The organism is Halalkalibacter urbisdiaboli (genome assembly GCF_002156385.1).
GTDB lineage: Bacteria > Bacillota > Bacilli > Bacillales > Bacillaceae_D > Halalkalibacter_A > Halalkalibacter_A urbisdiaboli.
In genome coordinates this window covers 57,672-115,342 of the sequence record NZ_MVJM01000001.1, presented here as the reverse complement: position 1 = coordinate 115,342, position 57,671 = coordinate 57,672, and the positions used below count along the sequence as shown (strand labels likewise).

52 protein-coding genes and 2 pseudogenes (2 of these 54 cut by a window edge) are annotated in these 57,671 nt (G+C 39.2%); 40 read left to right on the top strand and 14 right to left on the bottom strand.

The annotated features are described in order from the left end of the window. The 4 genes and pseudogenes from B1R93_RS00570 to B1R93_RS00555 all read left to right on the top strand — a co-directional run. Positions 1–1,330 carry the 3' portion of a SulP family inorganic anion transporter gene (locus B1R93_RS00570; RefSeq protein WP_088102054.1) on the top strand. 383 nt of this gene lie to the left of the window's left edge, so only the last 1,330 of its 1,713 coding nucleotides appear in the window; its start codon lies beyond the left edge, outside the window; its stop codon occupies positions 1,328–1,330. Positions 1,331–1,554: 224 nt separating this feature from the next. Then, positions 1,555–2,718 (top strand): annotated as a pseudogene (locus tag B1R93_RS00565) (aldehyde dehydrogenase family protein); the annotation flags it as partial. Positions 2,719–2,883: 165 nt separating this feature from the next. After that, positions 2,884–4,053, top strand: coding sequence for an ROK family transcriptional regulator (locus B1R93_RS00560; protein WP_088102052.1), 1,170 nt, complete (start codon positions 2,884–2,886; stop codon positions 4,051–4,053). A gap of 313 nt (positions 4,054–4,366) precedes the next feature. Beyond that, positions 4,367–6,721 (top strand): beta-glucosidase, encoded by a 2,355-nt coding sequence (locus B1R93_RS00555; protein ID WP_245308153.1) that lies wholly within the window; start codon positions 4,367–4,369, stop codon positions 6,719–6,721. Positions 6,722–6,908: 187 nt separating this feature from the next. Here the strand turns inward: B1R93_RS00555 and B1R93_RS23270 are convergent, their stop codons facing one another. Further along, complete coding sequence (locus B1R93_RS23270; protein ID WP_245308152.1) at positions 6,909–7,241, bottom strand: hypothetical protein; 333 nt, start codon at positions 7,239–7,241, stop codon at positions 6,909–6,911. Between the two features lie 80 nt (positions 7,242–7,321). Between B1R93_RS23270 and B1R93_RS23265 the strand changes: the two genes are divergently transcribed. The 5 genes from B1R93_RS23265 to B1R93_RS00530 all read left to right on the top strand — a co-directional run bounded on the left by B1R93_RS23265 (position 7,322) and on the right by B1R93_RS00530 (position 11,258). Beyond that, positions 7,322–7,597, top strand: coding sequence for a helix-turn-helix domain-containing protein (locus B1R93_RS23265; protein WP_245308217.1), 276 nt, complete (start codon positions 7,322–7,324; stop codon positions 7,595–7,597). A 188-nt stretch (positions 7,598–7,785) separates the two neighbouring features. Continuing rightward, the gene (locus B1R93_RS00545) at positions 7,786–8,622 is read left to right on the top strand and encodes an aldo/keto reductase (RefSeq protein ID WP_088102050.1); all 837 of its coding nucleotides are present in this window, start codon (positions 7,786–7,788) and stop codon (positions 8,620–8,622) included. 123 nt (positions 8,623–8,745) lie between these two features. After that, complete coding sequence (locus tag B1R93_RS00540; RefSeq protein WP_088102049.1) at positions 8,746–9,132, top strand: VOC family protein; 387 nt, start codon at positions 8,746–8,748, stop codon at positions 9,130–9,132. 115 nt (positions 9,133–9,247) lie between these two features. Further along, entirely contained in the window at positions 9,248–10,042 is a 795-nt protein-coding gene (locus tag B1R93_RS00535; RefSeq protein ID WP_088102048.1) for an SDR family oxidoreductase, read from the top strand. A gap of 160 nt (positions 10,043–10,202) precedes the next feature. Then, positions 10,203–11,258, top strand: coding sequence for a DUF3900 domain-containing protein (locus B1R93_RS00530; protein ID WP_088102047.1), 1,056 nt, complete (start codon positions 10,203–10,205; stop codon positions 11,256–11,258). A 341-nt stretch (positions 11,259–11,599) separates the two neighbouring features. Here B1R93_RS00530 and B1R93_RS23865 read toward each other — a convergent pair. Beyond that, positions 11,600–11,779 (bottom strand): annotated as a pseudogene (locus B1R93_RS23865) (IS5/IS1182 family transposase); the annotation flags it as partial. Next, complete coding sequence (locus B1R93_RS23860; RefSeq protein WP_425348910.1) at positions 11,775–11,897, bottom strand: hypothetical protein; 123 nt, start codon at positions 11,895–11,897, stop codon at positions 11,775–11,777. The pseudogene B1R93_RS23865 and the gene B1R93_RS23860, both read right to left, overlap by 5 nt. 652 nt (positions 11,898–12,549) lie before the next feature. On the opposite strand from B1R93_RS23860, the gene B1R93_RS00515 reads away from it, so the two are divergent. After that, a complete protein-coding gene (locus tag B1R93_RS00515; RefSeq protein ID WP_088102044.1) occupies positions 12,550–13,128 on the top strand; it encodes a class I SAM-dependent methyltransferase in 579 nt (192 codons plus the stop codon). 134 nt (positions 13,129–13,262) lie between these two features. Further along, positions 13,263–13,415, top strand: coding sequence for a hypothetical protein (locus B1R93_RS22835; protein ID WP_165763686.1), 153 nt, complete (start codon positions 13,263–13,265; stop codon positions 13,413–13,415). 78 nt (positions 13,416–13,493) lie between these two features. On the opposite strand, the gene B1R93_RS00510 is transcribed toward B1R93_RS22835, so the two are convergent. Beyond that, positions 13,494–13,682 (bottom strand): hypothetical protein, encoded by a 189-nt coding sequence (locus tag B1R93_RS00510; RefSeq protein ID WP_088102043.1) that lies wholly within the window; start codon positions 13,680–13,682, stop codon positions 13,494–13,496. A 251-nt stretch (positions 13,683–13,933) separates the two neighbouring features. On the opposite strand from B1R93_RS00510, the gene B1R93_RS00505 reads away from it, so the two are divergent. Together B1R93_RS00505 and B1R93_RS00500 are read left to right on the top strand one after the other, a co-directional pair. Further along, positions 13,934–14,257 carry a hypothetical protein gene (locus B1R93_RS00505; protein WP_088102042.1) on the top strand — a complete coding sequence of 108 codons (324 nt, stop codon included), beginning with the start codon at positions 13,934–13,936 and terminating at the stop codon, positions 14,255–14,257. 58 nt (positions 14,258–14,315) lie between these two features. Beyond that, positions 14,316–14,606: a hypothetical protein gene (locus B1R93_RS00500; RefSeq protein WP_088102041.1), complete on the top strand. Its 291-nt coding sequence runs from the start codon at positions 14,316–14,318 to the stop codon at positions 14,604–14,606. 180 nt (positions 14,607–14,786) lie between these two features. Here the strand turns inward: B1R93_RS00500 and B1R93_RS00495 are convergent, their stop codons facing one another. Next, on the bottom strand, positions 14,787–17,021 hold the full coding sequence (locus B1R93_RS00495) for an alpha-galactosidase (RefSeq protein ID WP_088102040.1): 2,235 nt from the start codon (positions 17,019–17,021) through the stop codon (positions 14,787–14,789). Between the two features lie 318 nt (positions 17,022–17,339). Here B1R93_RS00495 and B1R93_RS23580 point away from each other — a divergent pair, with 318 nt between their 5' ends. The 3 genes from B1R93_RS23580 to B1R93_RS00485 all read left to right on the top strand — a co-directional run bounded on the left by B1R93_RS23580 (position 17,340) and on the right by B1R93_RS00485 (position 20,357). Continuing rightward, positions 17,340–17,471 (top strand): hypothetical protein, encoded by a 132-nt coding sequence (locus tag B1R93_RS23580; RefSeq protein ID WP_280949447.1) that lies wholly within the window; start codon positions 17,340–17,342, stop codon positions 17,469–17,471. 149 nt (positions 17,472–17,620) lie between these two features. Continuing rightward, the gene (locus B1R93_RS00490) at positions 17,621–19,600 is read left to right on the top strand and encodes an electron transport protein (protein ID WP_088102039.1); all 1,980 of its coding nucleotides are present in this window, start codon (positions 17,621–17,623) and stop codon (positions 19,598–19,600) included. 124 nt (positions 19,601–19,724) lie between these two features. After that, complete coding sequence (locus B1R93_RS00485) at positions 19,725–20,357, top strand: trimeric intracellular cation channel family protein (protein WP_088103344.1); 633 nt, start codon at positions 19,725–19,727, stop codon at positions 20,355–20,357. An 89-nt stretch (positions 20,358–20,446) separates the two neighbouring features. On the opposite strand, the gene B1R93_RS00480 is transcribed toward B1R93_RS00485, so the two are convergent. Both B1R93_RS00480 and B1R93_RS00475 read right to left on the bottom strand, forming a co-directional pair. Continuing rightward, on the bottom strand, positions 20,447–20,806 hold the full coding sequence (locus B1R93_RS00480) for a hypothetical protein (RefSeq protein ID WP_088102038.1): 360 nt from the start codon (positions 20,804–20,806) through the stop codon (positions 20,447–20,449). 132 nt (positions 20,807–20,938) lie between these two features. After that, positions 20,939–22,366 (bottom strand): hypothetical protein, encoded by a 1,428-nt coding sequence (locus B1R93_RS00475; protein ID WP_088102037.1) that lies wholly within the window; start codon positions 22,364–22,366, stop codon positions 20,939–20,941. A gap of 221 nt (positions 22,367–22,587) precedes the next feature. On the opposite strand from B1R93_RS00475, the gene B1R93_RS23575 reads away from it, so the two are divergent. Further along, positions 22,588–22,842: a YjcZ family sporulation protein gene (locus B1R93_RS23575; RefSeq protein WP_088102036.1), complete on the top strand. Its 255-nt coding sequence runs from the start codon at positions 22,588–22,590 to the stop codon at positions 22,840–22,842. 275 nt (positions 22,843–23,117) lie between these two features. Here B1R93_RS23575 and B1R93_RS00465 read toward each other — a convergent pair whose 3' ends face one another. The 3 genes from B1R93_RS00465 to B1R93_RS00455 form a co-directional block, all read right to left on the bottom strand. After that, positions 23,118–23,306 (bottom strand): hypothetical protein, encoded by a 189-nt coding sequence (locus B1R93_RS00465; RefSeq protein ID WP_088102035.1) that lies wholly within the window; start codon positions 23,304–23,306, stop codon positions 23,118–23,120. A 93-nt stretch (positions 23,307–23,399) separates the two neighbouring features. After that, positions 23,400–24,839 (bottom strand): 4-hydroxyphenylacetate 3-monooxygenase, oxygenase component, encoded by a 1,440-nt coding sequence (gene hpaB / locus B1R93_RS00460; RefSeq protein ID WP_088102034.1) that lies wholly within the window; start codon positions 24,837–24,839, stop codon positions 23,400–23,402. Positions 24,840–25,097: 258 nt separating this feature from the next. Next, on the bottom strand, positions 25,098–25,787 hold the full coding sequence (locus tag B1R93_RS00455) for a Na-translocating system protein MpsC family protein (protein WP_088102033.1): 690 nt from the start codon (positions 25,785–25,787) through the stop codon (positions 25,098–25,100). A gap of 149 nt (positions 25,788–25,936) precedes the next feature. On the opposite strand from B1R93_RS00455, the gene sda (B1R93_RS00450) reads away from it, so the two are divergent. Continuing rightward, the gene (sda, locus tag B1R93_RS00450) at positions 25,937–26,092 is read left to right on the top strand and encodes a sporulation histidine kinase inhibitor Sda (RefSeq protein WP_088102032.1); all 156 of its coding nucleotides are present in this window, start codon (positions 25,937–25,939) and stop codon (positions 26,090–26,092) included. On the opposite strand, the gene sda (B1R93_RS00445) is transcribed toward sda (B1R93_RS00450), so the two are convergent. Further along, positions 26,089–26,217 carry a sporulation histidine kinase inhibitor Sda gene (gene sda / locus B1R93_RS00445; RefSeq protein ID WP_280949446.1) on the bottom strand — a complete coding sequence of 43 codons (129 nt, stop codon included), beginning with the start codon at positions 26,215–26,217 and terminating at the stop codon, positions 26,089–26,091. The two genes, sda (B1R93_RS00450) and sda (B1R93_RS00445), sit on opposite strands and share 4 nt — an antisense overlap. Before the next feature lie 164 nt (positions 26,218–26,381). Here sda (B1R93_RS00445) and B1R93_RS00440 point away from each other — a divergent pair, with 164 nt between their 5' ends. The 5 genes from B1R93_RS00440 (at position 26,382) to B1R93_RS00420 (ending at position 29,966) form a co-directional block, all read left to right on the top strand. Continuing rightward, complete coding sequence (locus B1R93_RS00440; protein WP_088102030.1) at positions 26,382–26,723, top strand: helix-turn-helix domain-containing protein; 342 nt, start codon at positions 26,382–26,384, stop codon at positions 26,721–26,723. 160 nt (positions 26,724–26,883) lie between these two features. Next, positions 26,884–27,315, top strand: a complete 432-nt coding sequence (locus B1R93_RS00435) for a MarR family winged helix-turn-helix transcriptional regulator (protein ID WP_088102029.1) — start codon at positions 26,884–26,886, stop codon at positions 27,313–27,315. Between the two features lie 32 nt (positions 27,316–27,347). After that, complete coding sequence (locus tag B1R93_RS00430) at positions 27,348–28,328, top strand: ring-cleaving dioxygenase (RefSeq protein ID WP_088102028.1); 981 nt, start codon at positions 27,348–27,350, stop codon at positions 28,326–28,328. A 17-nt stretch (positions 28,329–28,345) separates the two neighbouring features. Then, the gene (locus B1R93_RS00425) at positions 28,346–28,954 is read left to right on the top strand and encodes an alpha/beta hydrolase (RefSeq protein WP_088102027.1); all 609 of its coding nucleotides are present in this window, start codon (positions 28,346–28,348) and stop codon (positions 28,952–28,954) included. A 136-nt stretch (positions 28,955–29,090) separates the two neighbouring features. Beyond that, positions 29,091–29,966 (top strand): metal-dependent hydrolase, encoded by an 876-nt coding sequence (locus B1R93_RS00420; RefSeq protein WP_088102026.1) that lies wholly within the window; start codon positions 29,091–29,093, stop codon positions 29,964–29,966. A 159-nt stretch (positions 29,967–30,125) separates the two neighbouring features. Here the strand turns inward: B1R93_RS00420 and B1R93_RS00415 are convergent, their stop codons facing one another. Next, positions 30,126–30,317 carry a hypothetical protein gene (locus B1R93_RS00415; protein WP_088102025.1) on the bottom strand — a complete coding sequence of 64 codons (192 nt, stop codon included), beginning with the start codon at positions 30,315–30,317 and terminating at the stop codon, positions 30,126–30,128. 389 nt (positions 30,318–30,706) lie between these two features. On the opposite strand from B1R93_RS00415, the gene B1R93_RS00410 reads away from it, so the two are divergent. The 3 genes from B1R93_RS00410 to B1R93_RS00400 all read left to right on the top strand — a co-directional run bounded on the left by B1R93_RS00410 (position 30,707) and on the right by B1R93_RS00400 (position 35,310). Further along, positions 30,707–33,079, top strand: a complete 2,373-nt coding sequence (locus tag B1R93_RS00410) for a glycoside hydrolase family 95 protein (RefSeq protein WP_088102024.1) — start codon at positions 30,707–30,709, stop codon at positions 33,077–33,079. A gap of 19 nt (positions 33,080–33,098) precedes the next feature. After that, entirely contained in the window at positions 33,099–33,905 is an 807-nt protein-coding gene (locus B1R93_RS00405; protein ID WP_088102023.1) for an alpha/beta hydrolase, read from the top strand. A gap of 106 nt (positions 33,906–34,011) precedes the next feature. Further along, positions 34,012–35,310: a Gfo/Idh/MocA family protein gene (locus B1R93_RS00400; protein ID WP_088102022.1), complete on the top strand. Its 1,299-nt coding sequence runs from the start codon at positions 34,012–34,014 to the stop codon at positions 35,308–35,310. Positions 35,311–35,396: 86 nt separating this feature from the next. On the opposite strand, the gene B1R93_RS00395 is transcribed toward B1R93_RS00400, so the two are convergent. Next, positions 35,397–38,657: an endo-1,4-beta-xylanase gene (locus tag B1R93_RS00395; protein WP_088102021.1), complete on the bottom strand. Its 3,261-nt coding sequence runs from the start codon at positions 38,655–38,657 to the stop codon at positions 35,397–35,399. Between the two features lie 545 nt (positions 38,658–39,202). Between B1R93_RS00395 and B1R93_RS00390 the strand changes: the two genes are divergently transcribed. The 13 genes from B1R93_RS00390 (at position 39,203) to B1R93_RS00330 (ending at position 55,224) form a co-directional block, all read left to right on the top strand. Continuing rightward, positions 39,203–40,534 (top strand): ABC transporter substrate-binding protein, encoded by a 1,332-nt coding sequence (locus B1R93_RS00390; RefSeq protein WP_088102020.1) that lies wholly within the window; start codon positions 39,203–39,205, stop codon positions 40,532–40,534. A 168-nt stretch (positions 40,535–40,702) separates the two neighbouring features. Then, complete coding sequence (locus B1R93_RS00385) at positions 40,703–42,016, top strand: ABC transporter substrate-binding protein (RefSeq protein WP_088102019.1); 1,314 nt, start codon at positions 40,703–40,705, stop codon at positions 42,014–42,016. A 251-nt stretch (positions 42,017–42,267) separates the two neighbouring features. Beyond that, positions 42,268–43,212, top strand: a complete 945-nt coding sequence (locus B1R93_RS00380) for a carbohydrate ABC transporter permease (RefSeq protein WP_425348909.1) — start codon at positions 42,268–42,270, stop codon at positions 43,210–43,212. 1 nt (position 43,213) lies between these two features. After that, positions 43,214–44,059: a carbohydrate ABC transporter permease gene (locus B1R93_RS00375; protein ID WP_088102018.1), complete on the top strand. Its 846-nt coding sequence runs from the start codon at positions 43,214–43,216 to the stop codon at positions 44,057–44,059. A 16-nt stretch (positions 44,060–44,075) separates the two neighbouring features. Then, positions 44,076–45,110: a glycoside hydrolase family 88/105 protein gene (locus B1R93_RS00370; protein ID WP_088102017.1), complete on the top strand. Its 1,035-nt coding sequence runs from the start codon at positions 44,076–44,078 to the stop codon at positions 45,108–45,110. Positions 45,111–45,201: 91 nt separating this feature from the next. Then, entirely contained in the window at positions 45,202–45,822 is a 621-nt protein-coding gene (locus B1R93_RS00365) for a YesL family protein (protein WP_088102016.1), read from the top strand. A 132-nt stretch (positions 45,823–45,954) separates the two neighbouring features. Continuing rightward, positions 45,955–47,757: a cache domain-containing sensor histidine kinase gene (locus tag B1R93_RS00360; RefSeq protein WP_088102015.1), complete on the top strand. Its 1,803-nt coding sequence runs from the start codon at positions 45,955–45,957 to the stop codon at positions 47,755–47,757. A gap of 16 nt (positions 47,758–47,773) precedes the next feature. Continuing rightward, positions 47,774–49,417 carry a response regulator transcription factor gene (locus B1R93_RS00355; RefSeq protein ID WP_088102014.1) on the top strand — a complete coding sequence of 548 codons (1,644 nt, stop codon included), beginning with the start codon at positions 47,774–47,776 and terminating at the stop codon, positions 49,415–49,417. Positions 49,418–49,435: 18 nt separating this feature from the next. Beyond that, positions 49,436–49,810: a sensory rhodopsin transducer gene (locus B1R93_RS00350; protein ID WP_088102013.1), complete on the top strand. Its 375-nt coding sequence runs from the start codon at positions 49,436–49,438 to the stop codon at positions 49,808–49,810. A gap of 20 nt (positions 49,811–49,830) precedes the next feature. Further along, a complete protein-coding gene (locus B1R93_RS00345; RefSeq protein WP_088102012.1) occupies positions 49,831–50,703 on the top strand; it encodes a glycoside hydrolase family 43 protein in 873 nt (290 codons plus the stop codon). Between the two features lie 153 nt (positions 50,704–50,856). Then, positions 50,857–52,584 carry an ABC transporter ATP-binding protein gene (locus B1R93_RS00340; protein WP_088102011.1) on the top strand — a complete coding sequence of 576 codons (1,728 nt, stop codon included), beginning with the start codon at positions 50,857–50,859 and terminating at the stop codon, positions 52,582–52,584. Positions 52,585–52,610: 26 nt separating this feature from the next. Continuing rightward, a complete protein-coding gene (locus tag B1R93_RS00335) occupies positions 52,611–54,443 on the top strand; it encodes an ABC transporter ATP-binding protein (protein WP_425348929.1) in 1,833 nt (610 codons plus the stop codon). Between the two features lie 28 nt (positions 54,444–54,471). Further along, on the top strand, positions 54,472–55,224 hold the full coding sequence (locus tag B1R93_RS00330) for an exodeoxyribonuclease III (RefSeq protein ID WP_088102009.1): 753 nt from the start codon (positions 54,472–54,474) through the stop codon (positions 55,222–55,224). Between the two features lie 40 nt (positions 55,225–55,264). Here B1R93_RS00330 and B1R93_RS00325 read toward each other — a convergent pair whose 3' ends face one another. Beyond that, positions 55,265–56,146 (bottom strand): helix-turn-helix transcriptional regulator, encoded by an 882-nt coding sequence (locus tag B1R93_RS00325; RefSeq protein ID WP_088102008.1) that lies wholly within the window; start codon positions 56,144–56,146, stop codon positions 55,265–55,267. A gap of 127 nt (positions 56,147–56,273) precedes the next feature. Between B1R93_RS00325 and yicI the strand changes: the two genes are divergently transcribed. After that, on the top strand, positions 56,274–57,671 hold the 5' portion of the coding sequence (yicI, locus tag B1R93_RS00320; protein WP_088102007.1) for an alpha-xylosidase. It continues 918 nt past the right edge of the window; 1,398 of the gene's 2,316 nt are visible here — the first part of the coding sequence; the start codon lies at positions 56,274–56,276; its stop codon lies beyond the right edge, outside the window.

Here is a 57,671-nt window from a genome sequence, read left to right as displayed (position 1 = left end):
GAACGGTTACACATCAGCAGCAGCAATTGTGATCGGGATTAGTCAGTTAAAGCACCTACTAGGAATTGAGTTAGGAAATTACTTGCAGGTGCACCTTCTTCTTTTAGAGGTTTTTCAGAAGGTATATGACATTCATCTGTTGACGCTCCTTATAGGTGTAGGGTGTATAGCTCTTCTATTAGCAATGAAAAGATGGAATCCTAAGCTCCCTGCTGCTCTTGTGGTTGTCATATTATCGATTGCAACCGTTCTACTTTTCCGTTTAGATACACAGCAGCTTCGGGTAGTTGGCGATATACCAAACGGCTTCCCCGGTTTTTCTTTGCCTTACGTAACGTTTGAGATGTTGAAAATGCTAGCCCCTCTTGCCTTAACTATCGCATTATTAGGATATATGGAGTCTCTATCTATCGCAAAGGCAGTCGCGAAGAAAGAAAAATACGACATTAAACCTAATAAGGAGTTTACAGCGCTAGGCTTTTCTAACATTATCGGATCGTTTTTTTCCTCTTATCCTGTGAACGGTAGTTTTTCAAGAACAGCAGTTAATCATCAAGCTGGCGGGGCAACGCAGCTGACGGCAATGATTACTGGTCTGCTTGTGACGATAACGGTCGCTATTTTTACCTCTTTCTTTTACTATTTGCCTAATGCGACACTTGCGGCAATTATCATGGTAGCTGTTTATAAATTAGTTGATTTTAAGGAAATGAAACATCTTTTTATCGTTAAACAATTTGAGGGGTGGATTTGGCTTGCTACGTTTTTTACAACATTGTTTGTTGGAATTCAATGGGGCATTATTTTAGGTGCGCTTTTTACACTAGTTCTTATTATTAAGAAAAGTGCAAAACCAAATATTGCTCAGTTAGGGTATGTAGCAAACGAAAAAAGCTTTCGGGATATAAGTCGATATCCAGAGGCGATAACTGCAAATGAAGTCGTACTCCTACGAATTGATTCGAGCCTTCACTTTGCTAATATCTCGTTTTTAGAAGAGGAAGTAAAACACCTTCTTAATAGGAAAACAACCCAGTGGCTTATTCTTGACATGAGTGGTGTAAATGATATTGATACGATTTCGATTCAACGATTAGAGGAGATTATTCATTCTTTTCAGCAAAGAGGGGTTACCGTCTTATTTGCACATATGAAGGGCTCTGTCCGTGATACGGTTAATAAGCTAGGATGGCAGGAGAAATATAAAGAACAACAAAATCATCTATCCATTGACCAATTATTAAAAGAAAAGGGCATCCGTTCTTATTTCGATCCCTCCTACCAATATGTAAGTGCCACAAAGGAATGGAATAATAATTTTATTATTTAATAAATGGAGAGTGACAGGGGTGTATACCTTGTATGCTCTACATAGACAAAAGTGTAAAAAGTGAACACTTTTGTAAATAGATGAGGAAAACGATTTTTAAAAATTGCTAAATATGATGTTTAATAAGGCCACTTTAAAGAGAGTGTGCCTTTTTTATTTTTTGGCACGGAAATTGCAATAGTTATAGGTGTATATATTATTAACCACAAATGGAGGGGAATTGTATGTTAACACCTTATAAGCACGAACCATTTCAAGACTTTTCAGTAGAAGAGAATCAACAAAATTTTACAGAAGCCATTAGACAAGTTGAAACGAGAGAACTTGGAAAAGAATATGATCTTGTTGTTGGAGGAGAACGTATTTCGACGGTTGAGAAGATTATTTCTTATAATCCATCGAATAAAGAAGAAGTAATAGGGATTGTATCGAAAGCGGACTCAGATATCGCAGAAAAAGCGATTCAAGCAGCAAGTGAAACTTTTGAATCATGGAGAAAAGTATCGCCTGAAGAGCGCGCAAATATTATTATTCGTGCAGCATCCATTGTCCGACGCCGTAAAAATGAGTTTTCCGCAATGCTTGTAAAGGAGGCAGGAAAACCTTGGAAGGAGGCGGATGCAGATACAGCAGAAGCGATTGACTTTATGGAGTATTATGCTCGCCAAATGATAGCTTTGAAAGATGGTAAGCAGATTAATAGTCGTGAGGGAGAGCAGAACCGTTATATTTATACACCAACAGGGGTGACAGTTGTGATTTCTCCATGGAACTTTGCCTTTGCTATTATGGCAGGGACAACGGTTGCGCCGATTGTAACAGGGAACACAGTCCTTTTAAAACCAGCAAGTACAACACCAGTTGTAGCTGCTAAATTTGTGGAAGTCTTAGAAGAAGCAGGTCTTCCAAAGGGGGTTGTTAATTTTGTTCCAGGAAGTGGTGCTGAAGTTGGTGATTACCTTGTTGACCATCCAAAAACAGCATTAATTACATTTACGGGCTCTCGTGAAGTTGGGACTCGTTTATATGAAAGAGCTGCAGTTGTTCATCCTGGGCAAACTCATTTAAAACGTGTGATTGTAGAAATGGGTGGGAAGGACACGGTTGTTGTCGATAAAGATGCAGATCTTGATCTTGCTGCTGAGTCGATAGTTGTATCAGCATTCGGATTTTCAGGTCAAAAGTGCTCTGCTGGTTCTCGTGCAGTTATTCATCAGGATGTGTATGATGTAGTATTAGAAAAAGCGGTAAAACTAACGAATGAACTTACTGTAGGTGATCCTACTTCTGGAGAAAACTATATGGGTCCTGTCGTTGATCAGAAAGCTTTTAATAAGATAATGGATTATATTAATATTGGAAAAGAAGAAGGTCGTTTAGTAACAGGGGTTTAAGAGAGTTAAATAGCGAACCAACCCCTTAAAAAATTCGCTTCGATTTTGGTAGCTTTATCAAAACCGAAGCTTTTTTTAATAGGAATAAAGCTAAGGTGGCTGTATTAAGCTTCATGCGTGTTATAATAAAGCAAAGTTTTTGCGAAAGTGGTGTTTACCTTGCTTAGGGACTTTATATGGGATGATTCAAAGAAAAACCAAAATAGAAAATCACTCTATCAACTGATTCATCGGGAAGGACCAATTTCAAAATCTAATGTGCTTAAATCATTTTCTGTACCACAAACGACCTTGACAAGAATGGTAGCGGAATTTGAAGGTAATGGGTGGATTCGTTCTGGAGGCTTTGGGCAACCAAGTGGGGGAAGACCACCCGTTTTATATAAGGTGCGAGAAGATGCGGGTTATTTCATTGGGATTGAGATTGCTAGAGTAGTTCAAGTGCTGCTATTGGACTTGGAATTTAATATTTTGAATCGGAAAAAGTTTTCGGTAACAGTAGAGCATACACCGGAGATTACGATTCCTTTCATTATCAATATGATGAAACAGCTTATTCAGACTCATCAAATTTCGGTTAGTGATATCATCGGTATTGGTATTGGGGCAATCGGGCCACTTGATCGAAACAATGGCAGGATGATCAATCCTGAATCATTTATAGCATCTGGGTGGGACAATGTACCGATCGTCAATGAAATTAAAAAGGAATTTCCGGTTCCCATTCTTATAAACAATGGTGCGAATACTGCGGCCCTTGCAGAATACCAAGCCCAACTTTTTTCAAGTGAGAATCTCTTATATTGTATTAGTGGCTACGGTATTCGCTGCGGATTTATACAGGCTGGGATTTCACTTAATAGTCGTCAAGGGGATGCTAGCTCGTATGGTCATATTATCGTAGAACCTGGTGGACGACTTTGCTCCTGTGGAAAAAAAGGCTGTTTGAACGCATATAGTTCCTTTGGAGCTATGTTTGCGCAAATAAAACGGGAAGTTCCAAGCATGGAGCTTACATCTTCAGGTCAATTAGTTGAAGCGCTTAATCAAAATGTACATATTGTTGAAAAGGTCGTTCAGGAGTCCGCTTATTATTATGGGTTGGCGGTAGCAAACATGATAAACCTTCTGCATCCAGACGTTGTCCTACTAGAGGGAAAGTTGATTAAAGAAAGTGAAGCCTATATGAATGACGTTATCAGCATTGCTACTGAGCATGTCTACTCAAACCGTAGGAGAGATATCACGATTCGTAAAGGACAGTTAGGAAGAGATGCTGTTGCAGTTGGGGCTGCAGTCGAGGTGTTTCATTCTTTTTTTAAACGGTAATGTAGTACGAATTCAACAATTAAATGAGGCAGCACATTCTGCAGTTACAAAGTGATATGTAGAAAGACTAAGTGATAGGGGTGTTTGAAGGTTTGAGACCTTTTGACACCCTTTATTACCATTTACATCAAAAATAGAAACCGCAGTAAGTTTTTTAAAGACATTCTGGAATGGAATGTCTTTTTTATTAATGGAGATAAAACAGGAATTTTTTTGAGTGATAACTTTCTAAGAATGGTGTCATATTAAATTGTAGATAGTAGTGTCCTTATATTTCTAGTTGGATTTATAAACCGTTAGGAGTGGTAGCAGAGTGAGACAGAGAAGAAGCAGGAAGTTTGTTTTTTTAATCATAATGACAGTTCTCATCATATTTAGTGGGTTTTTTAGTGTTCAAGTTGCATTTGCAGCTCAGAGTTCCCTAGGACAAAAGGAATCTAAACAACAGACTACCCCAAAATTAGCAGATAAGGCATCAATTGATAAAGTAATAAAAGCAATGACTTTAGAAGAAAAAGCAAAAATGGTTGTTGGTAGTGGGATGCCAGGGATGTTTGGAAATCCTGTAGCAGAGGTAGCTGGTGCAGTTGGAGTCACTCATCCTATCCCGAGGTTAGGAATCCCGAAACTCTTATTTGCCGATGGCCCTGCTGGGTTACGAATTAGCCCAATTAGAGAAGGGGATACACATACATATTATGCAACGGCATTTCCGATAGAGACAGCACTGGCCTCAACATGGGATCAGAAAATGGTTGAAGTTGTTGGAGCAGCCATTGGCAATGAAACAAAAGAATATGGACTTGATATTTTATTGGCTCCCGCATTGAACCTTCATCGTAATCCTTTAGGTGGAAGAAATTTCGAATATTTTTCCGAGGATCCTTTGCTTACTGGAAAAATGGGCGCCTCCTATGTACAGGGTGTCCAAGCAAACAATGTTGGAGCAACCCTTAAGCACTTTGTTGCTAATAACCAGGAAACAAACAGGGGTACGATTGATACCATCGTATCACAAAGGGCCTTAAGAGAATTGTATCTAAAAGGCTTTGAAATAGCAGTAAAGGAAGCTTATCCTTGGTCAGTGATGAGCGCATATAATCAGGTTAATGGCTTCCCTTCCTCTCAAAATAAGGAATTATTAACATCAGTTTTAAGAGGAGATTGGAATTTTGAAGGATTTGTGATGACCGATTGGTTTGCTGGCGATGATCCTGTAGCACAGATGATAGCAGGCAACGATCTCATTATGCCGGGAGAAAGAAAACATATCACGCAAATTATCCATGCTGTGAACAATGGCATACTTGATGAAGCCATTCTTGACCGGAACATTAGACATATTTTGAACAGTGTGATAAAGGCACCGAGCTTCAAGGGCTATCGCCATTCTAATAATCCTCATTTGAAAGCACATGCACAAATAGCACGACAGTCAGCTGCAGAAGGAATGGTGCTTTTAAAAAATAAAGGCGGGGCTTTGCCTTTAAGTAAACATGCAAAAATTGGATTGTTTGGAAACACACAGATTGAAACATTCAAAGGTGGTACAGGTAGTGGGAATGTCCACTCAGCATATGTTGTTTCGATTGCGGAAGGTTTAGAGGATAGGGGATTTCGGTTGAACCGCGGACTTTTAGACAGCTATAAGACATATATTTCAAGCTTAAGACAACAGGAGGAATATAAAGTTAAACCAGACCCATTAGGAATTGATTTTGGTTTTGTTATCCCGTCAATTCCGGAAAAGCCGCTTAAAGGAAGCGAGATTACCTTAGTGGAGAAAGAAACAGACCTTGGGGTAATCGTCATTGGTAGAATTTCAGGAGAATTTGAAGACCGAAAAAATGAAAAAGGAGATTTTCTTTTAACAGATCATGAACAAAAAATGATTGAGGGCGTAGCAGAACAATATCATGCAGCAGGAAAAAAAGTTGTTGTTGTTCTTAACATTGGGGGACCAATAGAAGTAGCGAGTTGGAGAGATAAAGTCGATGCCATTGTCTTAGCATGGCAACCTGGCCAGGAAGCCGGTCATGCAGTAGCTGATGTATTATCAGGTTATGTGAATCCGTCTGGTAAACTTTCTACAACTTTCCCGATGAAATACAATGATGTCCCTTCTGCGAACAACTTTCCCGGTACTCCACTGGAAAACCCGACAGTCGTTCATTATGAAGAAGATATTTATGTAGGGTATCGATACTATACTACGTTCCAAGTAGAGCCTGCCTATGAGTTCGGATATGGGTTATCTTATACAGCATTTGATTATCAAAACCTGAAAGTAAAAAAAGGAAAAGGCACAATCACGATTAAGATGACAGTAAAAAATACTGGGGATGTCCCAGGGAGAGAAGTAGTACAGGTTTACCTATCAGCACCTGATGGCAAACTAGAAAAACCCGCATTAGAACTAAAAGCATTCGAAAAAACAAAAGATTTGAAACCGAATCAACATCAATCATTGACATTTAACCTATTGACAAGAGATCTTGCTTCATTTGATGATGAGAAATCCGCATGGGTAATCGAAAAAGGTGTATATACCATAGCAGTAGGGTCTTCTTCTGAAAACATTCATGAAACGGCACAATTTAAAGTAGATAAGGATATCATTGTCGAAAAAGTAAAGGATGTATTAGAACCAGAAATTGAAATGAATTAAACTTTCTAAATTACATTAACTAGGTAGCGCAAAAAACAAAAAAGAGAGGTCGCCGCTGAAAAAGAAAAATCCAGAGGGCATTGAAAAAGGGTACCCTTTTTCAGCCTCTTCAAAATCCACCCTTTTTCAGCGGCTTTAATCTCAAGAATGGTCTTGCTTGATTGCAGGTATTTTTTATCGCAGCCTACTATCTCTCGTTAATCCATACTCGCATTTCACCTGGGGTGCGGTTGCACCAAGCGAAGTAGGGAATGGCTTTTATCGTAACCGTCGACGTTGAATGGGAGTCAGGACGGTATAATTCATTGTCCCAGTCTTCCTCTTTAATTCGCGTTGCTTCTCCTGATATGGCTACAACCCCTTCTAGTAAGGTTGGATCGTATGTTGGTGTTAGGCTGTGAGTTGGAACAAGCGAGATTAGTTGGAGATTTACTCCGTTATCAATCTCTTCTAGGCAATAGACGATTGGCCCACGCTGTAAGGCGATCTTGCCGGCATTTTCTCGACGCTGATGACTCACATTCAAAATCGAAAAAAGAAAACATCATCTCGTCGATTATTGAATGGACGAGAATCAATGCTAAGAATGAAATCTCGGTGATGTCGATTGCAGAAAAGTTTAACTACAATCGTGATTATCTCTCAAGAATGTTTAAACAACATACCGGAACGAATCTTCAGGAGTACATTCACTTAAATAAACTCGCGAAAGCGAAAGAGTTATTAACGCGGACGGATCAATCTGTAAAAGATATTGCCTTAGCCATCGGGATACATGATGAGAAGTACTTTATGAGAATGTTTAAAGCGCATGAAAAGGTAACGCCTACTGAATATCGTAAAGCATATTATCGAACCTATTTAAACAATGCCTAAAGTAACTATACAAAAAGTAACTTACTAGGGTTTTGGTGATTAATTTTAAATAATTTCACTACTTTTCAGATTCAACATTGCCAACTATAATGCTTGTTGAAAGGCTTTATTTGAAGATGAAGGAAATGAACAGGTGTACATCGAATGACTATGGTGGACGCTGTGAATAATGAAGAGGAGTGATACATATGGCAGATTTAACAAGTACTGTAACATTGCACAATGGTGTGAAAATGCCTCGCGTTGGCTTAGGTGTATTTCAGGTTGAAGAAGGGGAAGAGGTCGTACAGTCTGTTAAAGCGGCACTTGAAGCAGGCTATCGTAGCATTGATACGGCAGCCATTTATGGCAATGAGGAAGGTGTTGGTAAGGCCATTGCAGAATCAGCTATTCCACGTGAAGAACTCTTTATTACTACAAAGCTATGGAATTCTGAACAAGGTTATGAGTCGACACTGGCTGCCTTTGAGGAAAGTATGAAAAAATTGGGCTTAGACTATCTTGATTTGTATTTAATACACTGGCCTGTTCCAGCAAAGGGCGAGTACAAAAATACGTGGAAGGCCTTTGAAAAGCTTTATAAAGACGGGAAAATTCGTGCGATTGGCGTAAGTAATTTTAAAATTCACCATCTTGAGGATTTAATGGCTGAGTGTGAGATTAAGCCGATGGTCAATCAAGTTGAATACCACCCTCGTTTAACCCAAAAAGAGTTACATGAGTTTTGTAAGCGACATCAAATTCAATTAGAAGCATGGTCTCCATTAATGCAAGGCGGTCTTCTTGAAGAGCCAACACTAGTGGAAATCGCAAATAAATATAATAAATCAACGGCTCAAGTCATCATCCGTTGGGATTATCAAAATGAAGTGGTGACGATTCCGAAATCGGTTAAAGCACATCGTATTGTTGAAAATGCTGATATCTTTGATTTCGAGTTAACGGCAGAGGAAATTGCCAACATCGACGCACTTAATCAAGACAAGCGAATCGGGCCAGACCCAGATGAATTTAACAGAGCCTAAGTAGAACTCTGCAATGAGCAAATAGAGCCATTGTCTAGCACATTTCTGGCATTTGCATAACGGAATATGATACGTTTACAATGAGTCTAGCATTGGAATTGATAACGAAAAGGATGTGGCACAATGGCAGTAAAGAAAATAGAACATGTAGGCATTATGGTTTCTAATATGGAGGCATCAATAGCATTTTATCGCGATATCATTGGGTTAGAGCTATTTGACCGATTGGATTTGGAGAACGGAGTCGTACTTGGCTTTCTCGGCTTTGCGAATGCAAAAGAAACGGTAGTTGAGCTCGTTGAAATTAAGGACGGGGCATTTGCAGAAGAAGGGCGCGTACATCATATCGCCTTTACAGTGGAAAATATTGAAGCTGAGATTGAGCGTCTTAAAGGGTTGAATGTAACATTTATTAACGAAAACATTAGTACACTTCCGAACGGCTCGAACTATATTTTCTTTTACGGGCCAGACCAGGAACGAATTGAATTTTTTGAACCAGGAAAATAATATAGAAGGATTACAATTTAAAGCGGCTTAGCCGCTTTTTTTTTGTGCTTGAATTGATTAAATCGATTGCTCCCTGTTTAGAATAGAGATAAACGAAAAAGGGGAAGAGTTGCCTATGACGAGAACAAATAGTTTTACAGGGAAGCTAGCAGTCGTAACTGGAGCTGGTTCGGGAATGGGACGTGCTGCAGCCATTCAGCTAGCAAACGAAGGGGCTAAGCTTGCATTATTTGATATTAAGCGTGAGAATGCAGAGCATACAAAGCAACAAATCGAGAAACAAGGCAGGAGCGCATTCGCTTTTGAATGTGACATTGCCTCCTCACAATCCGTTAAAGCGGCAATAAATGAAACAGTTGAACGTTTCGGACAGATAGATGTTCTTTTTGCAAATGCCGGAATAGCAGGGGAAATGGCACCGATTGAAACGATGGCCGTAGATGATTGGGAGAAGACCATCCAAACCAATTTAACGGGGACCTTTCTCACGGTAAAGCATGCGATTCCAAGCATGAAGAAAAAAGGGGGAAGCATTATTATAACTAGTTCGGTAAGCGGAAATAGAGTCTTTTCACAGGCAGGATTTTCTGCTTATAGCACAACAAAAGCAGGACAGCTAGCGTTTATGAAAATGGCTGCACTTGAACTAGCTCGTTATAAAATCCGTGTAAATGCAATTTGTCCAGGGGCGATTAAGACCAATATTGGACAATCGCTTCATTCATCTCCTGATGTAAAGAACATCGAAGTCCCTCTTTCGTTTCCTGAAGGAGATCAACCCCTTGAGCATGGTCCCGGAACCGCGCAGCAAGTCGCTGAGCTTGTTTCCTTTCTTGCAAGTGAAGCTTCGAGCCATATTACAGGAACAGAGGTTTATATTGATGGCGGTGAATCGTTGCTGCGGGGATAATTGGAGGATTTCTTTGATGGGTCGACGGTCACTAAAAAGGTAAAAACAATCTATTTCAGTGGCCTCTTTAATTTCTGACTTTCTTTCCTCTCAAGGTTTAGTTAAGGAACTAATGATGATATAATTGGTTGTTTAAGAGAAACTTGCAAAGGTGAGAGATATGGACTTTTCAATCGATTATTTATCGTTCTTTGTTGTCCAAGTAGAAGGACAAGGAGAACAAGCGGTTAAACGTTATAAGCATTACCAAACGCTCGATCATTCATTGTATGAAGAAAGTGCGTTAAAACCGTTTCTTGACGGGGAGTTAATGAAAATCTCAAAACGAAAAGTAGAAAGAAATCCAAAGTCGGAACAGGTTCCTACGAAAATCGGTCGCTTTATCGCTGAGCCAGGTTATGAATTAGATACAAATCCAAACTACAATATGTTTAATCGGGTTCGAACAGCAGCTTCAATTGATGAGTTTAAACAGCATAGCGAACAACTAGTCCGTGCCTATGTTGATACAAGTGCGATTCGTGGTGGTGCACTGCTCGTAGCTAGGGCGAAACTAACACAATATATGGACGACCCGTTCGTGTTTATCATGAAATGCGACTTCGAACAGAAGGTTGCGACCATTTCAGATGAAAGCACACTGATTCGCAATATTGAAATGGCAATCACAACAAAAAACATGAAATCAATTCAATACCCCTACATGCCCGAAGAAGGCATGACGGAAGAATGGGAGTTAAAATTACACCAATCCTCTCATGCACGTTATTTCGAAGACTTCTTGAAATTCGTTGAATATCATCAATCGATGCCAGAAATTATGAAAACGCAAGTCATGCAATTTGCGCAACAGCACATCGCTGAAACGTATCAAGAAGAAACGCCAGAACGCCAGCAGGAAGAAGAATACATCGAAGCATGGGCGAACACCCCAAAGCGTGAAATCCAAGAAAAATGGACGCAAGAGCAAGTCGTAGAAGCATCTGCACATTTAGTTGAACAAGCGCCAGAAATAAGCTTGAGCTTTAAGCTAGATGATGTTCAAGTGAAAGGATTACTATCAGATTTTGGTGAAAACATTCACATTGCAAAGGTGAATGGGAAGTATGTGTTATTGATTGAAGGCTTTAGCTTGAATTTTGAAAAGGGACATTCACCTGTGGAGTTTTTAAAGCCTGAGAGTTTGGAGGATGTGTTGAAGCGGGTGGGGAGGTAAGGTGAGTGGTGATTTGTGACCTCATTTATTAACCAATTGGGCATTAATACAGTGTTTCTTAAAGAAATAGTGACCCGAAAGTGAAGTGACCCGTTTTTTGCATTATTAATAAAATACAATTATGTCTTAAAGTTTGTAAAATAGACTTCCAAATTAAACACTTACTTATAGTAGGTGTTTTTTTGATTTTCATAGGGCAATTGATAGCTATAACAATTAAACCAAATAAACAAAGGTCTTTAATTCTCCATGTTGACTTATATACTGATACAAACAGGTATTTTCAGATTGGTTTAGTCAATGTTGGGAAAAAGCTGGTGGATCTTCATTGAACTTACCATCACATAGTATCCACTTTCGGGATCCGTTGTACTCTCTTTGAGCTCCCTCGTCGACTCCTTCTTCAAAGGTAAGGGCTTTTTTCCGTTTTCAGCTCTCTCAGCGTTAATCTCTTTTTCTAATTGTTTCTGGTACGCTCTCGCTTCCGAACGAACAACTTTTTTTCCAAACTTCCGCTTAGATAAAATCAAATACCATCGAATGATCCAATTTACGAACAAGGTGGTCTTCAGGAACTAACTTTTCAATCCAGACCATCTCCATTTGCATCCGCTTATCTTCCAACTTCTTTGACATCATCGTCCATTCACCCAGTCTTGTATTCATCCGTATTATAGAAAAAAACCAGTCAACTGTCTCGCATTTTTGAGTATAAAGGATGTTAAAAAGGAAGAGGACTCGTATTTCTCCTCTGAAAAAGCGGACGGGATGGGAGGGCCGACTCCTGCAGGAGGAAAGGGCAGGTGGAAATCCACCGGCGGAGCCGGTTAGTTCCACGCCCGCCTGCGGAAAGCGTGCCCCCATCCCGGTAGCGGATTCGAAGCGTCTTATCATGGCAACCCCACAAAAATACAAAAAGCTTATCGACTGTCTCGTTATAGAGACTTTGTCGACAAGCTGAAAGAATGCCTAGATATCTAGGCATTCTTTATTATCCCCAAATATTAACATTAAAGGTTAACAAAGTTTTTTATTTATATTGTGTTTATTGCAGTCTTGGTGGCATTTTTTGTTTTTTGTTCAAACCTCCAAAATACCCCAACCAGGAAAATACAATTTCTTTTTTATTTTACTTTTAATAAAATATTAAAAACAGGCTTGGTAACAATAGGAAGGAAGGGTGGTGGGAAACAATGAAAAAATGTATACATAAAGGTTTTTGAAGGATGAGTTTGCTCTTTCACCTTTTTCGCTCCAAAAAAAAATTAAATACAATTAAGGGAGAAATTAAATGAGTACCATAGCCTATGTTAAAAACATACTAAAAGATCCGAATATTGCATCCATTACTCCTACTTCAAAATCTGGTGTAAGAGAAGTATGTAGCAAAATGAACTTAAATCAAAGGGTTGTAATTATTGAATATGGACCAGCCACTGGTGTTTTTACGAACTATTTACTTGAGCGAATTACTGATAATTCATTAATCGTTGCAGTTGAACTCAATGAAACTTTTGCGGGAATTTTAGAAAATAACATACAGGATAAACGACTTAAAATTCACAAAGATAGTGCAGAGAATATCGATCAAATAATGGATCAATATGACCAAAAGGCTGATTATGTGATTTCGGGTATTCCATTTTCTTTGTTTACTCCCCAACTCAGAGATAATATTGTTAAAAAAACAAAAGATGTTCTAAATTCGGGAGGTAAATTTTTACCATACCAAACTTTTTTTCAAAAAGACCGTCACTTAAAAGACCATTTAACTAAACATTTTTCTTCTGTTCAAGATGGTTATTTTTTTAGAAATATTCCTCCAATGAGATTATACGAAGCGGTTAAGGGAGAAGGGAAATATTTTTAAAAATATATTAAGAAATCGGGAGTTGGCATTTTATTTCCGCTTATAGTGAACCCAAGGTATTTCAGTTTCTACCGATTGATTAAGGAAAATATACAAGCTTTTTATTATGTTAATGCTACTAAGGAGGCATCTGGATGAACGAGAAGGTTATGACTTATACTAGGGCTAGGGCCAAGCAAGAGAAGTATTATGTTAAGGATCTTTTTGAAAATCCAATTTTACACCGCCAAATTCAAGGAGATAAAGTCTATACACCTTTAAATAAAGAAAGATTTTGGGGTATTTAATACCCTTTTCTATAATAAGAGGTGAAATTATCCACCTCTTATTATAGAGTTAAGCCCTTATATAAGCTGGGAATGGAATTATTTCCGAAAGATCCTTTTTATGTCTTTACAATACTTTTCAAACATTATCCCTTGGTAATGCTTTAAGAGAACGCAGAATTCTTGATCAGTAATGCAAAGCGGTTCTCTATCCCCAACATAGATATCTGGCTCAATAATAATTTTAAAATCTTTTTTACCCACGCGTTTATTTGAACCACTATTCATTATTATCACTCCTAATTATTATTCTAAATATTTCCAAATTTATATGTACTTTATGTCTATTCAGCAACCGCCTTTATGGAAGGTACAAATGCCTGTTTCAGTTGTCTTTCCTCGAATTTAAACATAGGTCTTAGTCCCCCCGAACCTTTTAAAATGTACAGTTGTCTATGATTTTTTTAAACGGTTGTCCAATCATAAATGATTAAACCGAATAAAGTATAGTATCTAAGTTGAAAGGGGGGGAAATTGAAATGAATAATGTTTGGAGAAACCCAGATGTGTTTGGTAATAGTAGAGGTACAAGAAATGAGCTTGACAACGAAGTACGAAATAATGTAGATACGGAACTAGACGCAAAACTTGATAATGACTTAGATAATGAAAATGATATTTCTTTAAAAGACAAAAACACTAACATTGCAAGAGCTAAAGTTTATAATAGTGGAAACTCTAGACTAGATGTAGATATTACTGTAGATAGTGATTCACGTGCAAGAGTACGTGCAAGATCCGACGCTGAATCAGACCAAGATCAAGATCAAGCCCAGACGCAAGCTCAAGGATTAGACGATTAATCATTTATTTTGGGGATACTAGACAACTAGTATCCCTTTCTATTAAGGAGGGGAGTATATGGAGAAACCTGTTGAAAATAAACTTAATACATTGGTTGGCAATAGCGGAAACTCGGATGTGGACCTTACCGTGAATGTAGATATTGATACAAAAGCAATTGCATATGGCATTATCTGTAGCCTTTATGGTAGGGGGGACTTAAATGAACAGGAGCTAGAAAAAGCTGTTAGAAAGCTAGATTCTTTAGTAGAAAGAGATAGGGAAAAACGGAAAGTAGAGAATAATGTGATCTCTGCTAGTAAGCCAAAACTATACGGTGTCTCTCAACCTAGAAGAAATTGGTTTTAGGCTTCGTTGTAGATCTAATGATGCAGCATAATCTCATTCATGTTGCATTTTTCGTTTGGTTTGGTTCGTGCTAAAGAGCTGTAGAACGAATGATGAACCACTATTCCCAAAAGACTTGTGAGGATACAAATAGAATTATAATAGAGCCACTCCGAATAGTGGCTCCTATTACTGTAGTTTCTACGGATTCACGGCTCTTAATACAAATAAGGAAGAGGTGAAATCTCCTTGCTTTTCTCTTTGCCAAAACTCACCTGCACGGTTAGTGAAATCCTCCGCAAGTATAATTCCTATGTTCATTAATTCGTCACCGTAATGAGTTGTTTGTGTGCTTTCGATTTCATAAAGCTTGTCAGGGTCTAACCCTTTTAGCTTGATTCGATCATATTTATCGTTCGGTTTTGCTAGCACTTTGTAGTAACCAACAATCGCTTCATTTTGGTCTTGAGAAACCGTCATCCATGAAACTTCATTTGATTCAAATGGGTTTAATAGACGGTAGAAATATCCGCTTCGAATTAGGTCACGCTTTTCTTTGAAAAATGCGACTTGGCGCTTGACTGCTTGTTTTTCTTGTTCGGTTATGTTTGTTATATCTAGTTCATAACCGAATGTTCCGAAATAGGCTACATTTGCGCGAGTTTCAATCGGGGTGATACGACCAACCTGATGGTTTGGAACCTCGGATACATGGCTGCCGATCGTACTTAATGGATATACCATAGATGTTCCGTATTGTATTTTTAATCGTTCAACAGCATCCGTATCATCACTTGTCCAAATTTGTGGTGAGTAATAGAGCATGCCTGGGTCAAAACGTGCGCCACCGCCAGCACAAGATTCAAATAAAATCTCTGGATATTTGTCAATTAATTTATGGTACAGCTTATAAACACCTAAAATGTAACGGTGATAAAATTCGCCCTGTTGGTCAGCATCTAAGCTGTTCGAATAAGGTTCCGTAATGTATCGGTTCATATCCCATTTTATATAAGAGATGTTGGCGTCTTTTAATATGTTGTCCATTAAAATAAAAAGATGCTCAACAACCTCATCTTTTGAAAAGTCTAGTACAAACTGGTTTCGTCCGTGTGAAGCATTGCGATTTGGAGTTTTGATAATCCAATCAGGATGCTCTTTAAAAAGTTTCGTGTTTTTACAAACCATTTCGGGTTCAAACCATAGACCAAATTTAATGCCGATTTCCTCGAGTTTGTTTGAAAGCCCCTTAATGCCATTCGGTAGCTTCTCTTTATTAACAAACCAATCTCCTAGTGAACTCGTATCATCGTGGCGTTCTCCAAACCAGCCATCATCCAATACAAATAGTTCAATCCCTAATTGCTTTGCTGTCTCGGCTATGCTCAATATTTTTTCTTCGTTAAAATTAAAGTATGTTGCTTCCCAATTGTTTATTAAGATAGGTCGTTCCTGATCACGCCAAACACCACGTACTAATCGGTTCCGGTATAAGTCATGATAAGCTTGGCTCATGCCGTTTAACCCTTGATCTGAATAAACCATTACACATTCGGGTGTTTGAAAGGTCTCGTTAGGGGAGAGCTTCCATTTAAATTGAAAAGGATTGATCCCCATCATTACGCGGGTCACATTATACGTATCAACCTCGACCTGAGCTAAGAAGTTACCACTATAAACTAAGCTAAACCCGTATACGCTTCCAAAGTGCTCTGTAGCGTCAGGTCGTTTTAAAGCTAGGAAGGGGTTGTGCACATTACTACTTGCACCACGTGTACTGTAAATCGATCGAATCCCTTTGGTCAGCTTTTGCGTTTCAATATGTGTTTCACGAGCCCAAGCTCCAGACAAATGTAGCATTTCAAACTCATCATCAGGAAAGTCAACACTTGTACTCATTGCACTATTAATATAAACGGTTTCTCCGCCCGTATTTTGGAAGGCTGCGTTACGACAAATAATCGGCCGATCGTTATAAAGGGTATAACTTAAAATTAATTTGCAGTTAAGTAACTGATCGACTAGTGTAATTTGTAAAGTTTCAGCTTCATCCAGCTCAGCAACATACGTCGCAGGAAGCCCCTCTAGAGTGGGTTTCCCTTTCAAAATTTCATAGCTTTCATATTTGAAATTTGTCAATTTACTACCAATATGATTTGTTATAGTATGAGCAGGGTAGCGATAATCCGTTGTCCCAAAGCTAGGATATTCTTGTTTAATATGTTCTAGTGAGGATGTGTAGTCCCCTTCAAATAGATTGCAGGAAGGTCGAACCTCTCGCTCGATTAAGTGTGCAAAAGAGTTGCGATGTTTTATCCGTTTTCCATAATATAAATGCTCTAACTGGTTACTTTTTTCCAATATTCTAAAAATATAGCTTATATCCTTATTAAATAAGTGAAACTCGTTTTGTTCATGGTTTATCGTGATAGTCAATCGAATTCGACTCCTCTCATTGGTGGGCTAAAGTAATTTATAAACATGATACACTTAGATAATAACAAACGTGGAATTAAATCTCAATAACTATTAAGGTTATCGATAAGTTAATTAGCGGGGTGGTTGATTGTAGAGAAGGAACAGGTTGGGTGAGGAAATTTGAACAAATTAGAAAGATGCAGGGGCATCTCTAATAAAGTAGAGTTTAAAGTATATTAAATAAATATTAAGAAAGTATAAAAATAAGATTTCTCTGTTTGACTGATTTCTGTAATGATTTATAATAGAAGAAATTTGACAAAAGTGGGTAGAAATATGGTTGATTTATCTGAGTTGATAACATTTTTCGAGACGAAGTTAAACCGAGAGCTTGAATTAAAAGAATTAGAATTGCTATGCTGGATTGTTGAAAGGCAAAACAATCTTCATCAAGTGACGACGGCTTAAACATAGTTATAAAGGAGACAGACGAAGAGTTGTAACTGGACTTTTCGTTTGTCTTTTTTAGTTTAAACATTATTATCATTCGATTAATGTATATTGTCCCTCCATTTGCTAAATAGTAATCCATAAATAAACAACAAGGGGGCTTGGTTTTGCGTCGTTTATGGGTTTGGATTGTCATTGTTGGAATCGTCATTGTTCTTTATAACAGTATAAATGCTTTAGAACCAAAATACGCAGTTCATCCAAGTGCTGAAAATACGTTAAATCATCCACTTTATCACAAAATGAATGAAACCTATGGGTATGATATTTTCGGCTTGACGATTGATGAAAAAGATGCGAATGAACTTCTTAAAACGGAAGAGGGTCAGTCATTTTTATCGTTGCAAAATGGTGCTGTAAAAATTGATGAACAAACAATAGAAGAAGGTCGAGCTTTATTTTATGAAGAGACCTTTAATAACGAAGAATTTATTACGGATGTCGTTGGTGTTTTAGATGGCCCACTTTCCTTATTTAATATTGCGAAGGCGGTTCTTAAAGTGAGGGGAGAGGGGACGGATAACTTAAAAGTTGAGCTAGCAGAAGATGCGTTAGTAGGGGGGCGTCAATTTAAAAAAGGCGAAGTCATAGAAACCGGCTTGGATGTGCCAAAGGGGGCATTTGCGCCACTAGGTATGCCGATTACCATTAAAGATGGGCGTATAAAAGCTGGGATTACTTGTGCGGCTTGTCATGCATCCGTTGATCGTGATACAGGTAAGGTTATTGAAGGAGCCCCGAATGCTAACTTGAATGGCGGTTTATTATTAGCATTGGCGACGAATTCAGTTGGTTTTTTATCGAATAGTGATGTCGATCCGAAGGTGTTGCAGACGTATCTACATAAGCAAGAATGGGTACAAGAAAAAAGCCTGCAGCGCACTCTTACTTTACCTGATGCGGAAACATTGGAAGCAAAAGTAGATGAGGCGTTTTTAAAATGGCCAAAAGGAAACTTTGATTCAACGAACGATTTCGAAAACAATCCTTCTCAAATTCCGGATGCGTTTACATTAGGCGATCATCCGTATGGCTGGAGTGGACATGCTGCAGTTGGCCCATTTAAAGGATTATCAGCGTTTAATAATAATGTTCATGCTCAAAATACAGACTTATTAGCGCAAACCGCACAAAGTGACAGCTTATTTGGAATTGATAAGGATTTGTATGCAGGGACCATCTTACAAAATGCACCGAGTTCTAAATATCGATATGATCCTGAATCAGGTCAATCTCCCTCAGAATTTTTAGCGAGCCGAAACAATAATAAGCGAATTCTTGGACTGAATGATTCATATGCACCGCCGACATTTCCGAATTTGTCGTTATTTGCACCAAATGGCACTGTTATTGGAACAGACGGGTCATATGTGCTTGAGGAGTTAAATGAGATCTCTGCGTATCAAAACACACTAGTCCCACCTAGTAAATTAGATTCGTACAATTCTATAGAAGCAACGGGAAGGGAAGTGTTTGAAAAAGCGGGTTGTATTCGTTGTCATGCTGGACACGCAAGAACGAATAACAAAGTCATTGCAGTCGAAGAAATTCAAACAGAAACCTCACGTGCAAAAGCGTTTAAAGATACAAAGAAGCTAATGGAAGAACCATGGATTTATCAACTTGATACACCAATTCCTATACCGGAAAATGCAGAAATCGTAAAAATGCCGATCGAGAACTTGGACCGAGAACAATTAAAGCTTTCATTTGCTTATGATACAAATGGAGGCTATAAAGTGAAAGGTTTAGTTGGCTTAAAATATTCTGCACCTTATTTACACGATGGCGGCGTGGCTGTTGGACGTGATATAGAAACGGAGCTAGGGCTTCCAGGTACGTTGAATAATGGAATACATCCTGATCCTTATAATAGTTTAAAGGCGCTTGTAGATAAGCAATTAAGAAAAAAAGTAATCGCAGCAAATCGTGGAACACAACGGTTGCAAGACGCTCATGTTTCAGGTGAGGGCCATGAATTCTGGGTGGATAAGAGTACTGGGTTTTCGAAGGAAGAGCAAGACGCGTTAATTCAATATTTATTGTCCATTGATTTGGAGAAAGAACGCAAGGCGCAAAAGGATTAAAAAGCGAGGGGATGTCATTGTACATCCTCTCTGTTTTATTGTCCTACAGCTTTTTATCTTGTTTTTATTTATTGTTATAAGTATACTTATTTATTATTTGATTAAGAAAGTGTAGGAAATGACGATGATTTTAATTGAGTTATTTGTTTACTTAGGCATTGTAGCTGCTGGAATTTCTGGAGCTTTAATAGGAATTAAGAAACAGCTTGATTTATTTGGAGTTGTTTTTTTGTGTGTAACAACTTCGTTAGGAGGGGGCCTGATTCGTGATGTGTTGCTTGGAAACATCCCACCCGTTGCCTTTGTAAAGCCGAGCTATTTTCTTGTTAGTTTAATAGCTGGACTTCTCACCTGGATATTTTATAAAAGTATGATGAGGTTGAAGCATGTTATCCTCATTTCAGATGCTATTGGGTTAGGGGTTTTTACAGCGGTTGGAGCAAACACGGCTATGCTCTATTATGAAGATTATGCGTTTTTAGTTGTTGCGATGGGATTGATAACCGGTATTGGTGGTGGGGTGTTACGTGATGTGTTTTCAAAGGAGATTCCTTACGTGTTTCGCAAAGAAATCTATGCCATTGCGTCGATTTTAGGTGCCGTTTGTTTTTTAATTACATATGAAATCTTTTCACCGATTATTGCGTTATACTTATGTCTATTTATTACATTCTCACTCCGGATTCTTTCGATTATTTACAATGTTCATTTTCCGGTTTATCAAACAGAAGTTAGTAATCGAAAGCTCGATGCTTAACTGTAATAAAAGGACAGGGAATGCGCCTGTGTTCTTGGCGGTGAGCGGAGATGTCCCAAAAGGTAAAAATCTACCTATTGGGACACTATCTATTCAGTATATCCAGTTAACCTAATGGCATTATAGGTGTCGATAGAATGGGCCATGACGGCGCCAGCACTTGGAAATGCTTTTCTAAATTCAGTACATGCTTTTACGCGGTAATCGTTAAGATGAGAAATAGTCGGATCGTATTTGACTAAAACCTCTGCAATGACAGAAAGGGATGTGTAATGCTCATTCTTATTCTCATCATACCCTGTATCACGAATATGTACGTTGGTTATTTTCACATGGTTATTCATATAGTTTGAAATACGGTGAATGCGTTTTAAGACGCCGTCTCTAGGTGTGCCTGGCTTAGAATATAAATAGATATTCGCTTCGCAGTCAACCTTTCCTTTATACAAAATACATCCCTCCTTTTTCCACGTCCTTAATTTTAGCAGATTATGAAGGGAGAGGGAATGAAGATGAATGATGAATTAAACGATAACAGAATGGTAGTCGAAGTCTGACCACCATTCTGTTAGTCTGAAAAATTAAAAGAGAAGCAAGCCGAGAATCGTTGAAACAATCAGCCCGGTTATAACGGGGATAAAGCTTTTTCTTACGAGATCAAGTACAGAAATCTTCGCAAAGCCTGCTATGGCAATGATTGGTGACCAAGCGACCAATGTACCGCCACCGACCCAAATTGCACCCACTTGGCCGATTGCTGCTAATGTAGCAGGATCAACGCCGACAGATTGGGCTAAAGGTTCGGCTAAGGAACCTATAAGAGGTAATCCAGAAAAACCAGAGCCATCTAGCCCAGAAATCATTCCTAAGATGAGAATACCAAATCCGGTTATAAAGGCATTTTCGGGTATCACCGATTGACTTGCCTCGACTAAGTCTAGTAAGAAGGCAGGTGACTCCGTTGAATCGTCTAACCCAAGGATTTGAGCTGAAAACTCACCACTCCCAATGAAAAAGAACCCAGCAATTGGTATAACGAGCCCCATTACTTTGAAGGCGAAGACAAAGCCACTAATCAGGTGATCACTAACTTCCTTAAGGGTTCTACGGTAATTTCGAAAAAGTGAAATCAAGAGAAGCAAAATGACCGCAGTACCACCGATTAAAGAAGCACCAGCCCCATCTTCTATAGGTGGTACGATGTTTGTAAATGTTGCGAGAACAACATATAGAATAATCGTAAAGAAAGTTGCTGGAACGAGAAACGCAAACCAAGAGCTATACCGTCCTTTTTTTATATCAACATGATCACTGTCTAATTGAACGTCCTCATCCCCACTCTGTTCCCATTCAGTTACATTTTTCTTTGCGGGCTGAATAATTGATTTGCGAACTGTAAAATACGCAAGAGTCAGTGCGATAATCCCTGTAATGACCGAGAGAATGAGTGCTCGGTCGGCAATGAGACTCGGTTCAATCACGTTTGACGAAGCTGTAAGTCCTGGGGCAACTTTTAAAACATAGTCTGATGATAATGCCATTCCATGGCCTGCAAGTGAAATGGCTAAAGCTGCACCGATTGGAGGAAGCCCCGCCCTAATAGCTACAGGAATTAAAAGGGCCCCGATTAACGGGACAGCTGGTGCTGGCCAGAAAAACAGCGATAACACATAGGTGACGATAACGAGAACCCAAAAAGAGATGGTTCCATTTTTCATCACAGCTTGAAACGGCGTAATCATTTGTTCATCTGCCCCTATGGATTTCAATGATTGAAGGAGGGCAGTCATAATCGCAATAATGAGAAATATGTGAAAGAGCTCACCAGCTGCTGTCAAACTTGCATTAAATATAGTGTGTACCCCGTCAAGAAAAGATCCAGTGAATGTCCAGCCAACTAAAAAGCTCATGACAATTGCTGGAACGACAACGTTTTGTCTGTATAACATTGTCAAAATGATCAGACAGGTCCCTGTTAAATATAACCAATGTACGACTGTAATATCCATCATTCTAATCTCCTTTGTTCCAGGATTTAGACGTGATATCCACAACGTATGTAGGAGGGTAGGCATGTGTGAATCGTGTAAGGGTGAGAGGAAGGTAAGTATTTACATAGTGGGAAAATCCTCAACCAAGCCTAACTTTAGCTAATTTTAAAAATAACTGAGTCATTTTTTGAAAAGGAAACATAACGTGTCAGTATCTCCTTTGGAAGGTGGTGCTTTAAATGTTCTTTGGACCTGCGGCTGGTGCAGCGGTTGGTGCAGCAGCGGGTACTGCAGCTGGTGCGGCAGCAACTACACCTGTTGGATATGGAGCTGGTTATGGCTACGGTGCTCCTGTAGCTGGAGCTGGTTATCCTGCAGCTGGCTACCATACAGCTGGTTATGGAGCAGGACGTGGCTTTGCATTAATCATTGTTCTGTTTATCCTTCTAATCATTATTGGAGCTTCTTGGTTTACTCCAGCTCCTGGTGTGTAATGAAGAATAGAGCGTCAAAATAGAGGACAATGAAAAAGGTAGATTTTTACCTGTTCACTGACTTCTCAATTGGCGCTCTTTTTCGGGACTTATATGATTTAACAATCGAAATGGAACAGAGACGCCCCAAAAGGTAGATTTTACCTTTTGGGGCGTCTCTAACTTCATTGACATAGAACAGGGCATCCCTTAAAAAATGCCCTGTTAAATTTCTAGATAGGAAAGGGGGAACATCTTGGAGGAAGCTGTTAGAGCTATAAAGTGTCCTTGCTGCACTAAAATCGTAATCGTTTCACTTTCATATTCTTGATTTTAGCTAAGTTTAAAACAATGTCATCATCTGTTACGATACAGCTTTCACCATCAATAGTCTGTTGAAACATTTCCTTTCTTACGTCTGACTTGGTCTTAAAGGTGATTTTGAGACCATCAATAAATTCAACGTAAACGTGGAATCGTTTCAATCTAATCAGCTCCTTTATAGAGTTAAACACTTATTTCTATAAAAGTATTCCAATTCCTTCTTTAAAAAGAATGACTTAAACTAAACTAGTCCGTTAATGTTTAATATTCAAAAAATCATGAACGCTTTGCACAGCTGCTTCACGGTTATAAATTTGATATAAGCTTTGCGAAAGGCGAATGGGATCACCAAAAAAGAAACGTTCATACAATGTCTGTCTTGTGCCAAAAGCGCTCATACATAAATCCCATGCAAGTCTAAATAATTTCACTCGTTCCTCAGCAGGCTTTGTAGCCCCTTGTAAATAGTGCTTAATGTCTTCTGATACTTCTGAATGGAACGCCTCTTCGGTAGGAAGCGTGATCATCCCACTTGCGCCGAGAAGTTGGATTATATCTGTGAATCGAGGGTATAGTTTTGGAAATGTATTGATGGCAGAGTATAAAGGGTAATGATCTGGAACAATGACACCCGAGTTGGTTTCTACTGCGCCTTCCTCAGAGGCAATCAATAATGCTTTTAATGTTTCAAGAGCGATAATAATCTCTGAAACCTTCTCTTTTACATGCTGATACTCGCTAATATTTATCGTATCGACAATGGATTGGACGACGCCTAAAATAAACTCAGTTTTTACGACTTGGCGAGATATGACTTGATGTAGGGTAAGCGGAATGAATAAGCTGTCAGAAAACATCTGATTTGAAACGTCCAAGTTTTCATAATAAAACACTCGATCCCATGGGACGAGAACATCATCAAACACAACAATTGCGTCATTTTCTTCAAAACGAGCGCTAAGAGGGTAATCAAATGTTGAATTTTTATAAGAAAAGGATTCGCGACAAATGAATTTTAAGCCTTTCGTATTACTAGGTATGGCAAAACCGAAAGCATTGGCTGGATTTACGCTAGAGGACGAAAAGACTAAAATTTCATCAGTAATTCCACCTTGTGTAGCTAAAAGTCGTGCACCTTTAATGACTAGCCCTTTCTTATTTTTATTAACAATTTGGGCAGCGATGATTTCATCAGGATCTTCAATGTGTAATTGTGAACGATTAACTTGAGGATTAATAAAAGTATGAGTAAGACATAGGTCGTTTTTACGGGCATAATTGTAAAACGACTCTAAATGATTTGGAAAGCAGTTCTCTTTGTCTTTTAATAGTTCTTTTGATGCAGCAAAGGCTGTTAAGACTGTATTCATATAATCAGGGCTTCTTCCAAGCATTCCACCGCTAACCTTCGCCCATTGCTGCGTCGCAAGTCGTCTTTTTTTAAGGTCCTCTACCGATTTAGGAATTAAAAAAGAAGTACCGATACGCTCCTTTGTTGATGGCAATTCGTATGTCATCGTGTTAAGTAACGCTTCATCGTGCTGAAGATCATAAAGTGTTGACTGTGTTTTGATGACCCCTTTAAAGGCTGGATGATCGGAGATAGTGTTTTTAATTGGTTTGCCATCGAACCAAATTTCAGAACGTAGCTGATTTATTCGATCCTTATATTGCTCCCCCGTTCGAATGGACATACTCCCCCCCCCCTTATCTTCGCGGATATTTTATCTACATATAATCATTATGGAGCTTGCTGTAAATTATGATATTGATTAGGGAAATATAGGCATTTTTTTTTGTAACACTAAGATAATGTTAAGTTGAAAACGATTTAGTAAGGGGAATGAGTAGACGTTATGAAAGGAGGAATCAATAGCTCCGAATCCGTTGCCCTCCTCAACAAGAAAGGGGCGTGTAGAGGGGGCAATGGCTTCGTGTATGGGTGTAGCTTTTTATGTTGATGGGTTTAAAATAAATAGAAAAATACTTTTATCTAGATCAAAGTCCCAATCAACAAAAATGTCAATTACTTTTACCTTTAAAAGTGATTCAAAATGATTGTTATTATGAAGTAATCGTTTTTCGAGACTTCTTTTTGCTATTCGCAGTTGACTTTGAAGTCCTTTACGAATTAATTCTTTCTCGATATTGACGAGTATGCCATTTCTAATAACGACAAGCGTCCGGTCATTTAGTTTATATGAAAATAACTCATCAGGTGCCTTTTCTGCCTGCACACTTATATGGGTTAATTCTTTATGAAATTCTTCCTTTCCAGGAAAGTGCTCGCTCATTCCTTGTATTTCAATCTGTTCAGTCATAATTCCTGTTACCATGGCTGAACGATTATGTAAGGACCAATCATAATAAAATTCACGTATGTTAAGGCCAGTAAGAACTTTAATGTAGGTCTTTATCTCTGGGAGCATTGTTGCAAATACAATATCTCTTGTTTTGTCGATAGTCTGTTCTTGTTCTTGTTCCATTAAAATTTTGTCTGTTGGCGATAACAAATTTCGAATGTAAATGGTCACGAACGAATAGCCAAATGAAATATAAACCCCTTCAGGTCCTTTTCCAAACGTATCCCGCAGAAGCTTACTAATGTAGCTGCTGATTTCTTTTGTTTTAGTTATATCCATCCTTTTCAACTCCTTTTGGTACGTAGTATGACCAAAATCCTATTTTTTAATGGAAAATTTTATGTGTTGGCACTGCTAAGTTTGAAAATTATACTATTTTTAAAGGTGTAGGGGACAGAAAGCCACTCGCTTAAAAAGGAGAAGTTTAAATGAAATACATGACAGATAAATTATTATCGGAAACGTATGTGAAGGCAGTATTGCTAGGAGTGGATTGTGAGTTTATTCAATTATTAGAACGGGAAATAAAAAGGAGAAATATTTCGATTGAAGATTTATTTGAAGAAAAAAATAATGAAGATTAAGCTTTAAACAGATTTCTTTTTTTGATTGCCTTTTTTAACATGTCAATAAAATCTTGTTCAAGCTTAAGCTCAATTGCTTTATTATAGGCCTGAATTAGCATTCTATCTGATAATTGCTCAAACAAATCTATCATTCCTTTCTATTAGTAAGGAGTAGAAATACACATAAAAAAACAATAAAACTCATCATTATCATACTTATAGTCAGTAAAAAAATCAATAAATGATATATTTAGTATCTTCAATTTTCAAAGAAAATAACGGTATAGTTTTATCTAGAGGTGATGGAATGCCGAAAGGAAAAATCTCGAAAATCATAGGTGAACGACTGCGAAAGCTAAGGAAGGAGCAAGGATTAAGTCAGGAAGAGTTAGCACATAAAGCATTTTTGCATCCTACATATATTGGACAGCTCGAACGGGGAGAGAAAAACCCAACGGTTGAAACAGTTGAAAAAGTAGCTAATGCTTTGCAGATCTCATTAGCGGACTTATTTCGTTTTTCGACGACAAATGAAAATGACGTTATTGACCAGTTAATGGTTCAATTACATAGCATTAGTAAAGAAGATCAGGAGACTCTTATGAAAGTTGTTTCTGTTTTGTTAGAATGGAAAGACCGAACCAAATAATTAACCCAAGATCGTTCCTTAATTTTAGGGGACGTTTTTATTTTTTTCTAAGAAAATAATAAAGCAAAGTAGAATCTAAAACAAACTAATAAAAAGTAAGTAAATTACTTTACTTTTTATTAGTTTAGAGCTAAACTGATAAAAACAGGAGGGCGTAGTGATGAGTGACGCACAATTCCGATCTAAGCAACAAGAGGAACGGATGGGTTTATTATTGTGGTTTCGACTTGCCCGTTTTTATAATCAAAGCATCCGGTTATCGAATCGGCATTTAAAAAAATGGGAATTAACAATTGCACAATTTGATCTGCTTGTACAAATTGGGGCTCATCAGCCCATTTCTCAGCAAGCCCTTGCAGATAAACTATTTGTAACCAAAGGGAATATGACCCAGCTTATCTCAAAGCTCGAAAAGCAAGGTTATGTAAAGAGAGAGCAGGAATGGCGAACAAAGCATATTAAGCTCACACCAATAGGGGAAAAGCTATACAATGACGTCGTTCCACAGCAGGAGGCCTTCCAATCGGCTCAGTTTCAGTCATTAACAAAGCAAGAACAGAAACAATTATTAAACCTATTAAAGAAGCTATAACTTGGATACGAATAAATCGAGGAGTGAATGCCATGGAGTTAAAACCGTTAAAAGGCCAGCATCATGTTTCGGCCATAACAGCAAATGCGAAAGAAAATTATCGTTTTTATACGAAGGTACTAGGGCTACGCTTAGTGAAAAAGTCGGTTAACCAAGACGATACGTCTGTTTATCATCTATTTTACGCAGATGAGAGAGGTAATCCTGGTACGGACTTAACATTCTTTGAGATTCCTCATGCTGGTCAAACGTATAAAGGAACAAATAGTATTTCTTTAACGTCTCTTCGTGTAGCGACAGATGAGTCACTTCACTATTGGAAACAGCGATTTGTGGAGCATGATGTTGAACATGATGAAATTTCGCTTCATACAGGACGTGCAACACTTTCATTCCGTGATTTCGAAGGGCAGCGATTAATGCTCGTATCAGATGAGAACAATAAAGGAGTTGCTGGTGGAAAGCCTTGGGAGCAAAGCCCTGTTCCAGTAGAGCATGGGATCATTGGTTTAGGTCCAGTCATGTTGACTGTGTCACGTCCTGAAATAACAGCTAAAGTACTCAGAGATATTATGGGCTATCGTGAAACACGAAGCTATCCGTCATTCATTCAAGGGCAAAATGATATTCGAGTGTTTGAAACAGGTGAAGGTGGGACTGGTGCAGAGGTCCATATTGAAGAGCGTACAGACTTGCCCCGTGAACGACCAGGCCGCGGCAGTGTTCACCACGTTGCCTTCCGTGTTGAAACGGAAGAGGAATTAAATAAGTGGGTGGAATACATTCACGGGATTGGCCTGCCAAACTCTGGCTTTGTCGAGCGCTATTATTTCCGTTCGCTTTATTTCCGTGAAGCAAATGGAATTTTATTTGAGCTTGCTACTGACGGACCTGGATTTGAAGGAGATGAACCTTTTGAATCTTTAGGGGAACGCTTATCTCTCCCTCCGTATTTCGAGGATCAACGTGAACAAATTGAAGCGCGTTTAAAGCCATTGGATACAAAAAACTAAGAATTGGAGGTAAGATAATGAAACATTTATTTGTTGAAGGAAAAGACAAACAGGCACCAGTCCTGTTGCTTTTACATGGTACTGGAGGGAGCGAACGTGATTTACTACCCCTAGCAAACATGATTGCTCCAAATAACGCGATTTTAGGTGTAAAAGGAAATGTACTTGAAAATGGAATGCCTCGCTTTTTCCGTCGTTTAGCTGAAGGGGTATTTGATGAGGAGGATCTCGTTTTTCGTACAACAGAATTGAATGGCTTTATTGAAGACAGCGCCAAACAGTACGGATTCGATCGGAACAATGTGGTCGCAATTGGCTATTCAAATGGTGCGAATATTGCTGCGAGTCTCATGTATCATCATGAACAATCGTTAAAAGGAGCAATTTTGTTTCATGCAATGGTTCCACGTCGCGGTGTCGAAATTCCAAACTTGAATGGTACTCCTGTATTTATCGGTGCTGGCAAGCGTGACCCGTTAATTCCTGAAAATGAAACGAAGGAACTAATTGAGGATTTACGCAAGGCTGGTTCGACTGTGACAGAGTTTTGGACATCAGGCGGTCACGAGTTAACTCGAGAAGAAGTAGAAAAAGCAAGCGCTTGGTTTAGTGAACAATTTAAGTAAAAGGGGTCGAAGTTGTTCCAAGGATTATTACCTTTGGAATAACCTCGAGTCGGGCCTTTCAAACATATGTATTGGATTTAGCTGACGAATTCGTTATGATAAAAGAAACGAATTTCAAAAAAGTTGAGGAAAATAAATGGATACGATTACTCATACGCTTTTAGGTTTGACAACATATGGGGCAGTAAAAAAAGAAGAACAAGATAAACAGACTAAGCGAGCACTGCTTTTTTCAGCGGTAGCGGGTGCACAAATTCCTGATATTGATGTCGTTGCCAATCTAACAGAAACCGGGAGAGTTATGGAACAAATGTGGCATCGCGGGCTCACACATTCCATTTTTCTCACACCGTTTTGGGCACTCCTTATTTATGCGGTTGCATTGCTTATTTGGAAACGCAAGGATAGGTTGATTTTTTATTTAGCGTGGCTGAACGTTGTGATTCATATTTCCGTAGATTCGTTGAATAATTGGGGAACGGGTTTACTAGAACCGATTTCATCGATGCGCGTTAGTCTTGGTTTCATTCCCATTGTAGATTTGGTGTTTTGGGGTTTCATTCTGTCAGGCTTTATTGTCACAAAGGCTGTAAAACGATTCTCTTCTTATAGAGTATGGAGATGGGTATTAGTTTGTATGGCATTACATGTTGCGGTGCAGAGTGTTCAAGGGATGATAATCAAACAAGAAGCTCAGCAAACGTATGAAGAAGTAGCTTTAGCTGCGAGTTTTGTTCCATGGCATTTTTCTGTGATCGCAAAATCAGACGAGATTGTTAATATTTATCATACAACCGTTTGGAGAGAATCCGTTTTAGTAGAAGCTTTATATTCTGACGAAGATGCAGATCTAGACCCATTGTTTTCTGGGAATCCGAAAGCACCGGTATTAATGGAATGGTCTCCTTTTGTTGTTGTAGTTGAAGAGGATGACATGCTGGCTATTTTTGATCCGCGTTTTTATCGGAACGGCTCTTCCTTTTTAACAGAATCGGTAGAATTAAATCAATAGTGTATGGGATGTTTCAAAAGTAAAGAGTTTAATAGCTATGTTTTCCTGCGTGCATTCCTTCGAGGTTGTTCCAAAAGGTTATTTTTTCCTTTTGGAACAACCCTTTTTTTATGAAAAAGGAGTCCTTGAATTGTTTTATTCATTCGGACTCCAAGGATGTTATTCTGTTGGACCTGCGTTTGCTTGTGCTTTCTTATATTGACGATAATTTTTAATACCAAGATAGAGGAAAACGCCGCAAATAATGTAATCCATAAAGAAAAAGGCACCTAATGATACAAAAATGATAACCCAAACGATGATAGCTACAAAATAAATAAGTCCGGATGCAATAAATTTATTTTTATTCAAAATCTTGTTCAACTCCTTTTACTTAACATACCAAAGTTTATCGCTGATTGAAAGGGCTATCAACAGGATGTTCATGGAATAGTACGATTTTTAAGCTGAACAATTTCTAAATATAGGTTAATAAAAACCATGTATTTGATGATCGTACGATGGTACACTATTAAATATTTTGAATGCGATTACATTTTAAAGAGAGTCATGTGGTTGCAACCGAATGAGTACATAAATATTCCTGAAAGGGACAAAGGATGATACTCATTTTTGTGTACGAGAAGCTTGAGATTGCGAGGTTAATTGTTCAAGAATAAAAGAGCTTCAGGTTCCGATTTTAACGGAGGTCATTCTAGATAAAATAGACCGATATGACACAGGAATAAGGAGATGTTCTGATGAAATTATATTATAAACGTCCGGCGCAAACATGGACGGAAGCACTTCCGCTTGGGAATGGTCGTCTTGGAGCGATGGTATTTGGAGGAGTCGATAACGAGCAACTTCAACTAAATGAGGATACACTCTGGTCAGGTCCACCGGAAAATATAAATAATCCGAAAGCAAAAGATTATCTTCCGAAGATACGAAAATTGTTATTTGAACAAAAATATCAAGAGGCAGACAGACTAAGTAAGGAAATGATGGGTCCTTATGCACAATCTTATTTACCTTTTTGTAATCTCGTACTTCATTTTGACCATGACCATTCCTATGATTCGTTTGCAAGAGAATTAGACCTTGAGACTGGGATCGCTCGTATATCTTATCAAGTCAATGACGTGATTTATACTAGAGAAATCTTCACCTCATTTCCAGACCAAGTACTCGTTGTTCATGTAACTGTTAGTGAGCCGACAAGATTGAATATGTCTGCTCATCTAACGAGTCTATTAAACACGGAAATAAGTTCTCAGGGAGATATTTATCAAATAACAGGAATTTGTCCAAAACGGGTCGATCCTAATTACTATCACGAACAAAACGAACCTATCGTTTACGGAGAACCGGAACAATCCGATGCGATTCAGTTTTCTGGACAATTAAAAGCAAGATGTACAGACGGAGAGGTATTTGTGGATGACTCTGGTTTACATATTAAGAATGCCACGAGCGTTACGATCCTTTTTAGTGCTGCAACGAATTTTGAAGGATTCGACGAAAAACCGGGTGCAAGTGGAAAAAAGCCTTCTCAACTTGCGGAAAAACATTTACAGGATGCGTTTGAACAAACGTATGAGAGACTAAAAAAAAGGCATGTAGAAGACTATCAAGCGCTGTTTCAGCGCGTTAAGCTTGAATTAGGGAAATCTAGTGGCAGTGAAGAGCTGCAAACGGACGAACGAATTAATACATTTGGTGCTCGTGATCCAAAACTTATTGAGCTTCTTTTTCAATACGGCCGGTATTTGCTCATTGCAAGCTCTCGACCTGGCACACAGCCAGCAAATTTGCAAGGAATCTGGAATCAAGACCTTCGTCCACCATGGAGTAGCAATTATACGCTAAATATTAACGCAGAAATGAACTATTGGCTTGCTGAGGTGTGTAACCTTTCTGAATGCCACGAACCCTTTTTAACATTTATTGAAGAGATTGCAATAACAGGTGCAGAAACAGCAAAAATAAATTATGGCACGCGTGGGTGGTGCGCCCACCATAATGCTGATTTATGGCGACATGCAGCCCCAGTTGGTGGTTATGGCCATGGTGATCCTGTTTGGGCAAGCTGGCCGATGGCTGGACCGTGGCTGGCATCACATTTGTGGGAGCATTATACCTTTTCAATGGATCAAACGTTTCTACGTGAAAAAGCCTATCCTGTAATGAAAGAGTCAGCCTTATTTTGTTTAGATTGGTTAATCGAGAATGAGGAAGGTTATCTCGTAACCGCACCTTCTACCTCACCGGAGCATAAATTTAAAGCGGAAGATGGGCTTGCCGCTGTAAGTATTGCTGCGACAATGGATTTACAATTAATATGGGATGTCTTTACAAATACATCGGAAGCTGCTGAGCTATTAGAAATTGATGCGTCCTTTAGGCATGAATTATTAGAGGCACGTTCACGGTTGCTACCGTTAGAAATTGGGAAGTACGGGCAGTTAAAAGAGTGGTCCCATGACCTAGAGGATGAAGATATTCATCATCGCCATGTTTCTCATCTTTTTGGGGTCTTTCCTGGGCGACAAATTACTAAAGCAACACCAGACTTGTTCTCCGCGGCAATGAAATCATTAGAAAGAAGAGGAGACGAAGGCACAGGCTGGAGCTTAGCTTGGAAGCTTTGTTTATGGGCGCGGTTTTATGACGGCGAGCGAGCGTTTACATTTATTCATAATTTATTGCAGCTAGTGACTGAGGATTCAGAAAGAAAAGAACAAGGCGGGGTCTATCCGAATCTTTTTGATGCTCATCCACCTTTTCAAATTGATGAGAATTTCGGTTTTTCAGCTGGAATTGTTGAAATGCTTGTTCAGTCGCATGTTGGCTATCTTCATTTCCTTCCCGCCTTGCCTAGCTGCTGGTCTGAAGGTTCGGTAACAGGGTTAAGGGTGAGAGGTGGTTTTGAGATTAATATAAACTGGAAAGGTGGAAGGCTAGAAGAAGCAGACGTTATTTCAAAAAACGGTGAACGCTGTTACGTTTATTCAAAGGCACCAATTACGGTGTTTAACCAAGACGAACTGATTTCTGTCTCATTAGTAGCACCCGACCTATATGCATTTGAGACAAGTGAAGCAGCTCGGTATCGCATTAAAGAAAATTGATGAGAAAGAAGGTTAGTAGATGGAACAATTACTGTGGCCAGAAGGGGCACCGAATGCATTAGGAACGTCAGACGAAGATAAACCAACAATCACCGCTTATTTAGTAGAGGGAGAACAGCGCCCTTGTGTTATTGTTTGCCCAGGTGGTGGCTATCGTTCAAGAGCGAATCATGAAGGGGAGCCGATTGCAAAATGGCTGAATTCATTAGGGATTTCTGCCTTTGTGCTAAAGTACCGAGTGGCCCCGTACCGCTATCCTAATGCAAAACTAGATGTTCAACGGGCAATTCGAACCGTACGCTATCAAGCATCCCAATTTAAGATAGACCCTACTAAACTAGGAGTTCTCGGTTTTTCGGCAGGGGGACATCTCGCGGCAACTGCGGGCACGTCATTTGATTTTGGAAGAGCGAATGATGAAGACCCAGTTGAGCAAATGTCAAGTCGTCCTGATTTGTTAGTCCTTTGTTACCCGGTTATTACGATGAAAGAGCCGTTTTTACATGAAGGATCCCGGTATCATTTGCTAGGAGAAAACCCATCAAATGAAGAGATTGCGTTACTAAGTCAAGAAACGCAAGTAACGGAGGAAACTCCTCCTACCTTTTTATGGCATACCTCCGATGACGCTTCGGTTCCTGTTGAAAATAGCCTACAGTTCGCTGTAGGATTACGAAAACACCGGGTATTATTTGACTTACATGTCTATTCAACAGGTCGACATGGGTTAGGTTTGGCAGAGTCAGAATCTCATAGCTCTTTATGGACAAATGCCTGTGAATCGTGGTTTCGCTTTACAGAGTTTATAAGCAACAAAAAATATTGATTTTCTTTAATAATGTTGATTTATATTGACAAAACAAGAGCAAAAAAAATAAAATTATAATTAACAACGTTGTTATTGTTGTGGTTAATATGGAGGAGGAACACGTATGAATCGAATTGCAGTATGTGGGGTAAGTAATCGTGCATTAGGAATGTTTATTGAACCTGTTATTCAACAATTTGCTCAGCAAAATCAAATTGTCGGCTTACTCGACAATGATGAGCGTAGAATTGAAATATGTAAAGAAAGATTCACAAATCTGGTTGCACTTCCAGCATATAGTGAAACTCAATTTGACAAAATGGTTGAAGAAACAAAACCGACCATGATCATTGTCACAAGTCGGGATGACACGCATATTGATTATATTTTAAAAGGGTTGGAGCATAATTTAACGGTTGTAACGGAAAAGCCTATGGTTACAACTGTAAGCGATGCCAAACGAGTAATGGAGGCAGAGGAAAAGAGTTCAGGTAAAGTAATCGTAGCATTTAATTACCGCTATAATGCATTTCACCGAAAAATTAAGGAAATGGTATTGGAAGGTAAAATAGGTAGAGTAACCTCTGTCGATTTGAATTGGTATATCGACACTTATCATGGTGCAAGTTATTTTAAGCGCTGGAACCGTAAAAGAGAATTTTCTGGTGGGTTATCCATCCATAAATCAACCCATCACTTTGATCTTGTTAACTGGTGGATAGATCAGAAGCCAGAGGAAGTGTTCGCGTACGGAGCATTGAACTATTATGGGAAAGATGGCGAACTTAATCCGAGTCAAACGGATAAACGTTACTGTGGAACCTGTGATGAGAAGCTTAATTGTGATTACTATATGAGATGGAATAACCGAAGTCGAACTGTTCAAATTAAGGATGACCATCTAAAATCAGAAGGAATTGAGAAATCGGCTAAAAGCTATACGAACTATCGACCTGATGCCTGTATTTTTGACCATGAAATTGATATTGAAGATACGTATGTGGCCACAGTTAAATATGATAAGGGAGCATTTTTAAGCTATTCTATAAATTTTTCGGTCCCATTTGAGGGATATCGACTGGCCATTAATGGAACAAAAGGTAGAATCGAGACGCAAGAATTTCATGAGTTAAGCAGAGTTCCGTTTCCTGTACCTGAGCAAACGATCGATTATTATCCTTTATTTGGTGCAAAAGAGAGCATTCATGTCGTTCAAGGAGAGGGAGGGCATGGGGGAGGAGATCCTATTCTCCAGGAAGATATCTTCTTAGGAGTAGATCCGACTCGCCCTTACGATATATTAGCAGGGGCAAAAGCAGGTGCCTATTCGATTGCAGTAGGTGAAGGGGTATGGCGCTCTAGCAAGGAAAATAAGCCAATGAAAGTAAAGGATATGTTTCAAGAGTACACGACATTAACATAAAGAAAAAGGGGATGTCCTAAAGGTTCTTAACCTTTGGAGACATCCCCTTTTATGTTAAAGATAAGGCCTTTTAATTGAGCTGCCTATTATTCTTTTTTCGGCTTTTTGACTTTTTTTGATTTTTTTTCTGGCTTCTGTTTCTTTAATGGAACGTCTATTAATCTTAAAACTCCTAGTCTTGAAGTATCCATATAGGATGCGCCAGTAGGATCGTTCCAGGTAGCTACACTGTCACGACTTCCATTACCGTTTTCATCATTATTGACTTGAAGGTCAAATCCTAATAGTGTACCAGCTGTTGGCGTGATTGTGTCAAGGGCAAAAGCAGCTTCTACAATATAACCTGTTTCGGTCACTTTCGTAAACGATGTAAAGTTATCAAGGCTTGCGTGTCCACCAACAGAGCGTTCATTATTGAAGTTAATGCGATATTGACCATCATCTTCGCCATAGTTCGTTGTCTTTCCATTGTTTTGATCGATAAAGATTTCTAGTGAGTCTTGCTGCCAAGCATCGTCACTGCTAGCTGATAAAAGACTATCAGTGATAACCGCGTACACGTATAAGTTATGCTCATCCCATAATGTGTGGAATTGGGCCGTTGCGCCGTTGCTTCCCTCTACCCATACATCTGTCTGATGAGGTGTTGTTGCATTCCATATGCCGTCCTGTTCACCATCGATAACTGGTGTCCCGAAACGAACATCTACTAGTTTTGTCGCTTCAACTAAGGTTAGCACGCCGTACCCTTCACTGTCTGAGTGTTGGGCATTACGTGGATCACTCCAAGAAACGATGGAGCCGTTCCCACTATGTTCTGCTAAGCCGTCATTGGCTCCCATATCGGTCACGCGTACATCGAACTTAACGTCAGGACCTAACTCATTTCCGTTAAGAGGGATAGCTTTTTCTACTACATATCCTCCGTCAACTTCAACGACAGTCTCAGCTGAACGAGGAATTACAACGCTTTCTATACCATTGTTATCTACAAATAATTCAATTTGATCACCATCCGTATTCGTAGCATCTTGAACTGTTACATGAACATAAAGGTTTTCTTTATCCCATAACGTCTTAATGTTTGCTTGCAATGTACCAATCAAATCAGTCGTCATTGCTGGAACAGTGCTCCAAACTAAATCCGTTTCTTCGTCAATAACCGGAGTACCCTGAGCGGTATTTCCTGTTTTCGAGTAAACCGGGAGCTTGGAAGGGTCGACCATACCCCAGTAAGCGTGCTTTGCTTGGTATTGCTTATCAAATGGGAACGGTGCATCCTGTCTTGTCGTTCCACGGTTATGAAGCCATGTATGATTATCCGCGATACCCCATAATGTTACATTACTAATCCAACCTTCTGGATTAGCTTCCGTTTTTCCCATCTCGTCTAAACGGATGAACTCATCAAATAGCTCTTTATAGCGGTAGCCTTGTTTTACAAGAATTTCTTCAGGGACAGTGTCATAGCTATCACTATTATTTGTATACACTGAAATGTCTAGTTCAGTAATTTGGTTATCAAAACCAGCTTGACCGAATTTTTTTATAGAATCGGAAATTTGCTGAATGGACGGTCCAGTAATATTAATATGTGTTTGGTGACCTACACCATCAATCGGAACGCCTTCTGCTTTTAAGGTAACGACTAGATCATAAAGGAAATCACGTTTTTGTGGATTGTGTGTACTGTAATCATTAATGTAAAGCTTACCTTCATATCCATTCGCATCAAGAGCTTTACGTGTTTCTATAAATGCAGTACGGATAAAATCCTTGCCGGTAATTCGATACCAGTGGCTGTCACGCATGCCGTTAGGCCGACCTGGATCGATAACCTCATTGACAACATCCCAATCCGTGATGATATCACCATATCTTTCCACGGCAGCATGAATATAGTCAGTCATCCGCTCTAAAACTAATTGCTTGTTTTCAGCATTTGGCTCTAGCCAGTTCCCTTGATTATCCTTAAGCATCCAATCAGAACCTTGGCTATGCCACACTAATGTATGGAAGCGAAGATCAAACTTAGTATCGTTTGCCTCATTGTATGCTCTAACATAGTTGGCTAACACATCACCGTTCTCCCAGTTGTAATCACCTACACTTTTACTCATATATTCAGGCTTCATCACATTTTCTGCAACAAGAGAATTGTAATGGTAGTCTAACAATTCTTTTTGTGAGCCAGAAAGGTGGGTATTTTCAACTGCGGCCCCAATCTTAAAGTAATCAGCGTAAACCTCTCTTAAGCTTGGGATATCGGTTTGAATAGGAGGTGGGGGAGTAACTGAACCAACATGAGTTAATGTAAAGTCATCGATATAAAACGCTCTAACTTCACCAGGCTCGTCAGCTAATTCTACATAGGCATTTAATACAGTTGCATTTGTAGCTAATGTGTATTGGCCCTTTAATTGTACCCACTCTTGGTCGGTAATGGTTTCGTTAGCAGACACGTTCGTATATGGGCCGTCACTACCAGACTGTACGCTCAGACGAATCCTTGAAGATTCTTGTCCTGGCGCCATTTTAACCCAAACAGAAAGCTCATAAATATGACCTTTATGCATGTTTCCAAGGACATCTAATAATGGTCCTTGATATTGACTTGATGCTCCTGTTAATAAGCTACTTGCTCCATCAACTGTATGATTATCTGCAGCTGTTACTTCGATAGCGTCTGAACCGTTTCGTGCTACCCAGCCCTGTTTTGTACCATCTTCAAAATCCGAGATCAAGCCAGATTGATCCAAATCGTCTTGATCAGGAGTAGAACTATCTGGTGTTACATCAATGATGAGGACTTCATCAATATAAATGTCCGCGGAATTGGCACTATCCGGTTCAAGCCAAATTAGAAATTCTGATGTGCTGCTAGGAACCTCATATCCTTGATATTCAAAAGTCGTCCAACCCGTTGCATTGACAGTTTGATTGCCGATCATCCAAGGATATTTATTATCTAATAGAGGTGATTCGACCTTTGATGCTACGCGGTAGGTGCCTTCTCCTTCACCTAAACGAACCTTCAACGAAACATCATAGATACGGTCGGATTTCATGTAATTGGTTAAATTTAGGGAAGGGTGACTATCACTAGAAACTCGGTTTGAGAATAATAATGATTTGCTTCCTTCCGCTGCTTGATCCGTGGAAATGGAGATATCTCCGCTAGTACCCCAAGACTTATATCCCCAATCCCCAATCGTATCATCCTCGAAACCTTGCTTAAGAATGATATTCGTAGATTCTTCAGCTAATGCAGTTGAAACGTTGAAACCTTGAGGCAATATTAAGGCTATGATGATCAACATAGATAAGATCTTCTTAATATTTTTCAATGTGTTCCCCCCTCAAAATAATATGTGAAGCATGATGAAACAGAATACCAATTTACTTAGGGATAGCTTCAGTAAGCGTTTCTAAGAAGGTGTTTTCTCCTCCTTTCTACATTATCGTAACGGGTGCACTTTCCAGAAAATACCCTAAAAAATATAGATTATGCCGAGGAAAATTAAGCAATTGTATACCTTGGTAATCTATTAAAGGAGCAGCAGTCTGTTGATAGTTTGATTAGCGAGGGAGTTTTCGCTTTTGAGAGGCTGATGACTGAAGACATTTTTCCTAACTGAAATGGAGTTTTTTAGATGTTGCTGTTGAATATTCACAGATATAGATTTTAATGTTACATTAGTAGAGGATAACTTAGTAAAATTGATTTATTATTTTAGACTAGAAATCAAAAAAACTACAAAAAAACTAAAAAAACCAACAACAATTCGTACTTTTTGTAAAATATTTAACATTTGTTATCTACAAACGAGATTTTTAAAGACCTATAATGAGTTTGTAAGCACTTACAAGATTAATTAAAGGGGGAATCATGATGAAAAGTAAGAAGTTTAAGTGGCTGTTGCTTTCTATTTTAGTATTTGTTTTTGCATTAGTTGGATGTAGTTCCAACGATACTGGTGGCGACTCAGAGGAGCCTGCAGATAACGGTGGCGAATCTGCCTCAGAATCTAGCGAAGGTGATGTAGTACTTCGTGTGGCATGGTGGGGCGGACAAGAACGTCATGACATGACACTTGAAGCGATTGAGTTATTTGAAGCAGAATATCCTCATATTACAGTTGAACCTGAGTTCACTGGTTGGGACGGTTACTGGGAAAAATTAAATACACAAGCTGCTGCTAGTAATTTGCCAGATGTTATTAATATGGATAACTCAAAAATGAACGAATACAATTCACGTGATTTACTAACTGATTTAACGCCTTATATTGAAGATGGTACGATTAACTTAGACAATGTTGATGATGTCTATCAAGAAATTAACCATATTGATGGTGAAGTCCTTGCTGTTTCTTTAGGTGCTAACGCACTTGCAGCAATTGTCAATGAAACATTGCTAGAAGAGCATGGTGTTACGCTTGAGCCTGGTTACACATATGATGATGTAAAAGAAGCGATGCTGAAAATTGGCGAATCTGCTTCTGGTGAATTCTTTGGTTATGATTTAGCAAATGCTGAACTAGAATTGTTCACTTTATTTGCTCGTCAAAGTGGTGAGTCTTTATATAATGCAGATGGCACTGGCTTTGGTTATGAAGATGAAACATTAGTTAAATTTTTAACAATTGTTCAAGATTGGGTAACAAGTGGTGCAGCCCCTTCACATGACATTACAATGGAATATGTTGAAGGTGGTCAATCAATGGTTGGGGAAGGTTCAGCTGCAATTCAAACAGCTGCAAGTAACCAAATTATTGGTGCATCACAGCAAACAGAGGATACATTAGGCTTAACGCTCCTTCCTGCTTTAGAAGGGGGACAGCATGGGAACTGGATTCGTCCAAGTATGTCATTTGCCATCTCTAGTCACTCAAAACAGCAAGAAGCTGCAGCACAATTTATTGACTTCTTTACAAACAGTTTAGAAGCGAATGAAATTTTAAGAGCGGATCGTGGTGTTCCGATTTCATCTGAAGTTCGTGAGCATTTATCTGGAATGGTTGAAGGTCCAGTTAAAGCGACATTTGATTACTTAGAATTAGTAGCGGATTATACAAGTCCGGCTGATCCACTACCGCCAGCTGGTGAATCTGAAGTACGTGGTGCGTTCCAACGTATGATCGAGCTAATCAAATACGACCGCATGACACCTGAAGATGGTGCACAGCAGTTCCGTAATGAAGCAGAGGCTGTATTGAAATAAAAATGATAATCCTTTTTGGATAGCTACAAGCTATTCAAAAAGGATTTTTTTAATCTTTCGTGTTTATTTATATATTTTTAACATTTTCTAGCTATTATATAATGGCAAAAATTTCTATAATTATTATTGTAAGCGTTTACAATAAATGATGTAGGAGGTCGTTTGAAGATGAAAAAAAGAGTAGTAAGCTTGAGGTTATTTTTGCTCGTATGTTGTGCTTTGTTGGCAGGCTGTAGTTCAGAAGGGACAAATAACTCCACTCAAGAGGAACACATAGCTGGAGAGACAAATCAAGAAACGATTAATCTGCGAGTTGCCTGGTGGGGGGGGCAAGAGCGTCATGATCGTACATTGGAAGCGATCGAACTTTTTGAAGAAAAATACCCACATATTAACATCGAACCCGAATTCACAGGATGGGATGGATATTGGGAAAAATTAAACACACAGGCAGCAGGCAATAACTTACCTGATGTTATAAATATGAGTGATGTTAAATTAAATGAGTTTAACTCTCGTGGACTTTTAGCAGATTTAACTCCATTTATTGATGAACGGGTTATTAATTTTGATAAGGTGGATGAAATCTATCAGAATATAAATAGTATTGATGGGAAAAATTTAGGAGTTGTCTTAGGTACTGGTGCAAATGGTTTAATCATGAATCAAGATTTGTTGGATAAACATGGAGTGAGCTTAGAACCAGGGTATACGTATGACGATTTACGAACAGCGATGCAGCAAATCAAGGATTCCGAAGGCGAGAACTTTTATGGTTTTGATTTTGCCAATGCCGAGTTAGAAATCTTCTTGATTTATGCAAGGCAGCATGGAGAAGCTTTATTTAACCATGATGGAACAGGTTTAGGGTTCCAGGATAAAACGTTAATCGACTTTTTTACGTTTATCCAAAACATGGTTAAAGATGGCATTGCGCCAAGTCATGATATTACGATGGAATACATCGAAGGAGGTCAATCAATGGTTGGTGAAGGCTCGGCAGCTCTAGCGATGGCTGCTAGCAATCAACTCATTGGTGTTTCACAACAAACCGAAGACAAATTGGTGTTGAATGTTTTGCCATCATTAGAGAAGGGTGTTCCAGGAAACTGGATTCGCCAAACGATGTCGTTTTCTGTTTATGAGCATTCCAAGCATAAAGAAGAAGCAGCTATGTTCATTGATTTTATAACGAACGACATTGAAGCGAATGAGATATTAATGGCAGATCGAGGTGTTCCAATTTCTTCTGAAGTACGCGAACATCTTGCAACGATCGTTGATGAATCAGTGAAGGAAACCTTTGACTTTTTAGATTTGGTCGTAGACTTCTCCAGAGAGGCTGACCCATTACCACCAGCTGGTGAATCTGAAGTTCGAGGTTCATTTGTAAGAATCGTTGAACAGATTAAATACGATAGAATAACGCCTGAAGAGGCTGCTCATGAATTTAGAAAAGAGGCGGAATCTATCTTAGAATAAACGATTAGAAGGAGGTGTTCCAAAGGCATGTTCCTGCCTTATGGGACCTCCTTTTATTTTCTGCCATGTAATGAAAGGTTCAACTATAAAAAAACAATTAATGCTATTTTCGTTGATTTTTAAAAGATATTTAACTTTTGTGCTCTACAACATGAAGTAGGCAAGAACTATAATAATTGTAAGCACTTACAGATTAGCGGTCTTATTGCCCATTATCGTAGTTTCTTATAGTTAAAAGGAGGTTGGATAGAGTGAGTACAGAACTTGCAAAACATGAAATTTCGCCCGAAGCGAAAAAACAACAGCGTAAAAAAGCACTAAAGGAAAGCCTAACGGGTTATGCCATTATATCACCTTGGTTGATTGGATTTCTTGTCCTTATTGTCGGACCGATGATTGCATCGTTGTACTTGTCGTTTACCGATTACGATATGTTATCTGCCGCAGGTTGGGTTGGCTTTGAGAATTATACAAAGATTTTAACTTCAGATCCTAGGTTTATACAATCTGTTAAAGTTACGTTAGTCTTTGTGTTTATTTCAACACCTTTAAAGCTTATTTTCGCACTATTATTGGCGATGCTGTTCAATACAGGTAGAAAAGGGACAGGGTTATTTACAACGATTTATTATATTCCGTCGATTATCGGTGGGAGTGTCGCAATTGCGGTTGTTTGGAGACAGATGTTTGGTCGAAATGGTGCAGTAAATGGTTTAATGGAGGCGATCGGCTTACCGACAATGAACTGGATTGGGAATCCGGATACTGCATTATCTGTTTTAATTTTATTAATCATTTGGCAGTTTGGTTCACCGATGATTATCTTCCTAGCAGGTTTACGTCAAATTCCTACGGAGTTGTATGAAGCAGCTAGTGTGGACGGGGCAAATCGATTTACACAATTCTTAAAGATTACTCTACCAATGCTAACGCCGGTTATTTTCTTTAACCTTGTTATGCAAACAATTGGTGGGTTCATGACCTTTACACAGGCGTATTTAATTACAGGAGGCGGCCCGTTAGACGCAACACTATTCTATGCGGTGTACTTATATGAAGTAGCCTTCACCTATTTGAGAATGGGATATGCATCAGCAATGGCATGGATTATTCTTGTGTTAATTGGGGTTATTACATTTATCTTATTCAAGACGTCAAAATATTGGGTTCACTATGAATCGGAAGGAGGCCGTTAAAATGCAAAGAAAACGGAGTCTAGTTTCTGATATCGTCTATTACGTATTTGTTATTGCTTTCGGGTTTGTGATGATTTATCCGATTCTTTGGATGTTCTCGGGTTCATTAAAGCCGGCTAGTGAGATTTTCAGTCGCACACTTTCCCTCATCCCAAGTACATTTGTTTGGGAAAACTATCCTGTTGGTTGGGAAGGGTTTGGTAAAACGGGGTTTGACATTTTCTTTCGTAACTCAATGATTGTGACATCGCTTGTTGTCATTGGGACGATTATGTCTTCAAGTATTGTTGCTTACGGCTTTGCCCGATTGAATTTTAAATTTAAGGGTGTCTTATTCGCTTGTTTAATGGCAACGATCATGCTTCCGGTGCAAATTACGTTAATTCCTCAATATATCCTGTTTCACAATATTGGGTGGGTAAATACGTTTCTTCCATTAATAGTACCAGCATTTTTAGGGGGAACACCATTCTTTATCTTCCTACTCATTCAATTCATTAGAGGGATTCCAAGAGAGTTGGATGAAGCAGCGATTATTGATGGATGTTCAACCTTTAGTGTATTTTGGAGAATTATTCTTCCACTTTTAAAACCAGCATTAGTGACAGTGGCGATCTTTTCCTTTATGTGGTCTTGGGACGATTTCCTTTCCCAGTTAATCTATTTAAATAATATTAATCTTCAAACAGTTACACTAGGTTTACGAAACTTTATGGATGCAGATGGTAACACAAGCTGGGGACCACTACTGGCGATGTCATCACTTTCTTTACTTCCTCAGTTCATCTTGTTTGCCTTTTTCCAAAAGTATCTTGTCGAGGGGATTGCAACTACTGGGTTGAAATAATAGGGAGGTAACGATGATGAAGCCACTTATCTTTGACGAACAAGAAATGGTAGAGCGCATTGATCGAATCGTCAAGCGCACGTTTGAAATGGATTTAACGTGGGATTGGCCAGCAGGGGTTGCCTTTTACGGGGTCGGCTGTGCCTACCTGGCAACGAAAAACGAAGCCTACCTTACGATGTTAAAAGACTGGATTGATGAATATATCGATTTTGGAATTCCGCCAATGTCCGTTAACATTGTCTCAATGGGGCATACGCTTCTAACGCTTTATCAGGAGACTGGAGAAGAGAAGTATTTAGACTTGGCGAAAGAAAAAGCGGAGTATTTAATTCATGATGCTCCGCGATTTGCGGAAGGGGTTCTTCAGCATACCGTTGGAGGCGGGGTTTCTATCTTTCCGGAGCAGGCTTGGATTGATACATTATTTATGGCCGGTTATTTCTTAATTCGCATGGGTGATGAGCTAAACAATCCAGTTTATATGGAAGATGGGATTAGGCAATTCAACGGACATGAAAAATATTTACAGGATCCTAAAACGAATCTTTATTACCATGGCTGGGATAATCTTCAAAGCAATAATATGTCGAGTATTTTTTGGGCAAGAGGAAATGCGTGGGCCGCATATACGATGGCAGCAGTCCTTCGAATGATCGATGTAAAGGAGCCGGCGTTTATGGAGATTAATGGATCACTTCGCGATCAATTAAGTGCATTACTCCAGCTTCAATCTGTCGGTGGCTTATGGCACACGATTGTAACGGAGCCTGACTCATATGAAGAAACGTCGGGTTCGGCAGGAATTGCAGCCGCACTCGTTCTAACAGGGGCAAATACTCCGAAAGGGTATAAAGCAGTCCAAAAGGCATTAGATGGGTTAATGAAGAAAGTAGATGAACGCGGGACAGTTTTAGACGTTTCAACTGGAACGGCTGTCATGAACACAGCTGAAGGGTATCGAACAACGTCTAAAAAACGAATCGAAGGCTGGGGCCAAGGTTTGGCATTAGCATTCTTCTCGCATGTGCTGGCGAAAGCAAAGTCATAAATCATTAGGAAGGAGTTGCCGAGGTCATCATGACCAAGGTTAACTCCTTATCCTAGCTGAATCAGAAACGTAGGCAAAGGAGGTCATAGTAATGTTTCGCAAACTTAGCGATGGTACGTTAAAAGTATCAGAATGGTTAATGCAATTAGCATTTATCAATGTGCTCTGGCTGCTCTTTACGATAGCAGGCTTAGGGTTATTTGGTTGGGCGCCAGCAACGGTTGCAACATTTGGCGTTCTTCGGAAAATGTTACTGTCACCTGAAGAGGATGTCCCTCTTTTTCGTACGTTTCTGCAACTTTTTCGAAGAGATTTCTTTTCAGCGAATGGATTAGGTTTTCTCATTGTTCTAGGTGGGCTGTCGTTATATGCTAGCGGAAGCATTATTAGCGAAATGGACAGCTCCCTTTTCTTAAAACTGCTCTTACTGATGGTTGTCTTTCTATTTGGTGTTATTATTTTGTTTTTGTTTCCGGTTTTCTGTCATTATCAATTATCTCTGCAACAGACGATTCGTTATTCTTTAGCAATTGGTCTTGCAAACTTACACTACTTGAGTTTGCTCGTTGTTATTGTCATTCTAATAATCATTGTATATGGGACACTTCCAGCTACTATGATCTTTTATTTTATAAGTGTACCAGGGTTAATTATCATGCATTTTAGTTTGAAAGTGTTTAACAAAATTGAGACACAGTCAATAAAAGGATAAAATAGCGCTATAAATCTAAGCGCTTTCAAGTGTGGTATAATTACCCTTGATAACAAACATTTGAGTGAAGGTAACTGACATCAAGTATGTGTATCCTTCTCTACGGTTGTAGGATGAAAGGGTGTCTTTCAAATGAACTTGTTTAAAAGGTTCAGAATTCAACAAATCTTTTTTGGTAGTTTTTTTCTGTTTTTTACTATTTTCTTAACGATCATCATTATTGTTACGTATCATTACTCGGTTGAAGAAATGATTACAACTACGACAGATTATCAAAAGGAAAATTTAACCCTTTTAACAGAGGATTTAAGTAACAATTTAAAGAATTATGATGATATTTCAATTGTATTATCACGCCAAAAAGCGTTTCGAGAAGCATTAAGAGGAAGTGATGATCCTTATATTAGAAGAACATTGTTTTCAACTCTTACACAGGATTTTTCAAATATCATTTATAGTGTACCAGGGTTACATTCTCTAGAGGTTTATATGGAAACCCCGCCATACAATATTATTAATCAACCAATTCACTATGCCCATCTTTACACGATTGAACATAAAGACTGGAGTGAACAAATTAAAAATCGGACACATACATGGATCGGTAAACGCAAGGTTCGCGTCAATAATTCCAAAGAGCAGGAAGTTATTAGCCTATCTCGAAATGTGTATTCAACAAAAGGGGATCTTGAAGCGATTCTCGTCCTAAATATTCAATCCTCACAAATTGAGAACTGGTTAAATCGTAAGCAAAGGAATTCAAATTTATTACTGTTGGATAGTAACGGTGCGACTATTGCAAGCAGTAGTGAAGTAGAGGTCGATCGTAAAATTCTCTCGCTCGCCGAGGAAAGTGCGCAAAATATTCAGGAACAGCGGAGTTTAATGCAGCAGGTTGAACAAAAGGCTGAATTTATTGTTGTTACATCCTTAATTCCATCTTCGAATTGGTCGATAATGGAGATTACTCCTTATGAAGAGCTAACGAAAGGAAGTAAGATGTTAACGGGTTTCTTAGCTTTAATCGGACTTGGCTCCTTAATGACAGCCTTTATCGGTACTTTTTTTCTTACAAAACGATTTACTGATCCTATTATTTATTTAACGAGAGTTTTAGAAAAGTTTCCGAAAGAAAATATATCCTCTGAACTGCCAACGGACTACCGAAATGAATTTGGCCAGCTCTATAAAGGCTATCGTGAATTAATTCATCGTAGTGAAACGTTATATACATCGTTGCTCGAACAGTCGCGCCGTCAACGTGAGGCCGAGTTAAAGGCGTTACAAGCAAATATTAATCCTCATTTCTTATATAATACCCTCGATCAGTTAAATTGGAGTGCACTTGAGAGAGGGGACGAGGATATGAGCCAGATGCTCGAGCTTCTTGGAAACATGCTGCGAATTGGGTTATCTAAAGGTGAAAGTATTATCACTGTTCATGATGAATTAAAGTATGTGGAATATTATTTAAAGCTCCAAAAAATAAAGATGGGTAATAGGCTGTCATATAGAATAGACGCAGCTGAAAGTGTTTTAGGCTACTATGTACCAAAACTAACGTTACAGCCATTTGTTGAGAATTCAATTATCCATGGATTCCATGATCAACGAGATGGACTGATAGAAGTGGTCGTAGAGGAAAATGCAGATTCATTAGTTTTCTCTGTTTTCGATAACGGGGTAGGGATTAACGAGGCGAATCGAAGTAAGGAAAAAATGGATACAGGTGGGTACGGTACTGTCAATGTGCAGGAGCGTCTTGATATTTATTTTGGTGAACGGGCAAGTGTGACTGTAAAGAACCGAACGGAAGGTGGAGCGGTCGCAACGATTGTTATGCCGAAAGTTCTTGATAAAGAAGCAATACAACTGAAGGAATATAATCAAGATGAACTTTTTAGAGAGAATCGGTTTATAGAAAACGAATCATAAAAGAGGTGAAGCAATAATGTGGCGTGTTGTAATCATAGATGATGATGAAAAAGTGTTGCGTGGAATGAAAAAAATAATCCCATGGGAGGAATTCCAATGTGAATGGGTCGGCGAGGCAAAAAATGGTCAAGAAGGAATTGACGTTATCGAGGAGACGAATCCTGATATTGTTATTACTGACATCTACATGCCGATTATGAATGGGTTAGAAATGATTCAGGAGCTCCGTGAAAAAGAGTTCGATGGCAAAGTGATTATTTTAAGTGGATACAGTGAATTCGAACATGCAAGACAAGCGATGAGATTACGTATTGACGACTACTTATCAAAGCCGGCTTCTCCGCAAACGATCAAGGAGGTATTACAAAACCTCGTACAACAGCTTGAACAGGAAAACATGGAAAAGCTTGAATATGTCGAGCTTAGAGAAAAGGTGAAGCTATACGAGCCGGTTGCAGAGAAGGAATGGTTGAAATCATTAGTTACAGGTACGGCGAATCTTTATGACCTGCCGAAAACCGTTGAGTTAATTACTGATAATTGGCAAGGGAAGAAGCATGTTGTTGTGTCTGTTACCTATGACGAGAGCCTGGAGCGTTCGACTTTATATCAAACAAATTGGTATTTATTTCGGTTTGCCACAAATAACATCATTAAGGAAACAACGACGACCTTCTTTAGCGATTTTCATTATATTGAGCTTCATAGTCATCAAACCGCACTTTGCATTCATTTTGAAAGCGAATTAGGTGATGAACACATAAACGACAAACTGCAGCAATTAGGCACGTCGATAGAAGATAGTATTCACAAATATTTAGATGTTCAAGCCTCAGTTAGCATTGGTGGAATTAAACACAATTGGCGTGAACTAGATGAGTCGTTAAAGGAGGCGATGTATACCTTATCGAAAAGGACGTTTACGAGTACTGCCCAGCCTTTAAGCGTTGAGCAAATGCCAGAGCTTAGTCTAGTTGATTCAAAACAACAAACATTATGGTCTGAATCGATGGAGGCCAATCAACAATTAGCAGAATCGATTCGTTACGCCGATGAGAAAAAAGCCTGTTCGGTCATCGAGACATTTTTTGAACGTATTTCTGATCAGCCGTATAATCAAACAACGGCGGTACGAATTGGGATTGAAATGTGGACAATTATGACATATTCTCTCTTCGATATTGGTATTCGAATCCATGATATGTTCTCAGAGGATTTTGATTTATACAGTGATTTAGCGACAAAAACGTCGTGGGACGAACTTGCTGACTATTTCAAAGAACAGACAAGGCATGTCTGTCATCATCAGCAATGGGATGAAAATATGAAGCATCGTCAGTTAGTTGAACAAATGATCGATTATGTACAAAAGCATTTAAGCGAGAACATTACGTTACAGGAAATAGCAGATGAGTTGTATATTTCTAGGAATTATTTAGGGCAGATTTTCAAAAAAGTTGTGGGAGAATCGTTCAAAAATTACATTACGAGAGTCCGAATGGAAAAAGCAAAGAAAATGATCCAAGAAGGAAACCATTTAATCTATGAAGTATCGGAAAAGGTAGGTTACGTGAATCCAGCATACTTTACGACGACGTTCAAAAAGTATACAGGCTACACACCAACCGATTTAATTCATAAAAAGTCGATCTCTGAATAATGAAAAGGAGTGAAAAAAATGAACAATCGAAACAAAGGGGAAACACTATGGTACATTCCAGACGGGTATATTCCGCCAATTAGCTCAGGAGATTTAGTCAGTCATGAATCGATTTGCGTTTTAAACTGTTATGAAGAGGATGCTCACCTTCAGATTACGATTTATTTTGAAGATCGTCCGCCGCTTGAAAACATTCCCGTAACTGTCCAAGGAAAACGAACAAACCATATTCGTACGAGCTCGTTGCAAAAGGATGGGGAAAGTATTCCGGCTGCAGTTCCTTATGCTATTGAAGTCGAAAGCGATATTCCGATTATTGTACAATATAGTCGCCTTGATTCAACTCAAACCGAGCTCGGATTAATGTCAACAATGGCATACCCAATTAAATAGGGAATCTAGTAGGAGGTTCTATGTTAAAGAATGAAGAGATTCGTATAAGAGACCCTTTTGTTCTACCAATAAAAGATGAGCAAACCTATTATTTATATGGCACAACCGATGACAATGTATGGGAAGGGAAAGGGACAGGGTTTGATGTATATAAAAGTCACGATCTAAAGAATTGGGAAGGTCCCTTTCCGGCCTTTCGTCCTTCAGTTGATTTTTGGGCAGAACATCATTTCTGGGCTCCTGAAGTGTATGAATACGCCGGACGCTATTATATGTTTGCGACCTTTAAGGCAGAGACTCAATGTAGGGGAACGCAGGTCTTAATGTCCGAGCACCCGATTGGCCCATTTCAACCATTAACAGAGCAGCCTATTACGCCGAGAGAGTGGGAATGTCTTGATGGAACATTGTTTATCGATGAGAATGAGAAGCCGTGGATGATTTTTTGTCATGAATGGCTTCAAGTTCAGGATGGGAAAATTTGTGCAATGCCTCTTTCTCTTGACTTACGAGAGGCGATTGGTGAACCTGTTGTTTTGTTTAGCGCCTCTGAAGCAGCCTGGACAAGAGGTGAGGGGCGATATGTCACAGATGGCCCTTATCTATATAGGAATAAACAAGGTCAATTGCAAATGCTTTGGTCAAGTCAAGGTGACAACGGCTATGCTATTGGGGTAGCACGGTCGACTTCGGGGAGCATTCTTGGACCATGGACTCATGATTCTACTCCATTATTCGGAGAAAGTGGGGGGCATGGGATGCTGTTTCAAACATTTTCAGGAGAACAACTGTTAACGATTCATACACCGAATCAATCTCCAAAGGAACGTCCCGCTTTTTTTGAGGTGAAAGAAGAAGATGGAACGTTAATGTTAGGGGAACGGTTAGAATAGCAGTAGTAGGGAGGTCCATTTTTAACGGAGCTCCCTTTTTATATGAAAACAACTCAGGGTCTTTCCTTTGAGAATGGACAAAAATAGAGGTAAAATAGGAAGGAAAATGTAATGAATAGATGGTTGCTAGTTTAAAAGAGATGAGGATTACAAATGTTATCGATGCTTAAATATTTAAAGCCTTATTCATTCGGCATTATGGCTGTTGTCGTTTTAACGTTAGGTGCTACGATGCTCGAGCTCTACTTACCGACTCTTATGGCCGACGTCGTTGATATTGGGATTGTCAATCAAGATATTCCTTATATTTTCAAGAAGGGTGGTTGGATGATTGTCTGTGCCATCGTTGCGATAGTGCTGGCGATTGCGGTCACTTATTTTGCTTCAAAAGTCGCGCTCGGTTTTGGGAAGGATGTACGACGTAAGCTCTTTGTGCACGTTGAGAATTTTTCATTAGAGGAGTACGAAAAGCTTGGTCCGGCCTCTCTCATAACCCGAACAACAAACGATATTAAACAGGTTCAAGATGTAATTAATATGATGCTGCGGATGATGACTCGGGCACCGTTAATGCTTGTCGGTGGAATCATTTTAGCGGTTTCAAGAGATGCAACCTTGTCGCTTATTTTTCTTGTCGCATTACCAGTATTATGTTTACTCATATTTCTGATTTCTCGTAAAGCGATACCTTTGTTTGGTCAGCTTCAAAAAAGAACCGATCGACTGAATCTACTTTTACGTGAAGGATTAATTGGAACAAGAGTTGTACGTGCGTTCAATCGTGTTGATTTTGAAAAGAAGCGATTTAATGAAGCGAATGAAGCGTATCGAGATACAGGAATTATGGTGAACAAAATAATGGCCTATGTGTTCCCGTTTATGCTAATCGTCATGAACTTTACAAACATTGCGATTGTTTGGTTTGGGGCCATCCGCATTGATCAGAATGCGATGCAGGTCGGAAATTTAATGGCATTTTTACACTATTCAATGATGATTCTTATGTCACTCATTATGCTTTCAATGGCGATGATTATGGTTCCGCGTGCACAAGCATCGGCAAAGAGAATAAATGAAGTATTACGAACGCTTCCAACGATTAAGGAGGCAGAGCGTCCGAAACAGACCCAGCAACAGGAAGGATTGGTTGAGTTTAAGGATGTCACTTTTCGTTATACAGGAGCCGAGAAGCCTGCTGTCGAACGATTGTCCTTTATCGCTCGTCCTGGTGAAACAACGGCGATTATTGGAAGTACGGGTGCTGGAAAAACGACGTTACTTCAACTAATTCCTCGTTTCTATGAAGTAAGTGATGGGGCGATTTCTGTAGATGGTGTTAATGTACGTGATTGGGAGTTGCGTGAGCTTAGAAGACGCATTGCCTATGTCCCACAAAAGGCATCCTTGTTTAGTGGGACTGTTGCTGAAAACATTCGTTTAGGTAAAGAGGATGCGACTGATGAAGAAATTGAAGCGGCAATTGAAAAGGCTCAGGCGCTTGATTTTATAAAAGGGAAGGAAAAGGGAATTTATTCAATGATTGAACAGGCTGGAGGCAATTTATCAGGCGGACAAAAACAACGGCTTTCCATTGCACGTGCTTTAGTAAAGCAAGCCGAGATATACTTGTTTGATGATAGCTTCTCCGCCCTTGATTATAAAACAGATGCATCATTACGAAAGGTACTAAAGCAGACGATGGATCATTCAACGATGATTATTGTCGCACAACGAGTCAATTCTGTTATCGATGCCGACCGAATCATCGTGTTGAATGAAGGGAAGGTTGCCGGAATGGGGACCCACCAGGAACTGCTTAAAGAAAATACAATTTATCAGGAAATTGTCGCTTCACAGCAAACAGAGGAGGAGAGTGCATGACGAAATCATTTAAAAAAGCCTCTCCGATGCAGTCAAAAGGTGGGCCACGTCCTTTTGGTGCACCTGGTCCAGGCATGATGCCAGGTGAAAAGCCGAAAGAATTTAAGAGAACATTGGCACGACTTGCAAGCTATTTAAAACCGAGGAAGAAGCAGCTCATTTTTGTTGCGATTGCAGCGTTTTTTTCAACCCTCTTTAATGTGATTAGTCCGAAGCTGTTAGGGGATGCAACCTCGTCCCTATTTGAAAGCTTTACGACAGGGACGGGCGTTGATTTTTCATTTATCGGAAACCTGTTGCTCGTTTTAGTAGGATTATATAGCTTATCGTCGTTATTTGCCTTTCTACAGCAGTATATTATGGCTAGTGTTTCGCAGCGGACAATTGCTGAAATGCGCAAGGAAGTGAATGAAAAGTTAACTAGATTACCATTGAATTATTTTGATGAACATTCCCACGGTGATGTACTTAGTCGAGCGGTTAATGATATTGATAACATTAATAATGCCTTCCAGCAAGGGTTAACACAAATCATTACGTCCGTTATTACCGTATTCGGGATTATCGTAATGATGCTTGTTATTAGTCCATTATTGACATTAGTCGTCTTTATTACGATTCCGTTGAGTCTTATAACCGTGAAATACATTGCCTCCTTTTCTCAGAAGCACTTTATTAGTCAACAGGAGGAGCTTGGCCAGATTAATGGGCATATCGAAGAAATGTTTACTGGCCATCAGGTTGTTAAGGCGTTCGGATATGAGGAGCAATCAATTAAACGCTTTGACGAGGTGAATGAACGATTATATAAAGCAAGCTGGAAGGCGCAATTTATTTCTGGCATTATGATGCCGATGATGATGTTTATAAGTAATATCGGCTATGTGCTCGTTAGTATTGCTGGTGGTCTCCTCGTCTTAAACGGCTCGATTCGACTTGGGGATGTCCAAGCATTTATTCAGTATTCACAGCAAATCTCCCATCCGATGGGGCAAATGGCGGGAATTGCAAACATGATTCAAACAGCGCTAGCTTCTGCTGAACGTATTTTTAAGCTACTAGACGAAACGGAAGAAAAACGTGAGCAACCAGCACAGCTTGATACGGAAGCATTAAAGGGACAAGTTAGCTTTGAGAAGGTGTCCTTTAGTTACGATAAGCAAACACCAGTTATTAATGAATTAAACGTTGAAGTACAGGAAGGGCAAACGGTGGCGATTGTTGGTCCAACAGGGGCAGGAAAAACGACGATTATTAACTTACTCATGCGTTTTTATGAGCTTGATCGTGGGTCGATTAAAGTAGACGGTGTGAACATCGCAACTCTTTCTCGAGAACAAGTCCGAAGTATGTTTGCGATGGTTCTACAGGATACGTGGCTCTTTAGTGGGTCCATTTATGATAATATTGCCTATGGTCGTGAGGGGGCAACGCGACAGGAAGTCATTGCTGCTGCAAAAGCGGCGTATGCAGATGATTTTATTCGAACCTTACCTGATGGATATGAAACGATGCTAGGTGAAGATGCCTCCAACATTTCACAAGGGCAACGACAGCTGCTTACGATAGCGAGAGCCATTCTGTCTGATCCGAAAATTCTTATTTTAGACGAGGCAACAAGTAACGTTGATACGAGAACGGAAATGAATATTCAAAAAGCGATGAAGGAGTTAATGAAGGTGAGAACGAGCTTTGTCATTGCTCACCGTCTCTCCACAATCAAAGATGCTGATCTCATTTTAGTCATGAAGCAAGGTGACATCATTGAAAAAGGGACACATCAAGATTTATTAAAGCAGGACGGATTTTATGCAGAATTGTATAACAGCCAGTTCTCAACTAATGAAGCTGCTAGCTAATCTAATTGAAATTATAGGAGTTAAAAGAATGAAATTAGTATCATGGAATGTAAACGGTCTGAGAGCGTGTGTAAAGAAAGGCTTTCTAGACTATTTTCAAGAGGTGAATGCAGATTTCTTCTGCATTCAGGAAACGAAGCTTCAGGAAGGTCAAATTGATTTAGAGCTAGAAGGTTACTATCAATTTTGGAATTACGCTGAAAAGAAAGGCTATTCTGGTACAGCTGTTTTTACGAAGCTAGAGCCTATCTCGGTTAGCTATGGTGTTGGAGATGCAAGAGAGGAATCAGAAGGAAGAATTCTTACTTTAGAATTCGATTCTTTTTACCTTGTTAATTGCTATACACCTAATGCTCAAAGAGATCTTGCGAGACTACCACTTCGCTTGGAATGGGAGGAACGGTTCCGTGAGCATTTAATTGCACTAGATGCGAAAAAGCCCGTTATCTTATGCGGGGATTTAAATGTAGCTCATCAAGAAATCGATCTGAAAAATGCTAGGTCGAATAAAGGGAATTCCGGTTTTACAGAGGAAGAGCGAGGTAAGATGACGACACTGCTTGCCCACGGCTTTGTGGATAGTTATCGTTACTTTTATCCTGATCGTGAAGGAGCGTACACGTGGTGGTCCTATATGGCGAAAGTACGTGAGCGCAATATCGGCTGGAGAATCGATTATTTTATCGTGTCTGAAAGACTAACCGAGCAGTTGAAGGATGCGGACATTCATGCAGAGGTAATGGGAAGTGACCATTGTCCAATCGTTTTAGACGTTCTGTAATAAAGGTGTATCAAGCGGATTCGTTCCGTCTGATACACCTTTAGTTTTGTTTGTGATTCAGTTTCCGAAAATCTTTTGGGGTACATTGCTTTTGTTGTTTAAACGTCTTTATAAAGTAGCTTTGATTATCAAAGCCGACTTCCATCGCGATATCAAGGATTTTTCGATTCGTTTCCAGTAATAGCTTTGCGGCCTGGTTCACCCTTACGTGATTGACATACTCAATCGGTGTTTTATGGACAAGTGCTTTAAAGAAGCGGCTAAAGTGTCCTTCACTCATGCCGATGTGTGCCGCCAATTCACGGACGGTAAGCTTCGTCTGATAATGTGTGCTAATATATTGCAGCACCTGTTTAAGACGTGCAATTTTTTCTCGTTCTGCAGGATCTGGTTCAGGTTTTAATTGGGAGGTTTCGATAAATGTAGCGAGCAGCCGAAACAGCTCAGCCTTAATTCGTAATTCATATGCAGCGTCCTTCGTTTGAAAAAGTTGAATGATTTCTAAGAGATTACCTAAAGCGACTCTTTCCCAATCTTGCTCTCCTTTTAAATAGGTAGGAAAGGGGGGAGCGGTTCTTTGCAGTAAATCAATATATTTTTGTTGAATCGAATCATACGATTGACTGTTTAATAGATTTAGATTGAATACAATCGCATACAGTGTAAATGGCCGATCACTGATAGGGTGAGCGGCGTGTAATTCTTCAGACGGAACAAAGAGTCCCTCCCCTTCTTGGACGTGAAATAGAGTCGTTCCAACTTGAAATGAAGCTTCCCCTTGTTCCATATAGATAAATTCAATTTCATAATGCCAGTGAAAGTCGAAAATCGCTTCTTGGTTCACATAATCAACTTTATACACACTTAACTGAAACATCGGGTCTCCATGAACTCGTGCTTCATGTAAGGTCTCTTTTTCCATAATGACTCCTCAATATCAGAATTGTGTTATTTTTTGTAGGATTTCTTCAAGAATTAATTCATTATTCCTTCTATTATAGTATTTATAACAGGTTAAAAGCAAAGTTCATATTGTGAGGGGGATATTAATGAAATTTTCAGATGGTCAATGGTTAACAAGAGAGGAATTTACGATTATTCATCCAGTAGAAGTACATGATGTTGTTAAGCGAAGTGATTCGGTCACTGTGTATGCTCCACCGAAACCAATTGTGGATCGTTCAGGTGAATTGGATACACCGTTAATCGAAGTGAAATTATCTTCTCCAATTGCGAATGTTATTCGTGTTCAAATTTATCATCACAAAGGTATCCACCAACGTGGTCCTCATTTTATGATTACGAATGATTCGAATCATGAGGTAACAATCGTTGAGGATGAGAAGGACATTGTATTTACTAGCGGTGACGTTACGGCAAGACTTAACAAAAACCACTGGTCTTTAGACTTTGAGCAAAATGGAAAAAAACTGACGTCAAGTGGAAGCAAAAGTATTGGTTATGTTAAAGGGAATGAAAGAACTTATATGAAAGAGGAGCTAAATCTAAGTGTGGGCGAGTGTGTATACGGCTTAGGTGAACGCTTCACCCCTTTTGTGAAAAACGGTCAAACAGTAGATATTTGGAACAAGGATGGTGGGACAGCTTCAGAACAATCGTATAAAAACATTCCCTTTTACGTGACGAATAAGGGCTATGGTGTGTTCGTCAATCATCCTGAATTAGTGTCACTGGAGGTTGCATCTGAGAAGGTGTCTAAGGTCCAGTTTAGTGTCGAGGGCGAGCACTTAGACTATTATTTCATTGGTGGGGCATCAATGAAGGAGGTTCTTGAAAACTATACAACGTTAACAGGAAAGCCAGCATTACCACCTGCTTGGACATTTGGTCTCTGGTTAACGACATCCTTTACAACGAATTATGATGAAGATACAGTCAATAGCTTTATTAATGGGATGGCAGAACGTGACCTTCCATTACATGTTTTCCACTTTGATTGCTTTTGGATGAAGGAATTTCATTGGTGCAATTTTGAGTGGGATGAACGGGTCTTTCCTGAACCGGAATCGATGCTTGAGCGGTTAAAGAGCAAGGGATTAAAAATTTGCGTATGGATTAATCCATATATTGCGCAACGCTCTCATCTTTTTGATGAAGCAGTGGAACGTGGGTATTTACTTAAGAAAGAAAATGGCGATGTGTGGCAATGGGATTTGTGGCAGCCAGGGATGGGAATCGTTGACTTTACGAACCCAGATGCCTGCACATGGTTTGCAGAAAAGCTTGAACGACTTGTTGACATGGGGGTTGATTCATTTAAAACCGACTTTGGTGAGCGTATTCCAACAGATGTCGTGTATTTTGATGGGTCCGATCCGAAGAAAATGCATAATTATTATACTTTCCTCTACAATAAAGTCGTGTTTGATGTACTTGAAGAAAGGCTCGGAAAAGGAGAAGCTGCCCTATTTGCACGTTCAGCTACG

Bases quoted from the DNA above. Each gene is read 5' to 3' on its own strand.
- B1R93_RS23265 (WP_245308217.1), top strand. From the start codon at position 7,322: ATGTCGATTGCAGAAAAGTTTAACTACAATCGTGATTATCTCTCAAGA.
- B1R93_RS00545 (WP_088102050.1), top strand. From the start codon at position 7,786: ATGGCAGATTTAACAAGTACTGTAACATTGCACAATGGTGTGAAAATG.
- B1R93_RS00540 (WP_088102049.1), top strand. From the start codon at position 8,746: ATGGCAGTAAAGAAAATAGAACATGTAGGCATTATGGTTTCTAATATG.
- B1R93_RS00535 (WP_088102048.1), top strand. From the start codon at position 9,248: ATGACGAGAACAAATAGTTTTACAGGGAAGCTAGCAGTCGTAACTGGA.
- B1R93_RS00530 (WP_088102047.1), top strand. From the start codon at position 10,203: ATGGACTTTTCAATCGATTATTTATCGTTCTTTGTTGTCCAAGTAGAA.
- B1R93_RS23860 (WP_425348910.1), bottom strand. From the start codon at position 11,897: ATGATGTCAAAGAAGTTGGAAGATAAGCGGATGCAAATGGAGATGGTC.
- B1R93_RS00515 (WP_088102044.1), top strand. From the start codon at position 12,550: ATGAGTACCATAGCCTATGTTAAAAACATACTAAAAGATCCGAATATT.
- B1R93_RS22835 (WP_165763686.1), top strand. From the start codon at position 13,263: ATGAACGAGAAGGTTATGACTTATACTAGGGCTAGGGCCAAGCAAGAG.
- B1R93_RS00510 (WP_088102043.1), bottom strand. From the start codon at position 13,682: ATGAATAGTGGTTCAAATAAACGCGTGGGTAAAAAAGATTTTAAAATT.
- B1R93_RS00505 (WP_088102042.1), top strand. From the start codon at position 13,934: ATGAATAATGTTTGGAGAAACCCAGATGTGTTTGGTAATAGTAGAGGT.
- B1R93_RS00500 (WP_088102041.1), top strand. From the start codon at position 14,316: ATGGAGAAACCTGTTGAAAATAAACTTAATACATTGGTTGGCAATAGC.
- B1R93_RS23580 (WP_280949447.1), top strand. From the start codon at position 17,340: ATGGTTGATTTATCTGAGTTGATAACATTTTTCGAGACGAAGTTAAAC.
- B1R93_RS00485 (WP_088103344.1), top strand. From the start codon at position 19,725: ATGATTTTAATTGAGTTATTTGTTTACTTAGGCATTGTAGCTGCTGGA.
- B1R93_RS00475 (WP_088102037.1), bottom strand. From the start codon at position 22,366: ATGGATATTACAGTCGTACATTGGTTATATTTAACAGGGACCTGTCTG.
- B1R93_RS23575 (WP_088102036.1), top strand. From the start codon at position 22,588: ATGTTCTTTGGACCTGCGGCTGGTGCAGCGGTTGGTGCAGCAGCGGGT.
- hpaB (WP_088102034.1), bottom strand. From the start codon at position 24,839: ATGTCCATTCGAACGGGGGAGCAATATAAGGATCGAATAAATCAGCTA.
- B1R93_RS00455 (WP_088102033.1), bottom strand. From the start codon at position 25,787: ATGGATATAACTAAAACAAAAGAAATCAGCAGCTACATTAGTAAGCTT.
- sda (WP_088102032.1), top strand. From the start codon at position 25,937: ATGAAATACATGACAGATAAATTATTATCGGAAACGTATGTGAAGGCA.
- B1R93_RS00440 (WP_088102030.1), top strand. From the start codon at position 26,382: ATGCCGAAAGGAAAAATCTCGAAAATCATAGGTGAACGACTGCGAAAG.
- B1R93_RS00435 (WP_088102029.1), top strand. From the start codon at position 26,884: ATGAGTGACGCACAATTCCGATCTAAGCAACAAGAGGAACGGATGGGT.
- B1R93_RS00430 (WP_088102028.1), top strand. From the start codon at position 27,348: ATGGAGTTAAAACCGTTAAAAGGCCAGCATCATGTTTCGGCCATAACA.
- B1R93_RS00425 (WP_088102027.1), top strand. From the start codon at position 28,346: ATGAAACATTTATTTGTTGAAGGAAAAGACAAACAGGCACCAGTCCTG.
- B1R93_RS00420 (WP_088102026.1), top strand. From the start codon at position 29,091: ATGGATACGATTACTCATACGCTTTTAGGTTTGACAACATATGGGGCA.
- B1R93_RS00410 (WP_088102024.1), top strand. From the start codon at position 30,707: ATGAAATTATATTATAAACGTCCGGCGCAAACATGGACGGAAGCACTT.
- B1R93_RS00405 (WP_088102023.1), top strand. From the start codon at position 33,099: ATGGAACAATTACTGTGGCCAGAAGGGGCACCGAATGCATTAGGAACG.
- B1R93_RS00400 (WP_088102022.1), top strand. From the start codon at position 34,012: ATGAATCGAATTGCAGTATGTGGGGTAAGTAATCGTGCATTAGGAATG.
- B1R93_RS00390 (WP_088102020.1), top strand. From the start codon at position 39,203: ATGAAAAGTAAGAAGTTTAAGTGGCTGTTGCTTTCTATTTTAGTATTT.
- B1R93_RS00385 (WP_088102019.1), top strand. From the start codon at position 40,703: ATGAAAAAAAGAGTAGTAAGCTTGAGGTTATTTTTGCTCGTATGTTGT.
- B1R93_RS00375 (WP_088102018.1), top strand. From the start codon at position 43,214: ATGCAAAGAAAACGGAGTCTAGTTTCTGATATCGTCTATTACGTATTT.
- B1R93_RS00370 (WP_088102017.1), top strand. From the start codon at position 44,076: ATGAAGCCACTTATCTTTGACGAACAAGAAATGGTAGAGCGCATTGAT.
- B1R93_RS00365 (WP_088102016.1), top strand. From the start codon at position 45,202: ATGTTTCGCAAACTTAGCGATGGTACGTTAAAAGTATCAGAATGGTTA.
- B1R93_RS00360 (WP_088102015.1), top strand. From the start codon at position 45,955: ATGAACTTGTTTAAAAGGTTCAGAATTCAACAAATCTTTTTTGGTAGT.
- B1R93_RS00355 (WP_088102014.1), top strand. From the start codon at position 47,774: ATGTGGCGTGTTGTAATCATAGATGATGATGAAAAAGTGTTGCGTGGA.
- B1R93_RS00350 (WP_088102013.1), top strand. From the start codon at position 49,436: ATGAACAATCGAAACAAAGGGGAAACACTATGGTACATTCCAGACGGG.
- B1R93_RS00345 (WP_088102012.1), top strand. From the start codon at position 49,831: ATGTTAAAGAATGAAGAGATTCGTATAAGAGACCCTTTTGTTCTACCA.
- B1R93_RS00340 (WP_088102011.1), top strand. From the start codon at position 50,857: ATGTTATCGATGCTTAAATATTTAAAGCCTTATTCATTCGGCATTATG.
- B1R93_RS00335 (WP_425348929.1), top strand. From the start codon at position 52,611: ATGCAGTCAAAAGGTGGGCCACGTCCTTTTGGTGCACCTGGTCCAGGC.
- B1R93_RS00330 (WP_088102009.1), top strand. From the start codon at position 54,472: ATGAAATTAGTATCATGGAATGTAAACGGTCTGAGAGCGTGTGTAAAG.
- B1R93_RS00325 (WP_088102008.1), bottom strand. From the start codon at position 56,146: ATGGAAAAAGAGACCTTACATGAAGCACGAGTTCATGGAGACCCGATG.